Here is a 57,671-nt window from a genome sequence, read left to right on the forward strand (position 1 = left end):
ATGCTGACCTGGGCGGGCCATGCCGTGGCGATGGGAAACGCCCATCCCGCGGTCCGCGCCGTCGCGGATGACGTGACCGGCACGAACGAGGCCGACGGGGTCGCCGTCTACCTGCAGAAAGTCTTCAACCTGTAGCAGCCCGGCGCGCCGGTGGCGGACCGCGCCCGGCGCACGGTCGGCGGCCGGCTTCCGGTCCGTGCTCTTCCCCGGTACGAATCCGGGAGTCCCGCCCGCAGGCCTCGGTGACCGGGTGCGCCGCGGTGCGCGGGCCCCGGCGCGCGGCTGCGGCCGGGGCTGCGCGGACGTCGCGGGCGGGTGGCCACGGGGCGTGGCTGCGAAGCCTACGGACGAAACGGGTAAGGCGTACCCCGGAATGGGGTCAAAGGTATTGGCCGGTGGGCCGCTCGGGCTTGCCCGGGATGCCCATCGGGAGCGCCGGGCGGCCCTGGCCGCCGCCGCGCATCTGCTCCAACTGGAGGCGGGCGGCCATCTGCTGGGCGACGAGGGCCGCCTGGATGCCGTGGAAGAGGCCTTCCAGCCAGCCGACCAACTGCGCCTGGGCGATCCGCAGCTCGGCCTCGCTGGGCGGGGTCTCCGCCTCGAACGGCAGGGACAGCCGCTCCAGCTCCTCGCGCAGCTCGGGGGCGAGCCCGTCCTCCAGTTCCTTGATCGAACGCTGGTGGATCTCCCGCAGGCGGCCACGGCTCGCCTCGTCCAGCGGAGCGGCCCGCACCTCCTCCAACAGCTGCTTGATCATGCTCCCGATGCGCATGACCTTGGCCGGCTGCTCGATGAGGTTGCCCGGCTCCTCCGGGCTCATCGTGCCGTCCTGCTCGATGGTGCCCATCGGGCGGCCGTCCGGGCCCATGACGATGACGGAGCCGTCTTCCTTGTGCTCAGTGGTGCGGGGGTCGTCGGTCATGCGGTCCATCTTTGCGCACCGGGTCCAAAGGTGCCCGCGCGGTCAAGCGCGCAATTCCGCGACCGCACACTTCACGCTGCCGCCACCGCGCTTGAGCTCGGAAAGGTCCACGTGGACGGGCTGATATCCGGCGTCGCGGACCTTGCGGCCCATGCCGATCGCATCGGTGTTGAGGATCACGTGCCGGCCGTCACTGACCAGGTTCAGCCCGAACGCCTCGGCGTCGGCCCGGTCGGCGAGCACCGCGTCCGGGAACAGCTGGGCCAGCACCTGCTGCGAGGCCGGCGAGAACGCGCCGGGGTAGTAGGTGACGTGCCGGTCGTCGAGGGCGGCGAGCGCGGTGTCCAGGTGGTAGAAGGCCGGGTCGACCAGGCGCAGCGAGATCACCGGGCGGCCCAGCACCTCCTGCGCCTCGGCGTGCGCGGCCGGTTCGGTGCGGAAGCCGTAGCCGGCCAGGACGATGCCGCCGTACGCCGCGGGAAGGTACGCGAAGTCGCCCTCGCCCTCGTTGACGTGCTGCGCGGCGACGAACTTCCAGGTGCCGGTGGAGTCGTAGAACGCCCGGTGGGCGAGGGCCTCGTCGGCGCGCTGCGGGTAGCGGAAGCGGGCGCCGTAGACGGTGCCGTCCACCGAGAACGCGCCGTTCGCCGAGTACACCATGTCCGGCAGGCCGGGACGGGCGTCCAGCACGTGGACCACGTGACCGAGATCGACCAGCGTGCTCCGCAGCGACTCCCACTGCGTCAGGGCCCGCTCGGCGTCCACCGCGGCGTTCGGGTCCATCCACGGGTTGATCGCGTACTCCACCGTGAAATGCTCCGGGGGACACATCAGATATGTCCTCGTTCGCGGCAATCGCTCCAACTGGCTCATGAGGTTTTAGCGTAGGTAGGCTGCGGTGCAGCAAACAGCTCGAAACCTTGCTCCTCGGAGGCGAATCGTTGCAGATGGACGCCGTGGACCAGCGAATCATTGCGTTGCTCGTGGCCGATGCCCGAGCTTCGTACGCAGAGATCGGCGCCCGGGTCTCGCTGTCCGCCCCCGCCGTGAAACGCCGGGTGGACCGGCTGCGGGCGGCCGGAGTGATCAAGGGGTTCACCGCGGTCATCGAGCCGGCCGCGGTCGGCTGGACCACCGAGGCCTTCGTCGAGCTCTTCTGCACCGGGCGCACCACGCCGGCGCAGATCACCGTGGCGACACGCCGGCATCCCGAGGTGGTCGGGGCGTACACCGTCTCCGGACAGGCGGACGCGCTGGTGCACCTGCGGGCGGCCGATATCGGTCATTTGGAGCAGGCGCTGGAGCGGCTACGGGCCGAGCCGTTCGTGACCTCGACGCGCAGCATGGTGGTGCTGTCCCGGCTGGTGGAGACGCCGACCGCGGTGCCGGCGCTGCCGGATTAGCGGGCGGCGGACCGGCCGGTCGCGGGGCGCCCGCCCCGGTCACCGCGCCGGGACGGCGCCCGCTCCGGTCACGGTGCCGGGACGGCGGGCGCGCCGGTCACGGTGCCGGGACGGCGGGCGTTCCGGGCCCGGTGCCGGGACGGCGCCCGCGCCGGGCCCGGTGAGATGCCGGGATGGTGCTGGCGGCGGGTCAGAGGGATCTGCCCGGGCGGTGCTCGCGGTGGGTCAGAGGTACATGCCTGGGCGGTGCTCGTCGCCCTCCGCCTTCGCAGGGACGGGTTTGTCGCCCTCGCCGAAGAACCGCTTGCCGCCGAACTCGCCGTGCAGCCGATCGTCCAGCTCATCGGCGAGACCGGTCATCACCTGCACCGCCAGCATCAGGTGGATCGCCTGGAAGTTGCGGCCGAAGACCGGGATGGACGCCCAGACGGTGTCCTGCGCGCAGTACAACCGGCCGATCGGCATCCGGTTGGTCAGCTCGGACAGCTTCACGTAGAGCTGCTCGGTGGGCTCGACCTCGGTCAGGATCGGCGAGAAGACGTCGACCAGCGGCGGGTTGTCCCGCACCCGGACGAACACCATCGCGGAGCCGGCCCGGATGCCGATGTCGCCGTCCGCATCGACCTGGAGCTGGTCGACGGTGGTCTTGGACATCGTGGCGATCACCGTGCGCACCCGGTCGTCGAGCGGCACCAACTCGTCGGTCGTGCCGGCCACCGCCTCGGCGAAGGCCTCGTCGTCGTCGAGGTCCCCGAGATCGATCCCGTTCTCCGGGCCGGCCTCGGTGCGCGCGGAGGCGAGCGGGCCCGCCTCGATCGGCTCGTCCTGGTCGTCGTGCACCCGGTAGACCAGGAAAGCGGGGTGCGGGGCACCGTACACGTCGCGGAGCGTGCGGGTGACCGCGGTGGCCAGCTGGGATGCCTTCTCCTGCTCGGAGCGGACGCCGAAGAAGTCACCCGAGCCGGGGAGCACCCCCGGCGGGGACCAGCCGAGCGCCACCATGTCGGCGACAGCGGCCCGGTCCATCCGGAACTCGGCCGGCAGCGCCGCGTTGCCCACCGCCAGCGCCTCGATCGCCCCGGCCGGCAGGACACGGATGCTCACCGAGTAGACCGCGGTGCCGGTGCCGGACGCGGTCGGGTCCAGCGTGAGGTCGACCTGCGCGCCGGGTTCGAGCCGGGTCAGGAGGCCGGCCAGGTCGCCGGCGAACTCCCGCCATGCCTCGGTGACCTTCGCCCGTAGGTCGGCCGTGGTCGGTTCGTCGAGCAACACGCCCTCGGGGGAGTCGCCCGCCGCGCCTTCTGCCGTCATGATCGCACCTCCGTTCCCGTCACCCTATCGAGCGCCGTCGGACAGCGAACGCCCTCTCCGGGTGTGGCACCGATCCACCCAGGACGGCCAGGGCAATCGGGGAATTTTCCGGCTGCCGGCGGGGCGGGTCGACGGGCGCGGTGGGTGATGCCGGCTCGGTGAGCTGATCGGCACGCCGGCTCGGCGTCGACGGCCGGGCGCGGTTGCGCATCCGCGCGGGTCTTCCGGGGTTGCGGGTCCGCCGCGTCAGCCGCGGTCCAGGCCTGTGGTTCGGCCGCTGCAGTGCGTGTGCCGGACCACCGGGCCACCGGGCCACCGGGCACAGGGTTCCGTGTGCCGGGCTGCCGGGCTGCCGGGCTGCCGGGCTGCCGGGCTGCCGGGCACAGCGTTCCGGCCGCCGGGCGCAACATTCCTTGCGCCGGGGTCGCCGGCCCGGTTTCGCGCGGCGTTTCCGCGCGGCGCGTTTCCGCGCGGCGCGCCGTTTCCGCGCGGCGTAGTTGCCGGGCTCCGGAGCTTCCGCGCCGGCGCGCCTGGATCACTCGGCTTTTTCCGCCTCGGCGGGCTTCTCCCAGGCCAGGGCCAGGGCGCTGATCCGCTTGGCCGCTTCGGCGGGATCCGCGCCGCGGCCCACAGCGATGCCCATCAGGTACGTGGTCAACGGCGCACCGGGCCGCAGCACGTTGTGCGCGACGTCACGCGCCACGTCCAGCACCGCCTTGGCCGCCACGTCCTCCGGCGGCACGCCGAGCTCGGCGCCGGCCGCGGTCATCCACCTGTCCAGCTCGCTCATCTCGCCCATTCCTCCGCGGTGCGCAGATCGTCGTCCGTGTCGCAATCGAACCAGGGCGGCGGACCGGGCCGACGCCAGGACACCTCGGCGACACGGAGCTGCTCGATCAGCTCACGCACCGGCGCACCGTGCAGACCGCCCCGCTGGGCGGCCAGGCGGTCGATCGCCGCACGCAGCGCGGCCGTGCGCCACACGCCGCAGAGGATCTGCAGTCGCCCGTCGGAGTCCCGGTAGACCGCGCCCTCCATCGGCGCCGACTCCATGGTCAGGCGCAGCACGTCGATCGCCTCACCGGTCAGGAAGGGCAGGTCGGCGGCGAGCAGCGCGGTATACGCGATCGTCTCCGGCACGAGCGCGAGCCCGGCCGCGGCGGCCGCGACCGGACCGCCGCCGGGCGGCTCCTCACGGGTCACGTGCACCGGAACCGGCAGGTCAGCGGACACCCGGCCGACCACCACACGCGGATCGGCGTCGTGCACGGCGGCGAGAACCCGGGTCAGCATCGATTGGCCGGCCACCGCCAGAGTCGGCTTGTCCGCACCACCCATCCGCCGCGCCGCACCACCGGCCAGGACCACCGCCGCAAATCCCCCCACGTGAGTACCGTATCCCGACCGGGTGGCGGACGTGACCACGCGCTCGGAGAGCACGCCCTCGCCGGCCCCGGGCCACGCGTCACGAGCGCGCCGCGGAACGGGGCCGTAAGCTCCGGCCATGGCGAGGAGCACCACACGGCGGCCGGTGGTCCGGATCGATCTGGACGCGCCGTCGGGTGCCAGCCGCCGGCGGCCCGACGAGCTCGCCGCGGAGGAACCGCTGGAGATCCGGGTGCGCCGGGAGCCGCTCGCGGTCACCATGCGTACCCCCGGGCACGACATCGACCTGGCGATGGGCTTCCTGCTCAGCGAGGGTCTGATCGGCGCAGCGCAGGACGTGGTCACCGCTCAGCTCTGCGCCGGGGCGGAGGCTCCGAACACGTACAACGTGGTGGACGTCGTGCTGGCCGCGCACGTCCCGCCACCGGTGACCGACCTCAGCCGCAACTTCTACACGACCAGCTCGTGCGGGGTCTGCGGGAAGGCCAGCATCGACGCGGTCCGGACCCGGTCGCGCTTCGACGTGAGCGGCGATCCGTTGCGCATCCCGGCCGCCACGCTGGCCGAGCTGCCCGCCCGGCTGCGGGCGGCGCAGCGCGCCTTCGACCGGACCGGAGGGCTGCACGCGGCCGGGTTGTTCACCGCCTCGGGTGAGCTGCTGGTGCTGCGCGAGGACGTGGGCCGGCACAACGCGGTGGACAAGGTGATCGGCTGGGCGGTGCGCGAGGGGCGGCTGCCGCTGGGCGGGCACGTGCTGATGGTGTCCGGGCGGGCCAGTTTCGAGCTGACCCAGAAGGCGTGGATGGCCGGGCTGCCACTGCTGGCCGCGGTCTCCGCGCCCAGCACGCTGGCCGCCGAGCTGGCCGACGAGGCCGGCATGACGCTGGTCGGCTTCCTGCGCGGGACGACCATGAACGTCTACGCCGGGGTGGACCGCGTCACGGTCTGACCACGAGACGTTCCCTTCGCGGCCACTCGGGATATCCATCCACTTTCATCCATTTCGGCGAGGCTGCGGGACATGCCGATCTCTCGACGTACCCTGCTGCTGAGCTCCGCTGCCGGCGCCGCCGGCGCCAGCACGTTGTGGCCGCTGGCCGCGAGCGCCGCGCCGTACCGGGGGCCGCTGCGTTCCGACCCGTTCACCCTGGGCGTGGCGTCCGGCGACCCGGACCCGGACGGATTCGTGCTGTGGACCCGGCTGGCCACGAACCCGCTCGCCGAGGACGGCCTGGGCGGTATGCCGGACCGGGTGATCCGGGTGACCTGGGAGCTCGCCACCGACGAGCGTTTCCGCAGAATCGTCCGCCGTGGCGCGGTGGCCGCCCGGCCGGCGTCCGCACACGCCGTGCATGTGGAGCTGGACGGGCTGTCGCCCGGGCGGGAGTACTTCTACCGTTTCCACGCCGAGCGGTACACCTCGCCGGTCGGGCGGACCCGCACCACGCCACCGCGCTGGGCCACCGGCGGGAGCCTGGCCATGTCGTTCGTCTCCTGCTCGCAGTACGAGCACGGGTACTTCACCGCCTACCGCCGGCTGGCCGAGGACGAGCCCGAGCTGATCCTGCACCTGGGCGACTACCAGTACGAGTACCAGGCGGGCAGTTACGTGGCGCCGAGCGGCAACCCGCGTGACCACGAGGGGCCGGAGACCGTCACGCTGGCGAATTACCGGCAGCGGCACGCGCAGTACAAGGCCGATCCGGACCTGCAGGCGGCCCACGCGGTCGCGCCGTGGGCCGTGGTCTTCGACGACCACGAGATCGAGAACAACTGGGCCGACGAGGTGCCCGAGCAGCCGGACCCGAACTTCCTGGCCCGTCGGGCGGCGGCCTTCCAGGCGTACTACGAGAACATGCCGCTGCGCCGGACCTCGATCCCGCGCGGTGTCGACATGCAGTTGTACCGGCGGATCCGGTGGGGGCGGCTGGCCACCTTCCACATGCTCGACACCCGGCAGTTCCGCGACGACCAGGGCTGCGGGGACGGGTACAAGGACTGTGCGGCGGCGTACGACCCGGCCCGTTCGATCACCGGCGCCGAGCAGGAGGCGTGGCTGCTCGACGGCTTCCACCGGTCCACCGCGCGTTGGGACATCCTCGGGCAGCAGGTGTTCTTCGGGCAGCGGGACAACAACTCCGGGCCGCTCAAGGTGGTCAGCATGGACTCGTGGGACGGGTACCAGGCGTCCCGGCAGCGGATCACCCAGGGCTGGGTGGACGCGCGTGTGCGCAACGCGGTGGTGCTCACCGGGGACGTGCACGCGCACTGGGCCGACGAGCTGAAGCTCGATTACGACGACCCGACGTCGAGGACGGTGGGTACCGAGCTGGTCTGCTCCTCGATCACCTCGACCGGTGACGGCGCCGACGTGCCGAGCGGGAACCACCCGTGGGCGGCGTGGAACCCGCACCTGAAGTTCTACAACAACCAGCGCGGTTACGTCCGTACGAAGATCACCGCGCACGCGATGACCGCTGATTTCGTGGTGCTCCCGTACGTCAGCCGGCCGGGCGCGCAGGCGCACACCCGGGCCAGCTTCGTTATCGAGGACCGGGTGCCCGGGCTGACCCGGATCGCCGACGACCCGACCCCGACGGCCACCCTGCGAGCCCAGGCCGCCGGGGATCCGGGGGCGGAAACCGTACGTCAGGAGACCGAACGTCCCTGACGGGGACGCTGCGCTCCTCCGCATCGCCGCGCCACCTCCTCTCCGGTCCTCGGGCGCCGGCCGGGTCGGGCCCGGCCGGCGGCGTCATCCGGCACGCCGGAGCTTGCGGGACGGCCGCACCATGTGCGGGGCCAGCCCGTGCCCCAGCACGTTGTGCAGCAGCGCGGCCAGCTGGTGCTGCGGCTCCTCGGCGAGCGCCCGGTCCACCGCGACCCGGGCCAGCGCGCCCCGGCCCGCCTGCCACGCGGTGTAGCCGAGCAGGCAGGCCGGCGGCGCGACGTAGGCCGGCTCGACCCGCCGCAGCACGTCGGTCCACAACCGGATCCGCCACTCCTGCGTGTCGGCCCGGTCCAGGGCGTAGTCCTCCACCGACCGGTCCACCAGGAGCACGCCCAGCCAGGCGGTCTCGTCGGGGCTGAGGGTGCCGCCGGTGCGGTAGCGCTTCTCGGCGAGCCGCAGCGCGGCCTGTCCGGCCTGCTTCACCAGGCGGCCGTATCGCTCCGCGGTCAGGTCGTCGGCGAGCAGGTCGGTGAACCGGCGCCGGGCACGCTCGGTGGCCCGGCGCATCTCGGCGCGCTCCGCGCCGCCGACCGCGGCCACCTGGGCGGTCAGCTCCTGCCGGCTGGGCAGCGCGACCTGCCCGCGGAAGGTTGCCTCGGCGGCGATCACACTGTCCGCGGGCAGGCACGGCGTGCCCTCCGGCGGGCAGCACTGCCGGCCGGCACAGAGGAAGGACCACCACCGGCCGTCCGCGACCCGGAGCACGTCGAGCACGTCGATCTGTCGTGTCTGCACCGCCTGGGCGCAGCGCAACGCCGCCGGAGTGACCCGGTTCAACGAGCCGTAGCCGATGATCACCACGGCTCGCGACCGCTGGCGGGCCACCGCGTCGGCGACCGTGGCGGCCGCGCCCTTCGCTTCCGGATCGGTCCAGTCCGGCGGGGGCAGGTCGTGGCAGACGGTGAACTCGACCCGCTCGCCGACCAGGCCGACGACCGCGAGACTGTCGCGTGGGTGGTAGCCGAGCAGGAACGGCACGATGGCGATGAGCTCGGCGGGCGTGCGGATGACGAGGGTGCAGTCGGGTGTCATGCGGGGCAGCCTGGCCCTCGCGGCCCGGCCGGCGAGTGCCAGATTCCGCCGCTGTGGACAACTCGTCCACAGACCTGGGCCTCAGCTGCGGAACGGCAGCCCCTGCAGTTCGAGCCCCTCCTGCTGCCAGGCGTGGGCGTGCCGGTCCAGGTCCATGGTCAGCTCGATGGAGGAGACCACGTCGTAACCGGCCGCATGAAGGCTGCGGATCGCTTCCACGTTGCGGGAGGACGGCGAGATGGTCAGCGAGGTCATGTTCCGCTTCTTGGCCTCGGCGGCGACGTGGTGCAGCAGCTTGCGCCCCACGCCCTTGTGGCGGTGGGTGACCGTGACGACCACCGGCTCCACCTCGCCGGCCCGGGCCCGCATGATCAGCCCGACCATCCCGATCACCCCGTCGTCGGCGTGGTCGGCGACCCACAGGCCGCTGAGATCGAGCCTGGTCAGGTACTCCTCGAAGCCGGCGCCACCGTCGTCCTCCGACTCCCCGTACATCTCGTGTTGCTGCCGGGTGAGCTCGGTCCACAGCCGCCGGCCAGCGGCGTGGTCACTGGGGCGGTACGAACGCACTGCGACAGGGGCCATGCCGACATTTTGCCTCCGGATTGAGACTTGCGTCACCCGAAGCGCAAGATATCCGGGTGGACCTGGCGTACCTGCGCGCGCACCCCCAGCATCTCCCGACATTCCTCACCCATCAACGGATCCGGGAGACACCGGTGCATCGCGGGGTGAGCTCGGCATCCCGGTTGACTCTGGACGACGGGACGTCGCTGTTCGCCAAGTCGTGGCCGGGCGGGGAGCCACCGGACGGGCTGTTCGACGCGGAGGCGTCCGGGCTGCGGTGGCTTCGGGAGGCTCAGGCCGTACCCGTACCGGAGGTCTTCGTCGCCCTGCCCGAGATGATCGCGATGGAGTGGATCGAGCCGGGCGACGCCAGTCGCCGGGCCGCGGCGGATCTGGGGCGCGGCCTGGCCGCGCTGCACCGCAGCGGCGCGGAGAGTTTCGGCGCGCCCCGGCCCGGGTGGATCGGTCCGCTGCCGCTGGACAACACCCCGTCCGCCGGCCCCTGGGGGGCCTGGTTCGCGGATCGCCGCCTGCTGCCCTACCTGCGAATCTCCGTGGACCGCGGCGCGCTGTCCGGCGCCGACGCCGCGCTGATCGAGGAGATCGCCAACACCATTGACCGGTACGCCGTTGCGGAGCCACCCGCGCGGATCCACGGCGACCTGTGGCCGGGCAACCTGCTGTGGGGCGCGGACGGGCGTGCGTGGCTGGTGGACCCGGCCGCGCACGGCGGCCATCGGGAGACCGATCTGGCAACGTTGTCGCTGTTCGGCGGGGTAGCCCAGTGGGACGTGATCCTCGGCGCCTATCAGGACGAGTGGCCGCTGGCACCGGGCTGGCGGAGCCGGGTTCCTTTGCACCAACTGCATCTTCTGCTCGTCCACACGGCCGCCTTCGGAGCGGGTTACCGGGGCGCCGTACTCGCCGCCGCGGAGGCTGTCCTGCGTGGCTGACCTCGCCTTCCTACCCCGATCCCGGTTCCCGGGACGGCCGGGCGGGGCCGCAGGCCGGTGGACCGGTTGTCCACAGGCCGATATGCCTAGCGGCAACCGGGCGGACGAGCGGCTAGATTCGTTTTCGTGAGCGAGACCTGGAGATCAGCCGAGCGGGCCCGGTGGCGGCCGTGATCGCGCTCGCCGATCGCTTCGGCCGCGTGGCGACGGACCTGCGGGTCTCCCTCACCGATCGGTGCAATCTGCGCTGCACCTATTGCATGCCCGCCGAGGGCCTGGCCTGGATGCCGCAGCCCGAGCAACTCACCGACGACGAGGTGGCCCGGCTGGTCCGGATCGCGGTCGAGCGCCTCGGCATCACCGGGGTCCGGTTCACCGGTGGCGAGCCGCTGATCCGGCGTGGACTGGTCGGGATCATCGCCGAGGCGGCCCGGCTCGATCCCCGGCCGAAGCTGTCGGTGACCACCAACGGCATCGGGCTGGATCGACTCGCCGCGTCCCTGCGGGGCGCGGGGCTCGACCGGGTCAACGTCTCGCTCGACACCCTCGATCCCGACCGCTTCCATGCCCTGACTCGCCGCGACCGGCACGCCGACGTGCTGAGTGGCCTGCGCGCCGCCGCGGACGCCGGACTGACGCCGGTAAAGATCAACGCCGTCCTGATGCGCGGGGTGAACGACGACGAGGCGCCGGCCCTGCTGCGGTTCGCGCTCGAGCACGGGTACCAGTTGCGGTTCATCGAGCAGATGCCGCTGGACGCGCAGCACCAGTGGGACCGGCGGGCCATGGTGACCGCCGACGAGATCCTGACCGCGCTCACCCCGTTCGATCTTCAGCCCGACGTGGTTTCACGTGGAACGGCGCCGGCGGAGACCTGGCTGGTTCCGGGCCACGTCGACGCCGCCGGGGAACCGGCCCGCGTCGGCGTCATCGCCAGCGTGACCCGGCCGTTCTGCGGCGACTGCGACCGCACCCGGCTCACCGCCGACGGGCAGGTGCGCAACTGCCTCTTCGCCACCGAGGAGAGCGACCTGCGCAAGCTGCTGCGGGACGGCGCGCACGACATCGAGATCGCCGAGGCCTGGCGGGTGGCCATGTGGGGCAAGCGGGCCGGGCACGGCATCGACGATCCCGCCTTCCTGCAGCCGGCCCGACCCATGTCCGCGATCGGAGGTTGACCGTTGCTGACCGTCCGCTATTTCGCCGGCGCCCGCGCCGCAGCCGGCGGAGTCTCCACCGAGGAGATCGCCGCCGACTCCCTTGAGGAGCTGGCGCAGACCCTGACCGATCGACACGGTGAGCGTCTGGGGCTGGTGCTGAAGGCCGCCAGTTTCCTCGTCGATGGGCTGACCTGTCACGACCGGCAGGCGGCGCTGCCCGCGGGCGCCACCGTCGACATCCTGCCGCCGTTCGCGGGCGGCTGATCCCGGTCTCCGGCGCGGCGTCCGCGGCGCCGTCACCTCAGCCACCGCATCAGGCGGCCCGCTTTCAGCGCGGCGTCCGCGGCGCACCCACGCCGGCAGCACAGCGCGCGACCGGCTTCCAGCGCGACGTCCGCGGCGCGCCCACGCCGCGGCGCGGCCGGCTTCCCAGTCGTCCGCAGCGCACTCATGCCGCCAGGACAGCGCGCGGCGATCTTCGGCGCAACGTCCGCAGCGCACCTACGCCGCCACCACAGCGCACAGCGGTATTCAGCGCGACGTCTGCAGCGCATTCACACCGCCAACACAGCGCGCGGCGGTCTTCGGCGCAACGTCCGCAGCGCACCCATGCCACCAGCACAACGCGCGACGCTTCAGCTCGGCATCCGCGACACACCCACGCCGCCACCACAGCGCGCGACCGGCTTCCAGTGCGGCTCCGGTGGCCCGTCCGCTCCAGGTGGACCGTGTCCGGCGAGCGATCGGCGACTGGCCATCCCGGCCTCGGTCTCAGGGTCACGGCCCTGCCAGGTGGTTATGCAGTTTTCGGGGCCCTCGGCGCCGGCCAGGATCCAGAAGGCCGGGGCGACACCCTTCCAACTGGCGGGGCGCGGCACCACGCCCGCTCCACGCTGCCCGGTTTCCTCGGCGCGCCGGGATGGCCGACTCCCCCTCGGCGCGCTGAGGGAGGCCGGTGGCCGGGATGACCGACCGCGGCCCGGGCAGCAAACGCGACCCGAGCAGCAGACGCGACCCGGGCTGCAGGTGCGGCCCGGGCTGCAGGTGCGGCCGGGTGGCCGGGGTGGCCGGGTGGCCGGGGTGGCCCGGCGGTCGGGGTGGCCCGGCGGCCGGGGTGGCCCGGCGGCCGGCGTGGCCCGGCGGCCGGCGTGGCCAGGAATGCGAGGGATGGCGGTGGGTGGCTGGGGGTGACGCCGGGTGGCCGAGCAACCGATGTGGGCGGGGTGGCCGGCGTGGCGTCGGCGGCTGATCGGGGACACTTGGCGTGCGGCCGGGGACGCCGCGCTGGGGGAGGAGTCCGGGTGGCGGCGTTCTTCGTGGTGATTCTGCTGGTCATCGGCCTGGTACACGCATATCTGTGGAAGCGGCTGGTCCGGGACACGCTGGCGCCGGGGTGGGGTCGGCGGGCGGGCACGGTGGCTGCCGTCGTGCTGGGCCTGCTCGTGCCGGTGACCCTGATCGGGGTACGCGCCGGGTACGTCAAGTGGCTGGCCTGGCCGGGGTACCTGTGGATCGCCTTGATGTTCTACCTGCTGATCAGCCTGCTCGTGCTGGAGGTCCCGCGGCTGGTGCTGCGAGTGCTGTGGGTGGGCCGAGGGCGTACCGGAAAGGGCACCAAGGCGGCACGGACCAGCAGCGACGCGACCAACGACCGGCAATCCGCCGGATCTGCCCCGGCCCCGGCCGGCGCGCAGCCCGGCCACACCGGCGAAGACCTGCAACCCGCCGGATCTGCCCCCGCCCGGACCGGCGCGCAGCCCGGCCACACCGGCGAAGACCTGCAACCCGCCGGATCTGCCCCCGCCCGGACCGGCGCGCAGCCCGGCCACACCGGCGAGGACCTGCAACCCGCCGGATCCGTCCCGGCCCCGGCCGGGACGGCCAGCGGTGACGACCGCGGCCACGCCGACGACGACCTGCAACCCGCCGCGTCCGTCCCGGCTGTCGTCGGCGCGCCGCTCGGGGCCGACCGGGGCCTGGGGTTGGACGCGCCCGGTCCGGCGGATGCGATTCTGCCGACCGCCGCGGCCGGCAGCACGAGCGGCAGCACCGAGCAGGGCGGGAGCGGGGACCGCGCCGGGATGGACCGCCGGCTGCTGCTGGCCCGCGGCGCGGCGATCTTCGCCGGGCTCACGGCCGCGAGCGTCACCGGGTACGGCATCAAGACCGCCACCGGCGCGCCGCGGATCGACCAGGTACGGATCCCGATCGCCAAACTGCCCCGTGCGATGGACGGGACCCGGCTCGCCGTGGTCTCCGACATTCACCTCGGCCCACTGACCGGAATCGGTCACACCCAGCGCATCACCCGGGTGATCAACTCGGTCGGCGCGGACCTGGTGTGTGTCGTTGGTGACCTTGTCGACGGCAGTGTCGCGGAACTGGGGCGGCTCGCCGAGCCGCTGCGCGAGATCGAGTCCCGGAGGGGCGCCTACTTCGTGACCGGCAACCACGAGTACTACTCCGGCTACCAGGAGTGGGTGGACGAGGTAGCTGAGCTGGGCATACGTCCGCTCCGCAACGAGCGCGTCGAGATCGACGGGCTGGACCTGGCCGGGGTCAACGACCTCGGTGGCGGGGAGCACGGTGACCCGGCCGACTTCGGCAAGGCGCTCGGCGGCCGGGACCCGAACCGGCCGGTGGTGCTGATGGCGCACCAGCCGCTGGCCGCCCGGGACGCCGCGCCCTACGGGGTCGATCTGCAACTGTCCGGCCACACGCACGGGGGTCAGATGGCGCCGTTCAACGCCTTCGTGAAGTTGCAGCAACCGGTAGTCTCCGGCTTCGGACGGGTGGACGGCGTGCCGGTTTACGTGACCAACGGCGCGGGCTTCTGGGGCCCACCGGTTCGCGTGGGAGCGCCGCCGCAGGTCACGGTGGTCGAACTCCGCGTGGCGTAACTCATCAAGATCGGTAAGTGTGTTTGAGCGTGGCGATTCTTGCCGGAACCGACGGCCGTGACAGGATGCGAGACGTGGAGGTCAGCCCGGACACGTACGTCGCGGACCTGCACATCCATTCGCGGTACTCGCGTGCCTGCAGCCGCGACCTGACCCTGCCCAACCTGGCCTGGTGGGCGCGGCGCAAGGGCATCGCGCTGCTGGGCACCGGCGACTTCACCCATCCGGCGTGGTTCGAGCACCTCCGGGAGAACCTGACCACGGCCGGCCCGGGCCTGTACCGGCTCAACGACGAGCAACCGGTCACCGAGCGGCTGCCCGGCTCGTTGCGCGGCACGGAGCCGGCCCGGTTCATACTGAGCGTCGAGATCTCCACGATCTACAAGCGCGACGACCGCACCCGCAAGGTGCACCACCTGCTGTACGCGCCGGATTTCGAGACCGCCGGGAAGATCAACACCGCGCTGGGCCGGATCGGCAACCTGACCGCCGACGGCCGGCCGATCCTCGGGCTGGACTCGCGGGACCTGCTGGAGATCACCCTGGAGGCCGGTGGGTACCTGATCCCGGCACACATCTGGACCCCGTGGTTCTCCGCGCTCGGCTCGAAGTCGGGCTTCGACGCGATCGCCGACTGCTACGCCGACCTGGCCGACCACATCACCGCGGTGGAGACCGGCCTGTCCTCGGACCCGGCGATGAACTGGCGCGTCTCCAGCCTGGACCGCTACCGCCTGGTCTCGAACTCGGACGCGCACTCCCCCGGCGCGCTGGCCCGGGAGGCGACCCTGTTCACCGGCGTCCCGGACTACTTCGCGGTCCGCGACGGCATCGGTCTGGCCGGCACCCTGGAGTTCTTCCCGGAGGAGGGCAAGTACCACGCCGACGGCCACCGCGCCTGCGGGGTCAACTGGGAGCCGCAGCGCACCCGCGAGGCCGGCGGCCGGTGCCCGGAGTGCGGCCGCCCGCTGACCGTGGGCGTGCTGAGCCGGGTGGAGGACCTGGCCGACCGGCCGGCCGGTTTCACCCGCGACACGCACGTCGAGCACCTCATCCAGTTGCACGAGATCCTCGGTGAGATCCACGGCGTCGGCCCCAAGTCGAAGACCGTCGAGACGCAGCTGAAGCACCTGGTGGCGACGCTCGGCGCGGAGCTGGACATCCTGCGGAAGGTGCCGGTCGAGGAGATCGGCAAGGCGGGCGGCGACGAGCTGCGCGAGGCGATCACCCGGCTGCGGCGCGGCGACGTGCGGCGCGTTCCCGGGTACGACGGTGAATACGGCGTGATCACCCTGTTCGAGCCGGGAGAGCTGCGCAACCGCGCCAGCGCCCCGCAGGTGGAGACGCTGTTCGACATGTTCCCGGAGCCCGCCCCGGCCCGGCCCGCGAAGCCGGCGGCCAAGGCGGAACCGGCGAAGCCCAAGGCCAAGCCGGCGAAGGCTAAACCGGCCCCGCCGCCGCTGGCCCCGCCGCCCAGCCCGCACGAGCCGTTCGAGCCGATGCTCGCCGGGATGGAGGAGGTTGGCACCGGCCTGCTGGACCGCCTGGACGCGATGCAGCGGGTGGCCGCGTCGGCGCCGGGCGGCCCGCTGCTGATCGTGGCCGGCCCGGGAACCGGCAAGACCCGGACGCTGACCCATCGGATCGCATACCTCTGCGCCGAGCTGGGAGTCTTCCCGGAGCGCTGCCTGGCCATCACGTTCACCCGCCGGGCCGCCGCCGAGCTGCGCGAACGCCTGGAGAGTCTGCTCGGTGACGTGGCCGAGGACATCACCGTGGGCACGTTCCACTCGGTGGGCCTGACCATCCTGAAGGAGAACGCCAAGGCGGCCGGGCTCGGCGCCGGCTGGCGGATCGCCGAGGAGCCGGAGCAGCGCCAGGCCCGGGAGCAGGCCGGGGAGGACGACACGGCGTACCGGAAACTGCTGCGCCAGCAGGATCTGGTGGACCTGGACGACCTGATCAGCGTGCCGGTGGCCCTGCTGCGCGAGGACCCGGCGCTGGTGGAGAAGTACCGCAGGCGCTGGCAGTGGATCTTCGTGGACGAGTACCAGGACGTCGACGAGCTGCAGTACGAACTGCTGCGCCTGCTGAGCCCGGCGGACGGCAACCTGTGCGCGATCGGTGACCCGGACCAGGCGATCTACTCGTTCCGCGGCGCCGACGTGCGGTACTTCCTGCGCTTCAACCAGGACTTCGTCGATGCCCGGCTGGTCCGGCTGACCCGCAACTACCGGTCGTCGGCGCCGATCCTGGCCGCCGCGGTGCAGGCCATCGCGCCGTCGTCGCTGGTCCGCGGCCGCCGCCTGGACCCGGCCCGGCTGGACCCGGAGGCCCCGCTGGTCGGCCGCTACCCGGCGCGCAGCGTCGCCGACGAGGCCGACTTCGTGGTACGCACCATCGACGAGCTGGTCGGCGGCCTCTCGCACCGGTCGCTCGACTCGGGGCGGGTGGACTCGCGCGCCGTGACCGCGGGCGCCCTGTCGTTCTCGGACATCGCGGTGCTGTACCGCACCGATACGCAGTCCGGCCCGATCCTCGACGCGCTGTCCCGGGCCGGCGTGCCGGTGCAGAAGCGGTCGCACAACCGGCTGCGGGACCGGCCCGGCGTCCAGGCGATCGCCCACGAGCTGCGGCACGCCGGCGGGACGGACGGCTCCCTGCCGGCCCGGATCAGGCTGGCGGCCCAGGTGCTGGCGCAGCGGTACGCGGCGCCGACGCTGGACGGCGGCCAGCTCACCCCGGAGGACATCTGGTCGGCGGCCGATCTGCTCACCCCGCTGGGCGTGCGGACCGGCGACGACCTGCCGCAGTTCCTGCAGCAGCTGGAGACCGGCGCCGAGGTGGACGCGCTGGACCCGCGCGCCGAGGCGGTCAACCTGCTCACCCTGCACGCCGCCAAGGGCCTGGAGTTCCCGGTGGTGTTCCTGGTCGGCTGCGAGGACGGTCTGCTGCCGCTGCGCTGGTCCGGTTCGACCCCGACCGAGGAGGAGATCGCCGAGGAGCGGCGGCTGTTCTTCGTCGGCCTGACCCGGGCACAGGACCGGCTCTACGTGAGCCACTCGGCGCGGCGGTCGCGGCACGGCAGTGATCGGGAGCAGCAGCCGACACCGTTCCTGGATGTGATCGATTCCGGGCTGTTCGAGCGGCTGGGCGAGGCCGCCCCGGCTCGCCCGAAGGACCGCCAGCTGCGGCTGCTCTGAGACCCCACGGCAGCACCGCAGCTCAGCCGCTGCACGCCGCGCACACCCCGACACGGCGGCTCGCCCGCCGCGCACACCGCGACACGGCGGCCCGCCCGCCGCGCACGCCGCGGCACGGCGGCGCGACCGGTAAGCACGCACGGCGAGCCGGCCGGTGATCACGCCGCGGTGATCCCGGTCAGGGCGCCGAGCAGCAGCGCGGGCCCGAACGGGAACACCCGTCCCCGCCGGGTGGCCAGCCGGAACACCGCGGTCAGCCCGCCGATCAGGTGGGCCGCCGCGAGTCCGGTGAGCACCGCCGGCCACCCGCCGAGGAGCCCGAGGAGCAGCGTCAGCGCCGCGCCGAGCTTCACGTCACCGAGCCCGAGGCCGCGCCCGGGCAGCAGCGCCAGTCCCAGGTAGGCGCCGCCGACCAGTACGGTCGCGACCAGCGCCGCGCCGATCCGGGCCGGCGCGAGCAGGGCCAGCGGCAGCCCGCCGCCGAGGGCCAGGGTGGCGACCAGCCGGTCGGGCAACCGCAGCGTACGCAGGTCGGCCAGGGCCAGCAGCACCCCGACCTCGCCGGCGAGCAGCAGCACCGGCAGCTGGGGGACCGGCCCGAGCCGGGCGGCCAGCACGGCACCGACCACCGCGGCGGACACCGGCGCCGGCCACGGGGGCCGGCCGAGCAGGACCAGGAATGATCCGGCGAACAGGCTGGAGAGGATCACGAGCGCGGACGACACGTCCGGGAAGGTAACGGCTCGGCCGGGCGAAGGCGGGTCGGGTTGTGGACAACCGACCGGGGTGTGTCCACGCGCGATTCCGGCCGGGTCGCGGACCCCCGCGCACGCTACCGTGGCAGGCAGCGCCGCATGCCGGATCCGGCGCGACCCGTCCGCGCGTACGCCGCAAGCACCCCGTCCTGAAGGAGCCCCGATGTCGTACGACGGCCCGCACTCCGGCCCGCCCCGGCCCGGCGGCCGGCCCGAGGAGCCGTACGCGGAGCCCTCCGACCCGTGGGGCGACAACAGCCGGGTGGTGAACGACCCGGCCTGGCCCACCCCGCAGGTCCCGCCGCAGCGGTATCCTCCGCAGCCGGCCTGGCCGCAGCCGCAGCCGCCGTCGCCGCCGGCCGCGCAGCAGCGCCGCGGATTCGCCCTGGGCGCCCTGATCGCGGTGCTGAGCGTGCTGGTCGGCGGCGGCCTGGCGACCACGGTGTGGTTCCTGCTGGGGCGCGAGGACCGGATGAAGACCCCGGTCGCCGCGGCGACCACCACCGTGGGGACCATGCCGCGCCCGCAGACCAGCTCCGACGCCCGGTTCGCCGGTAAGGGCCAGTGTGTGCGCAACGAGGGCACCAACACCGAGCCGGAGCTGCGCGTCGTGGGGTGCGCGGCGAACACCTACGAGGTGTTGAAGCGGATCGACGGCCGCGCCACCGGGGAGAAGGACGCGGTCGCCAAGTGCAGCAAGGTGCCCGGTTACACCAAGTGGTACTACTACGACACCGAATACGACGACGTCGATTTCGTCCTCTGCCTCCGCGAGTATGGACCGGCCTAGCCGCCGCTCGCCGCGGACCCGGCGATCCCGGGGCCTCGCCGGGTCGCCGGGCACCCCGGCGAGCCGGTCGCCGGCGCGGTACGCACTGATCAGAAAAGGACTTACCCACTCCGTCGAGCGCGCACCGTGCCACCCTGCGGCCGGTACCTCCCGAACGCAGCCGGTGTGATCACCCGGCAGCGGGTATAAGGGATTCCATGAAGCCCGTCCGCACCGCCGCCCGAGCCATGCTCGCTTCGATCTTCGTGATCAGCGGGGTCCGCGTGCTGATCAAGCCCGGCGAGGCCCGCGTCCAGGCCGCTCGCCGGGTCACCGACCGGTTCACCCCGCTGCTGGAGAAGGCCGATCCGCGCCTGCCCACCGACCCGGCGACGCTGGTCCGGCTCAAGGCCGGAAGCGACGTGCTGGCCGGGCTGGCGCTGGCGACCGGTCGCTGCACCCGGCCCGCCGCCGCCGTGCTGGCCGCCGGCCTGGTGCCGACCACGATCGCCGGCCACCCGTTCTGGGCCGTGCCCAAGGACCGGCGCGCCGACCAGCAGATCCACTTCCTGAAGAACCTCGGGCTGCTCGGTGGCCTGCTGCTGGCCGCGGCCGACACCGAGGGCCAGCCCGGCCTCCGCTACCGCACCAGCCACGCGGTGGACCGCAGCCAGCGGACGCTGACGCACGCGGTGGACCGGTCGCAGCGGTCGGTGCGGCGCGCGATGCGCACCGCGAAGCGGGAGGCGAAGATCGCCGCGCTCTCCGCCGCCGCGGGCCGCAAGATCCCGGGCTGAGGCCCGCCAGCCCCGGCCACCGCCAGGCAAGCTCGGCAACCACGTCGCCGGGCGGCCGGTCGCGGGGGATGGCCACGCCGGGCAGACGCGCCGCAGGACCGTCGGAAGCGGCCGGACCACCGGCGCGTCGGGTCGCTGAGAGCGCCGGAAGCGGCCGGACCACCGGGCGCGTCGCCTCGCTCAGAGCGCCGGAAGCGGCCGGGACGCCCGGCGCGCCGCCCCGCCGAGAGCGCCGGACCACCGACGCACCCCCTGTGCGTGCCCGCAATGCCCTAATTGCCCAACTAACAACCTATAAGCAGCCTTTGCGTTAAAGCCGACGAGGGGCCGCGCGGACCGTCTGCGCCACCTAAGCTCGCTTCCGCCCGGCTACGCCCCTGCCGCCACGGTCACCGTGCGAGCGGCAGGCCGTGCCGTGCCCGGAGGACGAGACGGGGGGGTCGCGCGCCATGCCGGTCATCGAGAAACGCTCGCTGCGCGCTGCGCAGAACAGGTCCGTTCGGCTCGCGGTGGGCGCGCTGGGCACGCTCGCGCTGGTCTCCCTCGCCCTTTCCCGGTACGACCTGACCGCCCTCGCCGTGACCCACGCGGCCGTCCGCGACTGGTTGAGCGGGGCGGAGCTGTATGCGTACCGGGAACCGGTCAGCCAGGCCGGCGCCGCCCTGCCGCCCGCACTGGCCATCGTCCTGGCTCCCCTGGCCCTCCTGCCGCTGAAGGCGGCCGGATGGCTGCTCGCCCTGAGCGGTGTCGCCGCCCTGCTGCTGTCCGCGGTCGTGCTGGCCGGGCCGATCGCCCGTCGCCACGGCCGGCGCCGCACCCCCCTGGCCCTCACCGTCGCCGCGCTCGCCCTGCTCACCGAACCGGTCCGCGCCGCCCTCGGCGAGGGCCGTCCCGAGCTGCTGGTGTTCGGTCTGGTGCTGGCCGATCTGGTGGCGCTGCGGCGGGCCGAGCGGGCCGGCTGGTGGACGGTCCACCGGCCGGCGCCGCTGGCCGACCGGCTCCGCCAGAGCTGGGCGGACGGGTCGTGGGCCGGGGTCGGCACCGGCCTGGCCGTCGCCTTCGCCGTCACCCCGGGGTTCTTCCTGCTCGGGCTCTTCGTGCTGCGGCAGCGGCGGGCGGCGCTGACCGCCCTGACCACCGCGGTCACCGCGACGCTCGCCGGGTTGCTGTTCGCCCCGCGCGAGACGCTGAGCTGGTTCGGCGACACGCTCTGGGAGCTCGACCGGGCCGAGCCGCTGAACGCGGCCGGAAACCAGGCGCTCGCCGGGGTGCTGGCCCGGCTCTACGGTTTCCCCGCGCCGCCGGTGCTGGTCTGGCTGGCGTTCGGAGCGTTGCTGCTGGCGGTCGGGTTGATCCGGGCCCGGTCGGCGTTCGCCGAGGGTGATCGGGTCGCCGCTTTCACGGTGATCGGCCTGGCCGCCGCCGGGTTCGGCCCGATGACCACGCCGGCCGAGCTGATCTGGCTGGTCCCGGCGGTGCTGGTGCTGGCCGACGGCGCGTTGCGCCGCCGGACCGGGGTGCGGCGGACCCGGTCGCACCGGTACGGCGCGGCGATCCTCGCGGCCGCCGCCCTTTCCGGGTACGCCCTGCTGGTCATCGCCCCGCCGGCCCTGCTCACCTGGAACGGGTACGCGTTCGCGCTGATCGCGCTGGTCAGCGCCCTGCCGTGGCGCCACCGACCGCCGGTGGGAGCGCCGGCCCGGCCGAGCCGGCGGGTAGCCGCGATCCCGGGTCCGCGCGGGGGCTGAGGTGGCCCGCGGTCACGGGCAGTTCACCCACTCCTCCGCGCCGTCGGTGAAAACCTGCCGCTTCCAGATCGGCAGCCGCGCCTTGACCTCGTCCACCAGCCGGGCGCACGCCGCGAAGGCGGCCGCCCGGTGTGCCGTGCTGACCGAGGCGACCAGGGCCACGTCACCGATCCGCAGCGGGCCGATCCGATGCGAGACGGCGACCGCGTACACCGCCGGGTCGGCGGCGATCTCCGCGGCCACCTCGCGCAGCACCGCGGTCGCGGTGGGGTGGCCTTCGTACTCCAGCTCGGTGACGCCCCGCCCATGGTCGTGATCGCGGACCACGCCCTGGAACGAGACGACCGCGCCGGCCCGCCGGTCGGCCACCGCGGCCTCGTGCGCGGCCAGGTCCAGCGGCGTGTCCCGCACCTCGGCGATGGCCACCCGGCCCACCGGGGCCGCGACGACAGGGTTCTCGGTGTTCACGAACGCTCCCCGGGCAGCAGCGGAAGGGACAGGAAGGGCACCGTGTCGCCGGCCGCGACCTTGACGCCGGGCCGGACCACGACGAAGCCGTGCGCGTGGGCCAGGCCGCGCAGCATGGCGGAGCCGACGTGGCCGACCGGGGTCGCGACCCGGCCGGTCGGGTCGAGCGCGGCCAGCGCGAGGTGCGTGTCCCGGCCCCGGCTGGGCACCGGGCGAGCCGCCTCGACCTGCGGCAGCTCCGCCGGGAACGGCCGGCCGGCCAGCCCGGCCAGCAGCGGCGCGACCAGGCTGACCAGGGCGATCACCGCGGACTGCGGGTTGCCCGGGAGGCCGGCCAGGAAACGCGGGCGGCCGTCCGGGCCGGGCACCCTGGCGAGCAGCATCGGGAAGCCGGGACGGACCCCGACGGTGTTCACGATGTACTCCGCGCCCAGCTCGGCCAGCGACGGGTGCAGGTGGTCCACCGGGCCGTGCATGGTGCCCCCGGTGGTGCACACCAGATCGGCGACCTGCAGCGCGGCGCGGATCGCCGCCAGATGCGCGTCCAGGGTGTCCTGGACCGGGCCGGCGACCGAGGTCACCGTGGCGCCGTAGCGGCGCAACCAGGCCGGGACCTGCGGGCCGAGCGAGTCCCGGACCCGGCCGGCGCCGGGCGGGCCGGAGGTGAGCAGTTCGTCGCCGAAGACCAGCAGGGCGGCGCGCGGCTCCGGGCGGACCGTCAGGGTCTCGTAGCCACAGGTCGCGGCGACGCCGATGACGGCCGGGTCGACGGCCGTGCCGGCCGGCAGCAGCTCCTCGCCGAGCTCGGCCTCCTCGCCCGGCAGGCGCCATTCCGGCGCGGGCCGCGGAACGCCGGTGACCAGGCCGTCCGGGCCGATGGCCGACTCCTCCACGCGGATCAGGGCGGCGGCGCCACCGGGCACCATCGCGCCGGTGGCGATCTCCACGCAGGTGCCGTCCTCGGTCAGCGGCGGTGGCGTGCCGCCGGCCAGCACCCGGCCGACCCGCCGCCACGGGCCCGTCCCGCGCACCGCCCAGCCGTCGATGCTGGAGGTCGGGAACGCCGGCAGGGCGGTGAGGGCACGCAGCGGCTCGGCGAGGGTGCGGCCGTCGCCGTCGGCCAGGGGGATCCGCTCGGCGCCCGCCGAGGCGGCGAGACCGGCCTGATAGGCCAGCCGGCGGGCTTCGTCCCAGCCGACCGGGGTGTTCTCGTCAGCGCTCACCGGTCGAGCCTAATCCGCTAGTGGTCGCCGCCCCTGATCTGGTCGACCGTGTGGGCCAGCAGCGGCCCGAGGACCGCGAGGCCGTCCTTGGCCCCGCCGGTGGAACCGGGCAGGTTCACGATCAGGGTCCGGCCGGCCACCCCGGCGAGCCCCCGGGACAGCGCGGCGGCCGGGACCCGGTCACGGCTGTACGCACGGATCGCCTCGGCGATGCCCGGGATCTCGAAGTCGAGCAGTCCGCGGGTCGCCTCCGGGGTCCGGTCGGTCGGGGTGACGCCGGTCCCGCCGCTGGTCAGGATCACGTCCACGCCGTCGGCGAGCGCCGCCCGCAGCGCCTCGGTCACCGGAGCGCCGTCCGGGACCACCACCGGCTCGTCCACCTCGCAACCCAGGTCACGCAGGCCGGCGACCAGGCGGGGGCCGCTGGTGTCGGCGTAGACCCCGGCGGCGGCGCGGTTCGAGGCGACGACGACTCGCGCGCGGATCGTCACGGCCGGTCCTCCGGGCGTACCCAATCGCCGGTCTTGCCGCCCTGCTTGCGCAGCACCCGCACCGCTTCGATGCTGGCCGCCGGGTCCACCGCCTTGATCATGTCGATCATCGCGAGACCGGCGGTGGCCACCGCGGTGAGCGCCTCCATCTCGACCCCGGTGCGGTCGGCGGTCTTGGTGGTGGCGGTGATCTCGACCGTGTCGTCGCCGAGCACCAGCTCCACCTTGACCCCGTGCAGCCCGATCGGGTGACAGAGCGGGATCAGGTCGGGGGTGCGCTTGGCGCCCATGATCCCGGCCAGCCGGGCGACCGCGAGGGCGTCGCCTTTCGGGAGGTCGTCGGCCCGCAGGAGCTCGATCACCTCGGGGGTGGTGCGGACCGTACCGGCCGCGACGGCGCGGCGATCGCTCACCGACTTGGCGGACACGTCGACCATCCGGGCGGCGCCGGTCTCGTCGACGTGCGTCAGGTGCGTTTCCTGGGGCATACCGGGAGCTTATAGAGCGCCGGAGCCGGACACGTTCGCATCGTCGCCGGATCGGCTTCACACTTTGTCCACACCGCCTCCGTAGGGTTCCGGCACTGGCCAGAGCCGCTGCGATGACAATGAAAATTGTAATCGGCAACCCATTCTTCATCGCATTCGGTTGCCATTCGGAAACCGTCCGTAACGGCTCTCCGGGCTCTTTCCGCATTATGCGCATAACGACACGATCCGCTGGAAAACGGCATGATCGCCGCCTAACGTTCTGCCCTGTCGCGACACACCGCAGCAAACGTCGTTAGTGGACGAGAACGGTTCGGCGGGCGGACCAACCGCTCCCGGCCACGAAGCGCCAAGGGGTGAGGAGAGAGCCATGCGCGGTAGCAACGACTGGGGCTGAAAAAGACGAGGATGCGCGGAACGGCGCATATGAATAGCCTTGAACCCTGAGCTACGGCTCAGTTGCGTTCGGCGACAGGGACAGCATGTCTGACACCGGTACCAACGACGACGCGACCGATCAGCGGCTTCGGCTGCTCGTCGGTCTCGTCGTCGTGTTGGGGCTCGGCGCCGGCGCCGGCTGGGCGATCTACGCACACCGGCACCCGGGGCCCCCACCCCCGCCGATGGCGCTGGGTCTGCTCTGCGTCGCGGTGATCGCCGCCAACCGGCTGCGGGTCTACGTCCGGATGAAGTCCACCCTGAACGGCACCGCCTGGGGTGAGGTTCCGGTGCTCGTCGGCCTGACCCTGCTGCCCCCGCCGTGGGTGCTGCTCTGCGCGGTCGCCGGCCAGGCGGTCCTGAAGCTCTGGACCCGGGTCGGCACCCGCAAGACGGCGTACGCGATGGCCAAGGAGGCCCTGACCGTCAGCGCCGCGGCGGGCGCCTTCCTCGCCCTGGACATCGAGCCCGACCTGACCGCGCCGCACGCGCCGACGCTGGCCATCCTCGCCGGGCTGATCGCCTTCGCGGTGACCGACCAGGTGGTCTTCGTACCGATCATGGCGGCCGACGCGCGCACCACCATCCGGCAGGCCGCCCGGCAGAACTGGACCGGCAAGCTGATCGGCCACCTCGGCCAGTTCCTCGCCACCGTGGTCGTGCTGTGGGTGCTGTCCACCGACGCGAACGTGCTGCTCCTGCTGGTCGTTCCGCTCGTTGTGGCGTGCATGCACCTCTGGCAGTCACGCAGCGCCCGGACCCGGCAGGAACGCGAGTCCTGGCAGCGTCTCGCCAAGGCCACCGACGAGCTCAACGCCGTGGACCTGACCCAGGTCCTGCACTCGGCGACCATCCGGGCGGCGCAGATCTTCTCGGCCGCCGAGGCCGCGATCGACCTCACCGCGGAGAACGCCGACCGGTCCGTTCGCGCCACCGAGTCGCAGGTGCTCGCCGACGGCCCGCTGTCCGGCCGGCCCAGCCGGCCCGACGAGACCACGGTGGACCTCGTCGCGCACGACGGCGGGGTCCGGGTCGGGGTGCTGCGGCTGCGCTTCGGCGGGACGGTCCGGCTGACCGAGGTGGAGCAGTACAAACTGCGCACCTTCGCGTCGGCGGTCTGCACCGCGATCCGCAACGCGCAGGCGTACGCCGAACTGGCCCGGATCGCCGCGGAGAACGCGCACGCCGCCACCCACGACTCGCTCACCGGCCTGCCCAACCGCCGCCAGCTGTACGAACGGGCCGGTCGCCTGTTCTCCGACGGCGGCCACCGCAGCCTGGTGGCACTGCTGCTCATCGACCTCAACCACTTCAAGGAGGTCAACGACACGCTCGGGCACGCGGCCGGCGACGACGTGCTGTGCGAGGTGGCCCGCCGGCTGAACGAGGCGGCCGAGCCCGGTGACCTGGTCGCCCGGCTGGGCGGCGACGAGTTCGCGGTGCTGCTCACCGGGCTGCCCACGCCGGCCCTGGCCAACCACCGGGCGGCCACCATGCTCGGCGCGCTGGAGCCGAGCATCGAGGTGGAGGGAATGCGGATCACCGTGGAGGCGGCCGGCGGCATCGCGCTGGCCGCCGGCGCGGGCAGCGTCGAGGAGCTGATGCGGCGCGCCGACATCGCGATGTACCAGGCGAAACGTGCCGGCGAGCCGACCATGATCTACGCGCACGCCCGGGACACCGCGGACGTCGAGCGGCTGATGCTCACCGGTGAGCTGCGCCGGGCGGTCAGCGAGCACGAGTTCACCGTGGACTTCCAGCCGATCGTCGACCTGGGCAGCGGCGAGGTGGTCTCGGCCGAGGCGCTGGCCCGGTGGAACCATCCCGACCACGGCGACCTCAGCCCGGTGCAGTTCCTGGAGACGGTGGAACGCTCCGGGCAGCTGCCGGCGTTCGCCGACGCCGTGCTGGAGGAGTCGCTGCTGGCCATGCAGGGCTGGCGGGCGGCCGGCTTCGACCTGCCGGTGGCGGTCAACGTGTCGCCACGCAGCCTGCTCGACCCGCACTTCCCGGCCACCGTGCTGGCCCGGCTGGAACGCCACGACGTGTCCCCCGGGCAGCTGGTCCTGGAGCTCACCGAGACCCTCACGATCAGTCAGCTGGACGTGGTCGAGCGGGTGCTCGCCGAGCTGCGCAACGCCGGGATCCGGCTGGCCGTCGACGACTTCGGCACCGGGGTGTCCTCACTCTCGGTGCTCTCCCGCATCCCGGTGCACCAACTCAAGATCGATCGTGGGTTCGTGGCCGCGGTGGAGACCTCGGCAGAGGCGGCCGCGGTCGTCCGGACCACCGTCGACCTGGCCCGCAACCTGCACCTGACGGTGGTCGCCGAGGGGGTGGAGAGCGAGCCGCAGCGGCGCGCGCTGTGGGAGCTGGGCTGCCAGGCCGGGCAGGGTCACCTGTTCGCCCGGCCGCTCTCGGCGGCGCGCCTGCTCGGCACGCTGCAGCGTGGTTCCGGCGGCCGTCCCGGAGTGCTGGCGACGGCCCTGCACGACGCCGGCGCCGTGGTGCGGATGCCGGCTCGCCGGTCGGCCGGGTCGGGGAGATCCTCTCTGCCACACTTGCCGGCGTGACGAAACCCGCCGGCGGACCGCTCGGGCGCATCGACCGGGCCGCCGGTGGACTCGCGGCCGACCTCGGGCTGTACCTGATCTCCGCGGTGTTCGCCCTGGTCACCGGTGTGACGTCGACCCTGGAGCCGCACCGCGCCTGGGGCCTGATCGCCGTCTGGGGCTATGCGCTCGCCACCCTCGTGGTGGCCGTCCAGCTGTTGCTGCGCCGTTCCGGCGACCGGGTCCGGGCCGGGCTGGCCTGGCTGACCTGGGCGGCCGTCGCCCTGCTGCCGCTGGTCGTCGAGGCGGTGCAGCGGGCCGGCGGGCGTACCGGCCGGGCACAGGAGGAGGTGCTGGTCGTCGAGGCGATGGGCCGGTCTCTGCTGGAGCACGGCACGCCGTACCTGAGCCGTTCCGAGATCGCCGCGCTCGCGGTCGACGAGCGCCTGCTGGGCTACCGCCCCTACCAGCCCGGGATGGCCGTCTTCGGCCTTCCGCGCGCGCTCGCCGGCGAGCACTGGTGGACCGACGCGCGGATCTGGTTCGCGATCACCGCGGTGGTCGCGGTGGGCGGGGCCGTCGCCGTCCTGCGCCGCTCCCACCCCTTTCCGGTACGAGCGATCCAGGCCGCGACCGTCCTCCCGGTGACCGCGCTGACGCTGGCCACCGGCGGCGACGACATCCCGGTGCTGGCGCTGTGCCTGCTGGCGCTGGCCCTCGCCGCCACCGGCCGGTACGGCTGGTCCGGCGTCGCGGTCGGGGCCGCCGCGGCGGCGAAGCTGTTCGCCCTCCCGGTCGTCGCCGTGCTGGCCGTCCTGTCCCTGGCCGGTCGGTGGGCTGCCCCGGCGGTCGGCCGGGGTGCCGTGACCACCGGCACGGGTGCCGTGACCACCGGCACGGGTGCCCTGACCACCGGCACGGGCGCCCTGACCACCGGACCAGGTGCCGTGACCACCGGGGCAGGCGGCGTGACCACCGGGCCGGGTGCCGTGACCACCGGGGCCGGCGGGGCCACCGGGGCCGGCGGGGCGGCCGGGGCGGGCGGCGTGACCACCGGGCCGGGCGCCGTGGCCGCCGGCCGGGGGCGTCGGATGCTGCCGCCCGCGCTGGGCCTGCCGGTGCTCGCCCTGCTGCCGCCGCTGCTGGTGAACGCCGACTCGCTGCTGGAGAACGTGGTCCGCTTCCCCCTCGGGCACGGCCTGGTGAGCAGCCCGGCGCAGTCGCCGTTCCCCGGCTATCTGATCGCGCAACACCTGCCCGGCGGTCGCCTCCTGGCCGCCGCCCTGCTCGCCGCGGCCGCCCTGGTGATCGCTTGGCGGCTGCTGCGCCGGCCACCCCGCGACGCCGGCACAGCCGCACTGTACTGCGGCTGGGGCCTGCTCGCGGCGATCCTGCTGATGCCCACCACCCGGTTCGGATATCTGCTCTACCCGGCGGCGCTGCTGCTCTGGGCCCCGGTGCTGCGCGCCCCGGCCGGCAGCGCGGAACGGCCCCTCCCGGCACCCTGACCTGGCCCCGGACCCGAACGTGTACAGGAAGCACACAGCTTCTTCGGCCCCACGGCATGACACCGCCTTGTACCGTCAATGGAATGCAGATGCAGATGACCTGTCCCAAGTGCCACGGTGAGATGCGGGTCTACGAGCGCAGCGGCGTCACGATCGACCAGTGCACCGAGTGCCGCGGCATCTACCTCGACCGCGGTGAGCTGGAGAAACTTTTCGCGGCCGAGGCCAGCTACAACCGATCCGCGCCGGCGCCGGGCCCCGCCGCCCACACCCCGCCGCCCCCGCCTCCGCCCCCGCACGGCGGGCACGGCTACATTCCGCCGCCCCCGCCGCCGCCCGCCTACGGCGCCCCGGTCCACCACGCGCCGGCCGCGCACTACCCGCCGCCGGTGCCGCAGTACGGACATCACGGCCACTACCGCGCCTACGGGCACCACGGCCACTACCGCCGTCGCAGCTTCCTGCACGACCTGTTCGACTGACGGTTCGTTCGGGCTCGGCCCGTGGCGTTCCACTGACCGCCTCGGGCACTTCGCCCGGCCCGACCACTCAGGCGGGCGTGCCGCGCTCGGGCCGGACAGCCCGACCGCTCAGGCGGGCGCGCCGCGGCTCGGGCCGGACAGCTCGAGCCGACGGGCGCGGCGGCGGACGGCCGGGTCGCGGAGCCGGCGTTCCTGCGACCGGTTCGACGACTCAGGCCTTCGCGCGCACCGTGAGGCCTTCGCGCGCACCGTGAGGCCTTCGCGCGCACCGTGAGGCCTTCGCGCGCACCGTGAGGCCTTCGCCGGCACCGTGAGGCCTTCGCCGGCACCGTGGGGCCTCCGCTCCGGTCTCGTGGCCGGAACGGAGGCCCCACGCGCTCTCCCGCTGGACCGGGGAGCCGTCCGGGCCGCATGCGCGGGCCTGCAAGGCTGGTGGCATGGCGCTGCCGGGCGCCCACGGCCTGGTCCGAGCACTCGACGCGGCGCCTACTCCGGGGTGAACGGGTTCGTCGCCGGGCTCAGCGACCACGACCTCCTCCCCCCTCCGGCCGTCCCGGATGGAGCCGCGCCGACCTGCTCTTCCACCTCACCGGAGATGCCCCGCGTGCGCTGGCCACCCCGAGCCGGGCGCCGGTGGACACGGATGTCGTCGGCTACTGGCGTACGCGATCCGGTTCTTCCGGCAGCGAAGCCGCCGGCGCTCATGCCCGCTGGATCCGTCGCTGCGCCGCGGCTTTCGACCGCCCCGGCGGCATCGTCACGCTCTGATCGACCCCCGCCCCGGCCGCGGTCCGGGCGACCGCCGCCCAGGCCGGCGGTGACGTTCCCACCATCGCAAGCGCAGCCGAGGTCGCCGGCACGGTCGTGGCCGCCGGCGCACCGGCGGCCACCAACGGGTCCGCGACCCTCGGCCACCCGGAACCGCCAGCACACCCGGAACCGCCAGCGGAACCGCAGCCTCGGCTGCCGGCACAGCCGCGCCGGTCGGCTCACCCGAGGACGGGCGACGGGTGATGACCCAGGGATTGGTACTCGCCCTTTCGGACTTTTTCGCCACCCTGATAACCGAGGCGTTCCTGCACCATGTGGATCTGCTCGGTAACCGGTCAGTGCACCCTCGACCATCCGATTCGGCGATGGACGTGGCGGTCACCACGATCACCGGCCTGCTGGGTGACACCGAACTGCCCGCGAATGGGGACGGCCGAGAGCTGTCACTGAAGTGCGCCGGCCGGATGGCGTTGACCGAGAGCGACCGTCGGCTGCTCGGTCCCGCCACGGCGGCCCTTCCCATGCTTGGCACGTCGACCAGCGGCAACTGAGCCGGGCCAGCCCGTCACCGTCCCTCGACGCCACCTACCACAGTGGCCTTTGTCACGCTACGTGACCACAAATTGGAGTCGTTCGGTCACTTACGAGTGAACCATTTCGATAGGTCTCTTTTTTCGTTCGCGTTACGAAGTCACTGGAATACGCAACGTCGCGGATCTTGGGTATTCTCACGTCGCCCCCCTGTCACGGCGAACGGAGGAACAACCGTGACTGAAATCGCTGAGCGCGCGGCGAACCAGGCGCTACGGACCGACTTGGAAGACGTCTACGGCCGCTACGAGGAGCTCCGCTCCGGAGTGGACGAACTGCAGCGCAGCCTGGCCACCATGCAGGTGAGCGCGGAGTCCCCGGACGGCGTCGTGCACGCCACCGTGAATGCCGACGGCGAGCTCGTCGACCTGCGGCTCGACCAGCAAGCCTGCCGCGAGTGGAACGTCGACACCCTGGCCCGGATCATCGTCGAGACGGTGCAGCACGCTGCCGCCGGCAAGCACCGGCAGGTCGAACGGCTGGTCACCACGCACCGCCCGCCGGACGAGGCGGCCTGACCCCAGCCGCCGCAGCCGCGCCCGTCGCGGCTGCGGCCGGACGCCCGCCGTACGCCGGACGGGGGCCGCGGTTCTGCCGCGACCCGGCGTGCCACGGGCGTCCACCCGCGGTGGAATGCGGGTTAGATGGCCATGTCGACGAAACGGGACAGGTGCAGCTGCGCCGCCACCGTGATCGTGTCGGTCGGCCCGTTACGGTGCTTGGCCACGATGAAGTCGGCCTCGCCGGCCCGCGGGGACTCCTTGTCGTAGTAGTCGTCGCGGTGCAGCAGGATCACGACGTCGGCGTCCTGCTCGATCGAGCCGGACTCACGCAGGTCGGAAAGCTGGGGCCGCTTGTCGGTCCGCTGCTCCGGGCCACGGTTCAGCTGGCTGACGCCGATCACCGGGCACTCGATCTCCTTGGCCAGCAGCTTGAGACCACGCGACAGCTCGGAGACCTCCTGCTGACGGCTCTCGGTCTTCTTCGGCGAGGACATCAGCTGGAGATAGTCGATGACCAGCAGCTTGAGGTTGTGCCGCTGCTTGAGCCGGCGCGCCTTGGCCCGGATCTCCATCAGATTCATGTTGGGCGTGTCGTCGACGAAGATGGGCGCCTCGCTGATCTCGCCCATCCGCCGAGCCAGCTTGGTCCAGTCGTCGTCGGAGAGCTGACCGGACCGGAGGGTGTGCAGCGGCACCCGCGCCTCCGCGGAGAGCAACCGCATCACCATCTCGATCTTGCTCATTTCCAGCGAGAAGATGGCGCTGGCGCAGCCGTGCCGGATCGCGGCGTTGCGGGCGAAGTCCATGCTCGCGGTCGACTTGCCCAGACCCGGACGGCCGGCGACGATGATCAGCTGACCCGGGTGCAGGCCGTTGAGCAGCCGGTCCAGGTCGTTGAAGCCGGTCGGGACGCCGGTCATCACGCCACCCGCGGCGCCGACCGCCTCGATCTCGTCCAGGGTCGGCTGCAGCATGTCGCCGAGCGCGGCGAAGTCCTCGCTGACCCGTTTCTCGGTCACGTCGTAGATCGCCTGCTGGGCCAGGTCGACGATGTCGTCCACGTCGCGGCCGCCGTTGCCGCCCGTGCCGTAGCCGAGCTGGACGATCCGGGTGCCCGCCTCGACCAGCCGGCGCAGGATCGCCCGCTCCGAGACGATCCGGGCGTAGTAGGAGGCGTTGGCCGCGGTCGGCACGCTCTCGATCAGCGTGTGCAGATAGGGCACGCCGCCGACCCGCTGCAGGTCACCGCTGTCGGCCAGGGCCGCCGCCACGGTCAGCGCGTCGGCCGGCTCACCCCGCCCGTACAGGTCCAGGATGACGTCGTAGATGGTGGCGTGCACCGGCCGGTAGAAGTCGTTGGTCTTGAGGATCTCGACCACGTCGGCGATCGCGTCCTTGGACAGCAGCATGCCGCCCAGCACGCCCTGCTCGGCCGCGACGTCCTGCGGCGGCGCCTTGTCGAACTGCCCACCGTTCGTCGGCCCGGAACGGCCGAACCCGCCGCTCTGGGGTCCCCCGGTCGGCTGAGCCGGGGGACGCGGATCCGGACGTGCGTCGTCGGTGATCGACACCGGGACATCCCCCTTAATTGACCATGCCGCCATCACGATCGAACAACCCTCGGACGACTCCTTCGGCCGAGTCCGTGGCTACTTCAGCAGATCCGGTCGATCAGAGGGCTGGACCACTGTACGAACCCCGTCACGACCAGCCCAACTGCCACGGTGGACGAGTCTTGGGACAACCTGTGGACAGGTGGCCCTCAGCTGTGGGCAGCCCTGTGCACAGCATGTGGACAACTCCTGGGGAAAGACCTCCAGCAGCACTTTTCTGGCTCCTTCCTGTGGAGGGCAGAAAAGCTGATGGATCTGCGGATTTACCGGGTCGGGTGAGCAAGCTGTCGCTGTGAGGCGTTGCGGTTCCGTCTCCGGCACGTCACCCTTTTCAGGTGGACCAACGGGAGTGGGACTACGGCGCCCGCATGTCGCGCGACAGGCGCGCTGCGGAGGCTTGGCCCACCCGGGAATCGGAGATCGACGAAACCGAGCCGCGCTGGTCCGCGCTCACCGACACCGGCAGCATGACGCCCAGCCCCGAGGCCCTCACCTGGCAGCGCCGGGCGGACGCCTGGGCGCAGCAGAGCGAGATCGAGCCGTACTCGGATGGTGGCGGCCAGGCCGTCGAGCCGGCGAATCGCTGGTCCGAGGTGGCCTCCACCGGCCGGCCCACCTTCCCGGCCGACGGCGTCGGCTGGCGCACCCAGACCTCGGAGTGGCGGGCCACCGGCGCGCGCTGGCGGCAGACCACCGAGTGGCGCTCCTCCACCGGATCACACGTCTGGCGTTCCACCACCGAGGCGTGGCAGTCCGGGCAGGACGCGGAGAGCACGCCCGATCGCGCGACCATCTCCGGCACCGCGTGGCCGACGCCGGAGCAGGAGGTCGGCGCCGGCCGGGACCTCCCGTCCAGCCGGTCGGACACCCCGTCCTGGCGGCGCGACGCGGACGCCGGGCGGGCCGCGACCACCCCGGTCGAGCAGACCTGGAGCAGCTCCGGCACGCCGTCCTGGCAACAGCCGTCGGCATCGACGCCGTCCTGGCAGCAACCGTCGGCATCGACCCCGTCCTGGCAGCAATCCTCCGCGCAGACGCCCTCGTGGCGGCAGTCCGCCTCCACCCCGGCCCCGTCGTGGCAGCAGCCCTCCGCGTCGACGCCCTCGTGGCAGCAGTCCGGCCGCACCCCGTCCTGGCAGCAGCCCTCGTCGCCGTCGTGGCAGCGGTCCGCCGAGAGCGCCACCCCGTCCGGGTCGTGGAGCGACGCGCGCCACACCCCCGGGGAGAACACCACCGACGTCGGCGGCTGGGAGCGGTCCGACGGTCCCGGCTGGCAGGCCGGTCCCCGTGACGACGGCCGGCACTTCGTCCGGGAGGACGACCGTGCCGCCTGGCGGCGCGGCGCCGACACCGAGTGGTCCACCCGGCGGGGCCGCCGACGCGCGCCCGAGCCGGATACCCAGCCCGCCGGGGGCACCGGCTGGACCAGCACCGCCGACACCGACGACTGGGCCGGGCACACCGACACCGGCAGCATCCCGCTCGCGCCCGGCTCGCCGGCTCCCGACCCGGTCCCGCCGGCCCCGTCCCGGGGCAGCCGCTCCAGCCGCCGCGGCTACGACGCCGACCGGGCGGAACCGCTGGCCTCCCCGCGCCGCCGGCGCTCCGCTGAACACGACCGCGGCCAAGCCGCGGAACAGGACGGATACCCGGCTCAGGGCTCCGGCGCCGCCTACGGCGAGCGCGGCGGTCAGACCCCGATCCGGTACGGCGTACGCCCCGAGTCCTCCACCCGCCTGTCCCGCCGCGCCGCGCCGGACGACGCCCCGTCGCCGGACGTCAGCGGCCGGATCCGTGCCGAGGGCGCCGCCGCCTCCGGTGGCCTGCCCGAGCGCGAGCGCGGCACCGGCCGGCGCGCCCGGCGGACGCAGCGCTACAACGCGAACGCGACGGACTGGCGTGAGGACACCGCCTCCTGGGACGCCGAGCCGGACACCAGCAACTGGACGCGCGACCCGGACACCGGGCAGTGGAGCCGGGCCGAGGACGACCCCCGCGTCCTGGCCTGGCGGGCCGAGGCGGCTCGCCGCGAGGAGATGAAGCGGCGGGGCGGCACCGCGCCGCCACCCGAGCCGGCCGGCGCGGACGGCTGGGGTGGCGGCGGACGACGCAGCCGGCGCGACGACGAGCCGTCCGGCCCGATCGGTGGGGTGCCCGGCGGGCCGCTGCCGAGCAGCGCGATCCCGGACGACCCGCGCCAGCGCAGCGCCATGCCGGGCCCGGCCACCCCGCGCAGCGCCATGCCCGGCCCGGCTGCCCCGCGCAGCGCCATGCCCGGCAGCGGCGCTGCCTGGTCCGGCGGCGCGATGCCCGGCCCGGCGACGCCCCGCAGCGCGATGCCGGACGGTGGCGGCGCCTCGTGGACCGGAGCCGGCCAGTCCGATCCGTACACGTCCGGCCGCTTCCGCGGGGCCGGCGACCCGGACGACTACCGGGCCGGACCGGGCGCTCCCACGGCGTACGGCAACGGGCTCGGAAATGACGGCGGCGGAGGCCGCCGCCGCGCACCTGAACCGCCGCCGGACGCCTGGTCCGAGCCTCCCGGGCGCCGGTCGGTCGGCCCGGACGACGATTACGCCACCGGCGGTTGGCGGCCGGGGCCGTTGCCGCCCCGGCAGGAAGCGCCGCGTGAGCTGCCCGCCGGCCGGTCCGGTGACTGGGACGAGCCCGGTTACGGCACTCCGCAGCCGCGTGCGCTGCCGGCCGGCCGCACCTCGTGGTCGGACTCCCCGCGCGTGCCGCGGCAGACCGGTTACGACGCCGAGCCGGACGGCGCCGCCTGGCCGGAGCCGGACCGGGCCCCGCGCCGCACCGGTTACGGCGCCCCGGAGACCGACGGCTCGACCTGGTCCGACCAGCGCCGGATGAGCGGCGGCCGCGAGTTACCCGGCCCGTCCCACGGCGCCCGGGAACTCCCCGCCGGCCCACCGCGGCGGGACGACGAGGGCTCGTGGCGGAACGGCTACGGCGGCGACCCGTCGTGGCGTGACACCGGCCGCCGTGACACGCGCAAGCCCGCCTACGGCGCCCAGCGCGAGCTTCCCGGCGGCCCGCCGTCCTGGTCACCGGAGGCTTCCGACGACGGTGTGGACCGCTACGAATCCCCGCGCCGCCGCGACGACCGCGACGACCCGCCCTTCGGTGGCCGGGGCCGCGACGACTGGCGTGGCCCCGGCGGCCCCGCCACCGGAACATCCTGGAACGGTGACAACGGACCGGCTCCGGGCTGGAGCGGCTCGGGACCGGGCGACGGCGGTCACCGCCGCGGCACGGCCCCGGATCCCGGTCACCGCAACGGCGGCGCGCCGGACGGGGGCGGCTGGCGCGCCGGAGCCGACAACGTCGCCCCGACCTCCGGTCCCGCCCCGGGCGGCGCCTGGCGCGCCGGCCTCGACGGCGGCGCCGACGCGGCTCCGGTCTCCGGCTCTGCGGGGTACCGGGCCACCGCCGGTGGCGACTGGCGTACCGGGACGAGCGGCGGCGCCGCCGCTCCGGTGTCCGGTTATCGCGCCACCGCGAGCGCCGACTGGCGGGCCGGCATCGACGGCGGATCAGCTCCCGACGGGACCGCGGCACCCGATGCGGCCGGCGGCGCCGGCGTTCCCGGCAGCGCCCGGCGCCCCGGCGCCGAGGGCTTCCCCGGGCCCGGCAGCGCCCGGCGCCCCGGCACGAACGGCGTCCCGGCGCCGGGCGGCGTCCCGGCACCCGGCGGCGACTGGCGCGCCGCACTCAACGAGGCCGCCACCGCACCCGGCGGAGCCCCGGCTGCGAGCACGGACCGGAGGAGCGGGCTCAACGGCGGCACCGCAGCCGGCGGCACCGCACCCCCGGGTGCGGACTGGCGCGCGGCACTCAACGGCGCCACCAGCGTCGCGCCCACCTCGGGCGCGGCCGGCTACCGCGCCACCGCCACCGGTACCGACTGGCGGGCCGACGTGAGCACGGCGCCCGTCTCCGGCGCCGCCGCGGTCCCCGGCAGCACCGGCTACCGCCCGAACGCCGCTCCGGCCGCCGACGACTGGCGTCGTGACCTCAGCGCGGACCTGGTCGACGGCGAGCCGCAGCGTTTCAGCACCTCGGACTTCCCGCCCTTTCGGCCGAGCGGCTCCGCGGCGGTCTCCGGCGGCGCGAACCTGGCCCTGAGCGCCACCTCGGTGATCGCCGCGTCGCCGGACGCCGCACCGGAGGCCGACACCTCCTGGCCACCGCGCCGCGCCACGAGCAGCGCCTTCTTCGAGAACACCGGCGCCTACGAGCGGCGCCCGGTCAGCAGCGCCCTGCTCTCCGGCCAGCCGAACGACCTGCTCAACCCGGACGACGAGGAGGACGAGGAGACCTCGACCAGCCCGCTCGCCGCGGTCGGATACACGGTCGTCTGGTACGGCGTGCCGGTGGTCCTCTTCGTCGCCGGCATGCTGCTGCTGAACAGCGGCCAGCGCGCGCACGCTCTGCAGACGCTCGCCAACGCCGCGCCGGAGTTCGGCATCTCGCTGGCGCTGAGCATCGTCGTCGCCTTCGGCCTGCGTTTCGCCACCACGGCGTGGAAGTCCGCGAGCGTCGGCCTGGCCGCGGCCGTCGTCGGCGGTGGCCTGGCCACGGTGCTGAGCTCGGCGATCACCGGCAACAGCCTCAGCTGACCCGCTTCCCCGTCGTGCCCGGGCCCGTGTCCGCTCGGCGCCCGTGTCCGCTCGGCCCTGACCCGCATCTCTGCGCGGTCTTCGTGCCCGGCCATCCCGCCGCTCACCGAGCCGGACAGCGCAAACACGAACGGCGCGCCGGGGCTGAGCCCGGCGCGCCGTACGCGGTGGTGCGAGAACTACTTGGCGGCGACCACGTTCACCGGGAACGTGGCGGTCACCTCGGGGTGCAGCTTGACCTGGACGTTGTACGAGCCCGTGGTCTTGATGTGACCCGGCAGCTCGAGACGACGACGGTCCAGCGACGGACCACCGGCGGCCTTGACCGCGTCCACGATCTCGGCCGGGGTGATCGAGCCGAACAGGCGGCCGCCGTTGCCGGAGCGCGCGCTCAGCGTGACCTTGAGGCCGGACAGCTGGTCCTTGACCTCGTTCGCCTGGCCCAGGTCCCGGATCTCGCGCGCCTCGCGGGCCCGCTTGATGACCGCGACCTGCTTCTCGGCGCCCTTGGTCCACTGGATCGCGAAGCCCTGCGGCAGCAGGTAGTTACGGCCGTAGCCGTTCTTCACCTCGACGATGTCGCCGGGGGTGCCGAGACCCGACACCTCCTGAGTGAGGATGATCTTCATCTGGGTGACCCTCCTCAGCGCGCCGTCGCCGTGTACGGCAGGAGCGCCATCTCGCGCGCGTTCTTGACCGCGCGGGCGATCTGCCGCTGCTGCTGCGAGGTCACACCGGTGACGCGGCGGGCACGAATCTTGCCGCGGTCCGAGATGAACTTCCGCAGAAGCGCGGTGTCCTTGTAGTCGATGTAGGTGATCCCGTCCTTGTCGAGCGGGTTCACCTTCTTCTTCGGCTTGCGAAGCGCCGCAGCCTTAGCCATTGCTCTTACTCCTGAACTCAAGAAAGCCCGAGGGCTTAGAAGGGAGGCTCGTCGTCGAACGAGGAGTTGCCGCCGGAGCGGCCGCTGGAGGCCGGGGCCGCCGACGCCCAGGGGTCGTCGAAGTCGTTGTTGCTCCGGCCGCCGCCACCGCTGTTGCCGCCGCCGAACTGCTGGCGGTTACCGCCGCCGGAGGCGCCGAAGCCACCCCCGCCGCCGGAACGGCTCATCTTCTGCACCTTGGCCGTGGCGTACCGCAGAGACGGGCCGATCTCGTCGACCTCGAGCTCCATGACGGTGCGCTTCTCTCCCTCTTTGGTGTCGTAGCTGCGCTGGCGCAGCCGCCCCTGCACGATCACCCGAGCGCCGCGCTGCAGCGACTCGGACACGTGCTCGGCGGCGTCACGCCAGATGCTGCACGAGAGGAACAGTGGCTCGCCGTCTTTCCATTCGCCCGACTGCCGGTCCAGAGTCCGCGGGGTGGAAGCGATGCGGAACGAACAGACCGCCGCACCCGAATTGGTGAAGCGCAGCTCAGGGTCGTTGACCAGGTTGCCAACCACCGTGATTACGGTTTCTCCAGCCATGAAACTTCTCCTCGCCGCTCAAGTCGTTGACGCAAAGGGTCTCAGGACCCTCTGACAAAAACGCCTCAGCGGGTCTCGGGACGGATGACCTTGGTCCGCAGGATGGACTCGTTGAGCCGGAGCTGACGGTCCAGCTCGGCCACGGCCTCGGGCGTCGCCTGCAGGTCGACGACCGCGTAGATACCCTCAGCCTTCTTGTTGATCTCGAACGAGAGCCGGCGACGGCCCCACACGTCGAGCTTCTCCACCGAGCCACCCGCGGTCCTGATCACGTTCAGGTACTGGTCGAGCGACGGGGCCACGGTGCGCTCCTCGAGCGAAGGGTCGAGGATCACCATGAGTTCGTAATGACGCAAGACATTCACCTCCTGTGGGCTATGCGGCCACGGTCTCTCCGTGGCAGGAGGTCTTGTGTCGAACGCAGAAGAAAGCCGTGGGAGAGACGACGCCCACGGCGGAAAGTCTGCGAACCGAGCCAGCATACCCAGGCTGGGCGCTCCAACCCAAAACGAAGACCCCGTCCGTGGACGGGGTCCTCGTGCCGCAGAGCCGCGGGGCGCCCGGTCCGGTTCGTTGGGTGGGACCTGGGGAGGAACGACCACACCGATGAGGTGGACGCGGTCGCCCCGCGGAGCCTTACGAACAGAAGCTTACGCCACATTTGCCCTTGATGCACGTTGCGACACGATTGCCCGAATAGCGGCGATCAGCACGCCCAGCGTGCACACCGTCGCGATCACCCCGAGCAGCCCGATCGGCCGGCCGGTCCGGATCGGCTGGATCGCGGCGACCGGCTCCGCCGCCGGGGTGGTCACACGGTCCGGGTCCGCCGCGGGAGCCTCCCCGGGGGTCGCCCGGACCGGGTCAGCGGCGGGCGGGCCGGCCGCCGGGACCCGGTCGGCGGCGGGCAGCGGGTCGCGGGCCGCGGGCGGCGTCACCACGCTCCTCGGGACCCCGGCCTGCGACGTACGCGGGATCCGCTCCCTGCTCTTCGCCGCGGCGGCCGGCGCCCCGGCGATGGCCGCACCGGCGGGTGTCCGCGCCCGCACCGTCCGGCGCTCGCCGGCCGCCCGCCGCTGGCCCGAAGCGCCCGCGCCCGCCGCGTGCCGCATCGGCCGGGAGCGCGGCGCCCCGGTCGCCGGCGCGGCCGGACCGGCGACCGGCGCGGCCGCCGCCGGATCGGACATGACCGACGGGCGCGAGGCGGAGTCGGAGTCGTCGGACGCCGCGTCCGGGGCGGCCGCCGGGTCCGAGGGCACCGCGGTGACCATCATCGGCACCGGCTCGTCGGACTCCGGGCAGTCCGGGGCGAGCACCACCGGCGTGGTCCCGCGCCGGAACACCACCTCGGCGGCGCCGTCGTCCGGGATGACGCCCCGTGGCGTGCCGCCCAGCTCCAGGCGGGCGTCGTGGCCGGTCCGGTTGATCACGTGCAGCGTGCTCTCGGCGGGTACCGTCACGCTCTCCACGCTGGGCTGCGACCCGCAGGCGACGCCGAGCGCGCCGCCGCCGAAGGTCACCCGGCGGTCGGCCGGCCCGAGCGGTTCGGCGCTGGCCGTCCCGTCGCCGAGCAGCGGCACACCGAAGAGCACACCGCTGGCCAGCACAGCCGCCATCCGGTATCGGAACTGCCGCGACATGCACCAACTCCCCAGTTCACCGCCGGTCCGACGGACATCCGGTCAAACATGATCGGTCGGGTCAACGAGGCGTGGCGGAGGCCGGTGACGCTCGGCAGAAACTGTCGGACCCGCGTCGTAGGCTCGTGCCATGCGCATCGGAGCCCACGTCGATCCCGCCGACCCGCTGGCCGAGGCCGCCGCACGCGGCGCCGAGGCGGTGCAGTTCTTCCTCACCGACCCGCAGAAGTACAACAGCCCCCCACCGCGCGAGGACGCGGAGCGGCTGCGGGCCTCGAGCGTGGATGTCTACATCCACGCGCCGTACATCGTGAATGTCGCCTCGCCCAACAACCGGATCCGTATCCCCAGCCGCAAGCTGCTCATGGCGCACGCCAGGGCCGCGGCCGAGCTCGGCGCCAAGGGCCTGATCGTGCACGGCGGGCACGTCGGCGCGGGCGCCGACCTCGCCGCCGGATTCGCCAACTGGCGCAAGGCGTTCGAGTACGCCGAGAGCGAGGGCGGCATGCCGCTCCCGATCCTGATCGAGAACACCGCCGGCGGGGACAACGCGTGCGCCCGGCGCTTCGACGACCTGGCCCGCCTGTGGGACGCGGTCGGCTCCTTCGGCGCGGGTTTCTGCCTGGACACCTGTCACGCGTTCGCCGGCGGGGAGGATCTGACCGGCGTCGTCGACCGGGTCAAGGCGATCACCGGACGGATCGACCTGATCCACGCGAACGACTCCAAGGGCGGATTCGACTCGGGCCAGGACCGGCACGACAACCTGGGTAATGGGAAGATCGATCCCGAGTTGGTGGTCGCCGCCATCCGCGCCTCCGGAGCCCCGGCCATTGTGGAGACTCCCGGCGGGGTGAAAGGTCAGAGTGCCGACATCGCCCTGCTGCGGGAGCGGTCGGGCGCCTGACGCACGGGTCCGGGGAGGGTCAGTGACCGAGCAGCCGCAACCGCTCTCGACCGAGTCCGCTGCCGGTGGCATGGAGGGGCCGGGGCGCCGGGAGCCCCGGCGCGGGCGGCTGTTCGGGCTGTTGCGGTCCAGGGCCCGCAAGTCACCGGACAATCGGGACGGTGCCGGGGATTCCGCCGGGGCGCGGCACGACACCGTTGTCGCGCCCGCGGTCGCCGCCGACCCGGTGGATGCCGGAAAGCCCGCGGTCACCCGGGATCTGAGGGCCGAGGAAGACCTCGCGGTGGCCGGGAAGCCCACAACCGATCAGGAGCCCACTGTCGCCGCACGGCCGGCGGCCGCTGGGGAACCCGGGGCCGACGCGAAACCGACGACCGCTGAACCTCGGCCCGGCACGAAGCCCGGGGCCGCTGGAAAACCCGGGGCCGACGCGAAACCGACGACCGCTGAACCTCGGCGCGGCACGAAGCCCGGGGCCTCTGCAGAACCCACGGCCGCAGGGAGACTCACGGCTGTTGAAGCGACCGCGGTCGCCGGCACTGCCGGGAAGGCGGAGAAGCGGCAGCGCAGAGGGCTGCCGGACACCCGGCCACCGGGCGCGCCGCCGGACCCCTGGACCGCCTTCGCGACGACACCGGAGAAGCCGGCCGGCCGGATCCGCCGCGGGCTGCGGGCGTCCGGCCGCGGACTCATCCACGAGTACGCCGTGACGATCTACGTCGCCACGCTGCTCGCGGTCGCGCTGACCTGGCCCACGCTGCGTTACCCGATGCACACCCTGCCGCAGGACCTCGGTGACCCGTCCCGCCAGGCGTGGCAGGTGTCCTGGCTCGGCCACGTCCTGCGTACCAACCCGGTCAAACTGTGGCAGTCGAACGCCTACTTCCCGGCCAGGGACAGCTTCGCGTTCGGTGACAGCCTGCTCGGCTACGCGCCGTTCGGCCTGGTCGGCGACGGGCCGGGCGCCGCGATCCTGCGCTACAACATCCTGTTCGTCCTGGCCCATGCCCTGCTGCTGGTCGGCGCCTACGCCCTGGTCCGCCAGCTCGGCGCCCGGCCCATCGGCGCCGCGGTGGCGGCGGCCGCTTTCGCGTACGCGCCCTGGCGCCTCGCCCAGGAGGGACACCTCGACATCGTCTCGGCCGGGGCGATCCCGCTCGCACTGGCGATGCTGGCCCGAGGCCACGGCTGGTCGATGCGGCACGGCTTCCGCCCGGCCCGACGGCACGCCGGCTGGGCCACGCTCGGCTGGCTGGTCGCGACGTGGCAGCTCAGTCTCGGCTTCTCGCTCGGTCTTCCGTTCGCCTACGTGCTCGGCGGCATCGTGCTGTTCCTGCTGGTGGCGGTACCGGTCAAACGTCTCCGGGAGCGACGCCGGGCGAAGCGGAACCGGGCAGCGCAGCCCGCGGTGCCCTCCGGGACGGAGGCGCTCAGCAAAGAGGCGGTGGACCCGGAATCACCGAGCGGGCTCGACCCGGCGAGAGCGGAGTCCGCGCCCGGCGCGGGAAGGACAGCCAAGGGCACGGGAGAAGCCGCCCAGGGCACGACGGAAGCCGCCAAAGGCACCGGACAAGCAGCCCAGGACACGACGGAAGCCGCCAAAGGCACCGGACAAGCAGACCGGCCGGAGCCGCCCAAGACGGAGGCGGCCCGGGCCCGGGAGCGGGCGGCCAGGCTGGAAGAGCCTAGCCGGACCGAAGCGGTGCACGGCAGCTCGGGCCGCATCGAGCCGGTCACGCCCCAGCCGGGTACGGCCGTGACGCCCGGCGAACACGGCAGCCGTACCGAGGCGGCCGAGGCCGGCATGGCCGGGCGGCCGGACAACACCGACCCGGCCGGCACCAAAGCAGCCGGGGACGCGCCGGGCAGGCGGCAGCCGGCGTGGCGGGCGCCGTGGCGCAGGAGGCCGCAGCGTAGCGGACCGCGTGAGTCGGCGAACGCCGTGCTCGGCTGGCGGCTGCTGCTCGCCGACATCCTCGGTGTGCTGTTCCTCGCCGGTGTCGGCGCACTCATCGCCGTGCCGTACCTGCGGGTGCCGGACTCCGCCACCCGCACCACCGAGATCGAATTCTTCTCACCGCCGTTGCGCAGCCTGCTGATCGGTCCCGCGGAATCGCGGATCTGGGGCGCCGCGCACGCCACCCCGCGCGCCTCCCTGGGCTGGGCTGCCGAGATGTCGCTGCTGCCCGGGTTCATGCTCTACGCCCTGGCCCTGGCCGGCCTGCTGTTCTCGATCTGGCGGTGGCGTCAGCGGCTGTTCCTGACGCTGGCGCTGGCGGTCTCGGTGATCCTCACTCTGGGCACCACCTTCTTCGACGGCCGCTGGACGTACCTGCCGCTCTTCGGGCACCTGCCGGCCTCGTTCGATCTGCGTATCCCCGGCCGGTTGGTGCTCTGGACGACACTGTTGCTGGCGATCCTGGCGGCCGGGGCGGTGGACGAGTTCGTCCGCCGTGCCGAGCAGCTCGCCGCCCAGCGCACCCCGCCGTGGCCGGGTCCGTGGATGCGGATCGCCATGCTCGTACCGCTGCTGTTGGTGATCCTGGAAGGCTGGAACGCGACCGCGCATCCGGTGGTGCCGGCTCAGCCCGCCGCGATGCGGACCGTGGGCGGTCCGATGCTGGTGCTGCCCACCGGCAATCTCGAGGACCAGGGCGTGCAGCTGTGGACCACGTCGCGCTATCAGCAGGTGGCCAACGGCGGCGGGAACGTCGGTGCGGTCCGGCAGGGCGAGATGCGCGCCCGGGTCGCGTCGTTCCCGGATCCGGCGAGCATCCAGTATCTGCGCGAGCTCGGGGTGAACACGGTTCTGCTGATCCGTTCCGAGGTGACGGGCACCGTCTGGGAGCAGGCCGGTGACCTGCCGGTGGAGTGGCTCGGCATCCGCCGCGAGGACCTGCCCGACGCGGTGGTGTTCCGCCTCAACTGAGCTCGCCCCCGGTTCCGGCGCGCCGCCGCGCGCCGGGCCCGCCGGAACCGGGCGGTCCGGCACCGAGCGGGTCCGACACGAGCCGGTCCGACACCGGGCGGTCCAGCACCGAGCCGGTCCGACACGAGCCGGTCCGACACCGGCCGGTCCACCACCGAGCCGACCCGACACCGGGCGGTCCACCACCGGGCCGGCCGGCACCGAGCCGGCCCGACACCGGGCGGTCCAACACCGAGCCGGTCCGGCAGTGGCGCCCGCGGGCGGGTCCGCGCACCGGTGGCCCGGTGCGCGGGGTGGGTCAGGAGGTGCGCGCCGGAGGTGCCTCCGCCGGGGCTTCGGCCGGCTCCGGCCTGATGAAGCCGAGGTGCCGCCGCAGGTTCTCCACCCACTGCACGTCCCGGCCCGCCAGCGGCCCGGCGTCCGGGTCGGTGCCGTAGGTCTGCCGGACCACGTCCAGCTCCGGCTTCCAGATCTCCCGGATCACCAGGCCGCACAGCACCGCGACGGTGATCAGCCGCAGGCTGGAGGCCAGCACGAAGGTGCCCTCCGGAATGACCGGCTTGCCGCCCGCGCCGATCAGCTCGGCGTAGAAGGCGGCGAAGTAGCCGATCTCGGCGACCGTCCAGGCCAGGACCGCGCCCCACTTCGGCCGGGCCAGCACGATCAGCGGGAGCAGCCAGAGCACGTACTGCTGCGACCAGACCTTGCTGAAGATCAGGAAGAACGCGACGACCAGGAACGCCAGCTGGGCCAGGCGGGGCGGCTGCGGCGCCAGCAGGCCGAGGATCATCAGTACGGCGCAGGCCAGCCCGAACAGCGCGTAGCTCACCCAGTTCAGCGTGGGGATGTGGTCGCCGAGCCACTGGAACGGGCCCTGGTCACCGGCCGAGCCGCCGGCCCACTTGCCGTCCAGGTACCGGCCGATGTACCAGAACGTCCCCCAGTCGATCGGCCGCTCCGAGTTGAGCCGGAAGAAGCGCAGCCACGAATCGTGGTACCAGAACCACACCGGGAAGTTGACCACGCCCCACGTGATCACGGCGCCGAGCGTGGCGTGCACCCATGGCGCGAGCTTCCCGCGGCGCAGCGCGAGCACCAGCAGCGGGCCGAGGATGAACACCGGCCAGAGTTTGGCGGCGGCCCCCAGACCGAGGAACACCCCGGCCCAGGCGGGCCGGTCCCGGACCCACAGGAGGAGACCGATCGCGGCCAGTCCGATTGCCAGGAAGTCCCAGTTGACCGTCGCGGTGACCAGCAGGATCGGGGAGAGCGCGAAGATCGCCGCGTCCCAGGGCCGTCGTCGGCGCAGCGCCAGCAGCACCGCCGCGGTGGCGACCGCGAACAGCGACAGCACCAGCGCGTTGACGTTGTAGAACCAGCTGCCCTGGTTGATGTCCGGGTTCCGGGTGGTGCCGTACCAGTGCACCGGCAAGCCGAGCGCCCCCATGAAATAGCCGGTGACGACCGGGTACTCCACCTGGTGATCGACGTAGGGCACCGCGCCGTCGCTGAGGCCCTCGGCGTAGTAGAGGGCGAGGACGTCGGTGTAGCAGAACCGGGTGTACTGGATGTTCTTCTGCCAGTCGCCGCTCATGCAGGGCGACTTCTGCACCCAGGAGAGCGCCAGGATCAGACAGGTGAGGGCCAGCACGAATCGCGGGGCGGTCCAGAACCGGTTCGGCCGGGCGTCCGGGCGCGTCGCGTGCGAGCCGAGCGGCCCGCCGATGAATTGCGACAGACCCCGCACGAAGCCGTCCGAGGTCGCGCTCGAGACGTCAGGCCGGTCGGTGGACGGTTGCGCGCTCATGCCTTGGCATCATGCCCTAAGGAACGGTTCCGGTTGAAGCAACCCGCTTCTCGATCCGGTCGCGTCAGCGCGGACCCGGGCCGGCGGGATTGCCCGGTTGCCGAGGGCGTCCGCACATTCGCCGGCATCGCTGGGTCCCGCCGTGGCACGCGAGGTCATCCAGCGCCGTTTGCCATCCGGTTCAGCTTGGCGCGGAACTCGCCCGAGCCGCTCGTGCACAACGCCCATCCCCGGTGGTCGTGCGCGACGCCCCGGGTGCAGTCGCCCGGAGCGTCCGTGGCGGGCGCGGAGGCGATCCCGACCATTCCCACCGTCATCATGACCGCGGCCATTGCGCCGTGGATACGCTTCCTGTTCAGGAATACCCCTCCCCGTTTCGCGGTCACGTCACCCGGAAAGGTTCGAGTGGAGACGTCAGCGGCTCACCGGGAACGCCGGACAGCCGCAGGCACATCCCCGAACTGATCACGCTGCCGCCAACTCGCGCAATGGAATAGGAAGCAGTACGGCCCCAGCACGAGCCGAGATGCGTCACCGCTCCCGCGGCTGATTTCCCTGTCCGCACCCTGCCGCACAGTGCCGGTCACACATCGGCGCCGTCCGGCGCTCTCCGGGGAGCACCTCGAATCGGGCCACGATCCGGTGCAGGGCTGCGACGGTCACCGAGGTGGCACCCGGTAGGGGAACTGCGGCAGACCGGTCGCCGGGACACCCGGGAAACAATCCTGGCGTCCCGCCCCAGCGACCCGGTGGACACGGATCCGACAACCGCGCGCGATCTCCAGGCTCGACCGGAATCGCCATAGAAAAACGGCGCCCACCTCGTCGAGGTGGGCGCCGCGGAAGCCGGAACGGCCTCAATCGTCGTCGTCGTTGTTTCTTCCGCCGCCGCCGGTGTTGTTGTTACCGGTGTTGTTGTCGCCGAACGGATTGTTGTTGTTGCCCGGATTGTTGTTGTTACCGGGATTGTTGTCGTTGCCGCCGTTGTTGTTGCCGCCGTTGTCCTGGTTCTGGCAGATGAAGTCCAGCACGGAGTCACAGACCTGGCTGTTGTCCTGGACCGGTTGTTCCTGCACCACCGGTGCCACGCCGTTACCGAGCGAGGGATCGCCGCCCTCGGTCCGCGGCGGGAATTTCTCCTGGTCCCAGTTCTTCTTCTCGGTCACCGTGTCGATGAACCGCTTCCAGATCTCGGCCGGGGTGTTGGAGCCGAACATCTTCTTGCCACTCGCCTCGGTCAGCGGAACCCGCTTGTCCTTGCCACCGACCCAGACGGTCGCGGCCAGCTGCGGGATACCGCCGACGAACCAGGCGTCACCGTTGCTGGAGCTGCCGTCGCCGAGCTCCCAGGAACCACTCTTGGCCACCGCGTCCCGGCCGTTGCGCAGCGTGTGCTTGGCGTGCTCGGGAATCTTCTGCAGGACCCCGCTCAGGTCGGACATCTGAGCCGCGTCGAAGACCCGGGTGCCCTCCTTGGTGATGGTCTTCAGGGTGCTCAGCTTGCCGGTGGTCGGGTCGACCATCTTGAGCGACTTGATGAAGTGCGTCTGGTGCCGGACGCCCTGGGCGACGATGGTCGCGACGCCGGTGGCGTGGTCCAACGGCACGATGCGGTACTGACCCATGCCGACCTCGGGGTCGAACTTGCTCTTCCAGGTCGACTCGCTGCTGTTGTTCAGGTCGATGCGCTCGCCGTTCGGGTGACCGTCCGTACGGTCGGTCCACATGTAGTTGATGCCGGCCGCCTTGGCCGCGGCGATGACCTTGTCCTCGCCGAGCTGGGAGGCGATCCAGTAGAACGGGAAGTTGTACGACTTGACCGTGGACTGCTCCAGGTCACAGTGCGAGATGGCGCCACCGCACGTGTCCTCGGGGTCCTGGCCGGCGTTGCTGATCTTCTTGCCGCCGGGTCGCTTCAGTTCGCCGTTCCAGATGGTCTTGAACGAGTAGTTGGCCTTCAGCGCCGCGGCCAGCGTGTAGATCTTGAACGACGAGGCCGGCGACTGGCCACCACCGACCACCTGCACGCCCTTGCCGTCGCCGTCCATGTAACCGGCGTAGTCGACACCGACCGGGTCGTCGCCGCCGTAGTAGCCGAGGACCTCACCGTTGCTCGGGTCGAGCCCGATCACCGCGGCCTGGTACGTCTTCGGCCGCCCGTGCAGCGGCGAATCCTCGCTCTTGCGGGAGCCGGCCGCCTCGGCAGCCTTCTGCACGATCGGGTCGATCGTGGTGGTGATCGTCAGACCACCCTTCTTCTCCTGCTCCTCGCTGATGCCGAGCTGGCGCAGTTCGTACTTGATGTGCCGCAGGATCATGGCGACCGGCTTGCCGTCCGCACACGTCTTGCACGTGGAGCTGGAGCTGACCGGCAGCGGCTTGGGGTACACCCGCTTGTCCCAGACCTCCTGCGAGATCGAGCCCATCTCCAGCATGTTCTTCAGGGTGTATTCCCACCGCTGGATGGTCGTCACCGGCGGGTTCGCGGCCGGGGCGTAACCCGGATGCGAGGCGGTCGCGTACGGCTGCTTGATGATCGAGGCGATCGCCGCCGCCTGGTACGCGTTGATCTCCTTGAACTTGCCGGAGCCACCCTTTTTCACGCTGACGCCGAAGTAACCCTGAGCCGCCGCCTCCACGCCGTAGCGGCCCTGACCGAGGCTGATGTAGTTCAGGTAGAGACCCATGATCTGGTCTTTGCTGTACTTCGACTCCAGCTTGCGGGCGATCACCGCCTCGCGCAGCTTACGGCTGTAGCTGATCTCGTTCAGATCGGCGACGTACCGCGCGTACTGCTGGGTGATCGTCGACGCGCCCTGCTGGTTGCCACCGGTCATGTTGTTCCAGGCGGCGCGGGCGATGCCCTTCATGTCGATGCCGTTGTGGTGGTAGAAGTTCTTGTCCTCGGCCGCGGCCACCGCATCCGCCATGACCTTGGTGACTTCCTGGTAGGGGACGAGGATCCGCCGCTCACCGGTCTTCGCGAGCGTCTGCCCCTTGGCGTTGAGGATCAGGTTCATCTGCGCCTCGGCCTTGGGCGTGGGCAGCTCGACGTCGTCGAAGAAGTAGGTGCCGCCGACGATGCCGGCGCCGACCAGGATGACCAGCACGGCGGCCGCGGCGGTGAGGATGTTCGCGCGGCGGTACTTCTTGTCGGCCTTGGTGCGCGGGCGCTTGCCGGAGCCACCGTCGCCCAGGCCGCCGGAGCCGCCACCGGAGCCCGGCGGGGGCACCGAGGCGCGGCCACCGATCGAGGCGGCGCCCACCGCGGCGGCGCCCACCGAGGCGCGGCCGGGCGTCGCGGAGCCGACCGCGGCGGAACCGACCGAGGCGCGGCCGCCGACCGGCGCCGCGCCGCCCACCGAGGCCCGGCCGCCGACCGGCGCCGCGCCACTGACCGAGGCCCGGCCCGGCGTCGCGGGACCCACCGAGGCCCGGCCGCCGACCGGCGCCGCGCCGCTCACCGAGGCCCGGCCCGGCGTCGCGGAGCCGACCGCGGCGGAGCCGGACGGACGCCGGTAGGCATCCGGAGCGGGCCGGTCCTCGTCGTCGGGTCCGGAAGCAGCGGACGGCCCGGGCACTCGGGCCCGGGCTCGTGCGTTCTGCGGATCGCCGTACGCGTTCATTCCTTCACACCTACCGTTCGCGGTGGCGCGGCCGGACTTCCCGGGAGGGGGTCCCGGAGACCGTGCCACGAGCGGGCGTTTTGGGCTGCGTCGCCGGCAGCCGCCTGTTCGGACGTCTGATTTGACCGATTACGGCGCTGGCTGCCCGAGTCGGTCCTGAACGTGTCCACGTTAACGACATCGATCCGGTTCACCGTCGACCCTCCCCGACGTGTGAAACCGAACCCGTTTTCCACTGGATCGTGGAGTCGTCGTCACCCAGGGCGTCGCGGCCGAGCACGTAGCGCTCGATGAGGTGGTTCCACGAACAGGAGCGGCACACCTCGACGACGAAAACCTGGCACTCACGCAGCGTCATCGCGAGCACCGACAGCTCGGCGAGCTTGTGGGCCTGCCCGGCGGACTGCTTGAGCTCGTCGCCGTAGACGTAATGGACCAGGGTCAGGTTTTCCCGGCGGCAGATGGGGCATCGCTCGTCGGTCGGCTCGCCGTGGAACGTCGCCGCGTTTTTCAGGTACGGCGACGCGTCGCACACCTCGAGCGCACTGACCCGACCGCTCCGCACGTCACGCAGGACCGCCCGCCTCTGAAGCGAGTAGTCCACCACCTGTCGCTGCGTGCGCATGGCGAAGAGAGTACGCGGTCCCCGCTCACACGGCGACCGTCATCACGGAGCGTGGCGTGGCGACCGCGCACCAGGGTCGAGTTGCGCGGTACAACTTCTCGATCTACGGTGACGATGTATCGGGCCGATACATCGGGACATACTCTTGGGGAGGGTCGGGGTGCTGGAACTGGCGATCCTCGGGCTTCTGCAGGAGGCCCCGATGCACGGGTACGAACTCCGCAAGGAGCTGGCCACCAAGCTGGGCACGCTCCGGGCCGCGATCAGTTACGGGACGTTGTACCCCACCCTGAAGCGGTTGAAGCTGGCCGGCTGGATCAGCGAGGCCGAGGCGAACGACAACGAGATTGTTCCCCCGATGACCAGCAAACGGGGCCGCGTTGTCTACAAGATCACGGCCGAGGGCAAGGAGCGCTTCGCCGAGCTGCTCGCCGCCACCGGGCCGGAGACGTACGACGACGCCGGCTTCGGGGTGCACTTCGCCTTCTTCTCCCGCACCGACCAGGCCACCCGGCTGCGCATCCTGGAGGGCCGGCGCCGCCGCATCGAGGAGCGCCGGGAGGGGCTGCGCGAGATCCTCTCCCGCGCCGCCGACCGGCTCGACGCGTACACCCTCGAGCTGCAACGGCACGGCCTGGACGCGTGCGAGCGCGAGGTCCGCTGGCTGGAGGAGCTGATCAGCAACGAGCGGTCCGGTCGTACCCCGGTATTCCGCCACCGCGCCGGCCTGGCCGGCGCGTATCAAAGCCCCGCCGCCGCTTCGCCGGCGCCGGAAATGGACTCCGCGGCCGGACCGGCTGCGGAAACACCCCCGGAACCACCGCGTCCGCACCTGGACCGGCCGTGATGAACAACAAGGAGGCAAACGCGATGGGCTCCGTCCGCGTCGCCATCGTCGGTGTGGGTAACTGCGCCTCGTCCCTCGTGCAGGGCGTGGAGTACTACAAGAACGCCGACCCCAACGACCGCGTCCCGGGTCTCATGCACGTGACCTTCGGCGACTACCACGTCTCGGACGTGAAGTTCGTCGCGGCGTTCGATGTGGACGCCAAGAAGGTCGGCATGGATCTGGCCGAGGCGATCGTCGCCAGCGAGAACAACACCATCAAGCTGACCGATGTGCCGCCGACCGGCGTCACCGTGCAGCGCGGCCCGACCTTCGACGGTCTGGGCACGTACTACCGGGAGATCATCGAGGAGTCCTCGGCCGAGGTCGTCGACGTGGCGCAGGCGCTGCGTGACGCCCAGGTCGACGTGGTCGTCTCCTACCTCCCGGTGGGTTCCGAGGAGGCCGACAAGTTCTACGCGCAGGCCGCGATCGACGCCGGTTGCGCGTTCGTGAACGCCCTGCCGGTCTTCATCGCCTCGGACCCGGTCTGGGCGCAGAAGTTCACCGACGCCGGCCTGCCGATCGTCGGCGACGACATCAAGAGCCAGGTGGGCGCCACGATCGTGCACCGCGCGCTGGCGAAGCTGTTCGAGGACCGCGGTGTCGAGCTGCTGCGTACGTACCAGCTCAACTTCGGCGGCAACATGGACTTCATGAACATGCTGGAGCGCAACCGTCTGGTCTCCAAGAAGATCTCGAAGACCCAGTCGGTGACCTCCCAGATCCCGCACGAGATGGTCAAGAGCGACGTGCACATCGGCCCGTCCGACCACGTGCCGTGGCTCGACGACCGCAAGTGGGCGTACATCCGTCTGGAGGGCCGCTCGTTCGGTGACACCCCGCTGAACGCCGAGCTCAAGCTGGAGGTGTGGGACTCCCCGAACTCGGCCGGTGTGATCATCGACGCGCTGCGCGCCGCGAAGATCGCCAAGGACCGCGGCATCGGTGGCCCGATCCTGTCGGCGTCGTCCTACTTCATGAAGTCCCCGCCGGTGCAGTACAGCGACCACGACGCCCACCAGGCCGTCGAGGCGTTCATCCGTGGCGAGGTCGAGCGCTGACCAGCGTGACCTGAGGGGAGAGGCCGGTCCGTTCGGACCGGCCTCTCCGCGTTCCGGCGCGCCGGCGCCGATCAGTCCGGAAGCGGAACGTCCGCGCCACGGCGATCCCGCTGCCGGGGCACCACGAGCTCCGGCGTCGCGCCCGAGACCCGCCGCGGCGGTACGGCCCCGGCGGCATCCCGCTGCGAGGCCGTGCGCAGCTCCGCGAAGGCACGCCGCAACGTGCCGCGCATCCGGGCCGCCAAGGGCTTCTCCAGCAGCCGGTGCACCAGCCAGGCCAGCCCGAGGATCAGCACGATCGCGCTGAGCACGAGCACCCAGGCGGGCAGCCCGGTCGCCTGGTGCGCGCGCCGCACGAACGCGTACCCGATCCGCTGGTGCAGCAGATAGAACGGATAGGTCAGCGCCCCCGCGGTGGTCAGCCACCGCCACCGGATCCGGTCGGTCCAGCCCAGCGCTACCGCCAGCACCGCCGCGTAGGCCAGCGTGACGATCAGGACGCCCGGCCAGATCGGTACCCGGAAACCGGGGTTGACGTCGGCCACCCGCTCGCTCACCCGCTGGACGCTCACCAGCCAGGCGAACCCGACGATCGCCAGCAGCAGCGGCGACCTGCCGAACCGGTGGATCAGGAACGCCGCCACCCCGGCGATGAAGTACGGCGCGTACTGCGGGATCGCGACCACCTCGACCACCCGGTTGCCGAGCGTCGGGCCGATCACCGCCACCGTCATCCACACCGCGCAGAACACCACCACCCGGCGGTACGTCAGCCCCAGCGCGACGAGCGCCGCGAACAGCAGGTAGAACCGCAGTTCCACGAACAACGTCCAGTACACGGTGTCGACCGAGGCGACCCCGAGCGGCTCCTGCAGCATGGTCAGGTTCACCGCGATCTCCCGCAGGTCCGGCGTGCCGGACACCGGCAGCCCACCCGCGATCGGCACCAGCGTCACCACCGCCGCGGTGATCAGGATGCACACCCAGTACGCCGGGTACAGCCGGCTGACCCGGGACGTGAAGAAGTCCCCGAGGCTGCGGTTCCAGCTGCTCATGCCGATGACGAATCCGCTGATCAGAAAGAACAGCTCGACGCCGAGGAAGCCGTAGATGCTCACGTGCGACAGGTGCGGCAGGAAGTACGCCGGCGGGTTGTGCCCGTCGATCCGCCACGAGACGGTGAGGTGGTAGGACGCCACCGCGAGCGCGGCGATCAACCGCAGCGCGTCGAGCGCGGCGAGCCGGACCGGCCGGCGCGGCCCCCCGGGCGGCGACATCCGCGCCGCCGGGCCCGTCGGCCGGGTGCCGTCCGTAGGGACGGACGTCTCTCGCGTCTCGTTCGCCGCAGCTGGGATCATCGGGCGGAGGATAGTCGCTGCCCACGACCCGCCGGCGCCCGCACGAGCCGATGGCACGATGCCGGGACCCGCGGCGGCTGCCGGGAACCGCTGCTCAGGCGCCCCAGGCCCGGGTCAGCGACACCCGTGCCTCCAGTTCCAGGAGCTGACGTTTGCGCTCCAGCCCGCCCCCGAAGCCGACCATCCGGCCGCCCGCCCCGACCACCCGGTGACAGGGCACGATCACCGGCACCGGGTTGCGGTTGCAGGCCGTGCCGACGGCACGCGCGGCGCCCGGGTCGCCCAGGGCGGTCGCGATCGCGCCGTAGGTGACCATCTCGCCGTACGGGATCCGGGCGATCTCGGCCCACACCGACCGCTCGAAATCCGACCCGCCGGGCATCCGCACCGGCACGGTGAACTCGGTCAGCTCCCCGGCGAAGTAGGCCGCCAGCTGCGCCGCGGCCGGATGGGTGGCGCGGCGGCCGGCGGCCGCGCCGAAGCGCACCCCGACCACGGCGTCGCCCTCGACGGTGACGCCGAGCGGCCCGATCGGTGACTCGACGACGAACATCCGCCCATTGTCCCGCGCGGGTCCGACACTCTCGCCGCGGCCGCGCCGCCGCCTCCTGACGCCGGGCCCGCCGCTTCCCGAACCCGAGCCGCCGCCCGGGCCCGCGGCCGGGTCGCGCCACGTGGGCGGGCCGGTCAGGCGATGTGGCCCTGGTCGCGGGCCCACTTGAAGAGCTCCGCCTCGGCCTCGTCCCGATCCAGCGGCCCCCGGTCGAGGCGCAGTTCCTTCAGATAGCGCCAGGCCTGGCCGACGATCGGGCCCGGCGGCACGCCGAGCAGCTCCATGATCGCGTTGCCGTCCAGGTCGGGGCGGACCTTGGCGAGGTCCTCCTCGGCCGCGATCCGGGAGATCCGCTCCTCCAGCGCGTCGTAGTCGGCGGCGAGCTGGGCGGCCTTGCGCCGGTTGCGGGTGGTGACGTCCGAGCGGGTCAGTTTGTGCAGCCGGGACAGCAGCGGGCCGGCGTCGGTGACGTAACGGCGCACCGCCGAGTCGGTCCACTCGCCCCGGCCGTACCCGTAGAAACGCAGGTGCAGGGCGACCAGGCCGACCACGTCGCTGATCACGTCCTTGGGGTATTTCAGCGCCTTCATCCGCTGCTTGGTCAGCCGGGCGCCGACCACCTCGTGGTGGTGGAAGCTGACCCGGCCGTCGCGGCCCACGGCCTTGGTGGCCGGCTTGCCGACGTCGTGCATCAGCGCGGCCATCCGCAGCACGAAGTCCGGCGCCTCGTCACCCTCCAGCCGCATCGCGTTGGCCACCACGATCAGCGTGTGCTCGTAGACGTCCTTGTGCTGGGCGTGCTCGTCGATCTCCAGCTTCAGCCCGGACAGCTCCGGCAGGAAGCGGTCGGCCAGCCCGGTGTCGACCAGCAGCCGCAGGCCGGCCAGCGGATCGGCGCCGCAGATCAGCTTGGTGAACTCGTCGCGGATCCGTTCCGCGGTGATCCGGTCCAGGTCGGCGGCCATCTCGCGCATCGCGGCCACCACCGGGGCGTCCACAGTGAACCGCAGCTTCGCGGCGAACCGGGCGGCGCGCAGCATCCGGAGTGGATCGTCGCCGAACGAGAGCTGCGGCGTCGACGGCGTCCGGATCACCCGGTCGGCCAGGTCACGCAGCCCTCCGAACGGGTCGGTGAACTCGTGCCCGGGCAGCGACACCGCCATCGCGTTGATCGTGAAGTCGCGCCGGGACAGGTCCTCCAGCAGCGACGTGCCGTAGGACACCACCGGGTTGCGGGTCACCCCGTCGTACGCCTCGGCCCGGAACGTGGTGATCTCGATCCGCAGCCCGTTCTTCTGGATGCCGATGGTGCCGAACTCGCGGCCGGTCTCCCAGATCGCGTCGGCCCAGCCACTCACCACGGCGAGCGTCTGCTCCGGCCGGGCATCGGTACAGAAGTCCAGGTCATCGCCGAGTTGGCCGAGCAACGCGTCCCGTACCGAGCCGCCGACCAGGTGCAACTCGTGGCCGGCGGCGCCGAAGCGGCGCCCCAGCTCGTCGGCGACGGGTGACACGCGGAGCAACTCGGCGACCGCGTTCTGCTGGGCGTTGTTCAACACAGACATGGGATGACCAGGGTATCGGGCTGTCGCTCCGCGGGCGGTGGGCGGGGCGGGGCGGACCGCGCCGTGGCAGCCGGCCACGGCGCCGGGCAGGATGGTGACGTGCCCGTTCCCGAGGCGCTGCGCCGACTGAGCCTGGATCCCGGGTTCTGGACCGGCGGGATCAGCGACGCCGATTGCCTCCCCGAGCTGCTCCGGGTGTCCTTCCCGGTGCTCGACGGATATGCCCTGGTGCTGGAGATCGAGCTGCCCTCCGGGGAGCGCACGCTGGGCCTGCGCCGGCCGGCCAGCAGCGAACCGGTCCAGCTCGGCCGGGCGCCGGCGCTCGGGCCGTTCCCGGCCGCGCTGCGCTGGTGGGAGCTGGAGACGTGCGCCCGGGTGATCGCCCTGGCCGACCCGACGCTGCCGCACCCGGGGCTGGTCGTCGCGCTGCTGTCGCCGTTCGCCCCGGCGACCGCCGACGACGACGTCCCGGCGGTGGCCGGGGTGCGCGAGGCGGCGTACCGGTCGTTGCGCCGCGAGGTCCCGCCGCCCCCGCCGTCCGGCCCGGAGCAGGCGCCGCTGCCGCTGTTCGCCGACGACCGCTGGTGGCCGGCGCCTCCGGCCCCGTCGCCGCAGGTGCTGGACGAGGCCGCGATCGCCACCCTGAGCGATCCGGCGCAGGCGGTGGACCAGGTCCGCGCGGGCAAGCGGTTCCCGCACGAGGAGCTCGCCGATCTGGTACGCCGGGCCACCGCGCACCTGGAGGCCGTGCCGCATCGGGAGTGGTACGCCGGGACCCGCCCGCTGGCCCGCCGGATCGCCGACTCGGGTGACCTGGGCCCGGTGCCGGACCTGCTCGGCGCGCTGACCGAGGCCGGCTGCGACCATCCGACCGTTCTCGACGCGCTGAGCGAGCCGCTGGTGCCGCTGGAGGCGTGCTGGATGGTCGAGACGCTGGCCGGGGCGGAACCGGGCACCCTCCTGCGTCACCACGTGTGACGTTCTCTTCTATGGTGGCTCCAACATCGGTACGGCTCGGGAGGCTTGGGTGAACGGCGGCCTGTACCGCAGCACGCACGCGGCGGACGGCAACCCGCGCCCGGAAGAGGGCGTCACGGTGGTCTCCGTCGACCAGCAGTCCGCCACCGCCACCGGCGATCAGGCGCTGCCACCGGAGAACCTCCCGCCGTCCGGGCGTGACGGCGGCGGCAGCACCGCCGGCCAGAGCGCGATCATGGCGATCGGCAGCATGGTCAGCCGGGTGATCGGCTTCGTGCGCACCGCGCTGATCGGCATGGCGGTCGGCACCACCGTGGGCGACGCGTACACCAGCGCGCAGTTCCTGCCGAACCAGATCTACGAGCTGCTGCTCGGCGGCATCCTCTCCAGCGTGCTGGTCCCGCTGCTGGTCCGCCGCCGCAAGAGCGACCCGGACGGCGGCCAGGCGTTCACCCAGAAGCTGCTGACCTTCGCGGTGGTGTCGCTCGGCGTCGCGACGGTGCTGGTGGTCTCGCTGGCCTCGGCGATCACCGCGATCCAGACCGGCGGCGACAGCACCCCGGCGTACCGGGAACTGGTCACCCATTTCGCGTACCTGATCCTGCCGATCATCTTCTTCACCGGCCTGTCCGGGCTGGCCGGCGCCGTGCTCAACGTCCGCGGGCACTTCGCCGCGCCGATGTGGGCGCCGATCCTCAACAACATCGTGGTGATCGCCACCTGCGGGGTCTTCATCCTGTGCTACGGCGGGCAGAAGGAGCTGACCCCGGAGAACATCACCGGTGCGCAGGTCGCGCTGATCGGCGGCGGCACCCTGCTCGGCATCGTGGTCCAGGCGCTGGGCCTGCTCCCGGCGCTGCGCAA

General features: G+C 72.7%; 48 protein-coding genes (2 of these 48 running past the window's edge). 24 read left to right on the plus strand and 24 right to left on the minus strand.

Going from position 1 to position 57,671, the window contains the following annotated elements; genetic code table 11:
• Positions 1–135: the 3' portion of an HAD family hydrolase gene (locus ACTEI_RS36275; protein WP_122981771.1), read on the plus strand. The gene continues 684 nt to the left of window position 1, outside the view; 135 of the gene's 819 nt are visible here — the last part of the coding sequence; its start codon lies off the left edge, out of view; it ends in the stop codon at positions 133–135.
• 244 nt (positions 136–379) lie between these two features.
• Here ACTEI_RS36275 and ACTEI_RS36280 read toward each other — a convergent pair whose 3' ends face one another.
• Positions 380–922, minus strand: coding sequence for a bacterial proteasome activator family protein (locus ACTEI_RS36280; protein WP_122982632.1), 543 nt, complete (start codon positions 920–922; stop codon positions 380–382).
• 42 nt (positions 923–964) lie between these two features.
• Complete coding sequence (ddaH, locus tag ACTEI_RS36285; protein ID WP_122981772.1) at positions 965–1,795, minus strand: dimethylargininase; 831 nt, start codon at positions 1,793–1,795, stop codon at positions 965–967.
• 68 nt (positions 1,796–1,863) lie between these two features.
• Between ddaH and ACTEI_RS36290 the strand changes: the two genes are divergently transcribed.
• On the plus strand, positions 1,864–2,325 hold the full coding sequence (locus tag ACTEI_RS36290; RefSeq protein ID WP_122981773.1) for an Lrp/AsnC family transcriptional regulator: 462 nt from the start codon (positions 1,864–1,866) through the stop codon (positions 2,323–2,325).
• 225 nt (positions 2,326–2,550) lie between these two features.
• Here the strand turns inward: ACTEI_RS36290 and ACTEI_RS36295 are convergent, their stop codons facing one another.
• The 3 genes from ACTEI_RS36295 to mobA all read right to left on the minus strand — a co-directional run bounded on the left by ACTEI_RS36295 (position 2,551) and on the right by mobA (position 5,004).
• Positions 2,551–3,636, minus strand: a complete 1,086-nt coding sequence (locus ACTEI_RS36295; RefSeq protein WP_122981774.1) for a T3SS (YopN, CesT) and YbjN peptide-binding chaperone 1 — start codon at positions 3,634–3,636, stop codon at positions 2,551–2,553.
• Positions 3,637–4,171: 535 nt separating this feature from the next.
• Complete coding sequence (locus ACTEI_RS36300) at positions 4,172–4,426, minus strand: DUF6457 domain-containing protein (protein ID WP_122982633.1); 255 nt, start codon at positions 4,424–4,426, stop codon at positions 4,172–4,174.
• Positions 4,423–5,004: a molybdenum cofactor guanylyltransferase gene (gene mobA, locus ACTEI_RS36305; protein WP_122981775.1), complete on the minus strand. Its 582-nt coding sequence runs from the start codon at positions 5,002–5,004 to the stop codon at positions 4,423–4,425. The genes ACTEI_RS36300 and mobA overlap by 4 nt, the downstream gene beginning before the upstream one ends.
• Before the next feature lie 136 nt (positions 5,005–5,140).
• On the opposite strand from mobA, the gene fdhD reads away from it, so the two are divergent.
• Both fdhD and ACTEI_RS36315 read left to right on the plus strand, forming a co-directional pair.
• A complete protein-coding gene (gene fdhD / locus ACTEI_RS36310; RefSeq protein ID WP_122981776.1) occupies positions 5,141–5,971 on the plus strand; it encodes a formate dehydrogenase accessory sulfurtransferase FdhD in 831 nt (276 codons plus the stop codon).
• A gap of 72 nt (positions 5,972–6,043) precedes the next feature.
• Positions 6,044–7,693 carry an alkaline phosphatase D family protein gene (locus ACTEI_RS36315; RefSeq protein ID WP_122981777.1) on the plus strand — a complete coding sequence of 550 codons (1,650 nt, stop codon included), beginning with the start codon at positions 6,044–6,046 and terminating at the stop codon, positions 7,691–7,693.
• A gap of 84 nt (positions 7,694–7,777) precedes the next feature.
• Here ACTEI_RS36315 and ACTEI_RS36320 read toward each other — a convergent pair whose 3' ends face one another.
• Both ACTEI_RS36320 and ACTEI_RS36325 read right to left on the minus strand, forming a co-directional pair.
• A complete protein-coding gene (locus ACTEI_RS36320) occupies positions 7,778–8,785 on the minus strand; it encodes a DUF4192 domain-containing protein (protein ID WP_122981778.1) in 1,008 nt (335 codons plus the stop codon).
• A gap of 81 nt (positions 8,786–8,866) precedes the next feature.
• Positions 8,867–9,370, minus strand: a complete 504-nt coding sequence (locus ACTEI_RS36325) for a GNAT family N-acetyltransferase (protein WP_122981779.1) — start codon at positions 9,368–9,370, stop codon at positions 8,867–8,869.
• A gap of 56 nt (positions 9,371–9,426) precedes the next feature.
• Here ACTEI_RS36325 and ACTEI_RS36330 point away from each other — a divergent pair, with 56 nt between their 5' ends.
• The 5 genes from ACTEI_RS36330 (at position 9,427) to ACTEI_RS36355 (ending at position 17,568) form a co-directional block, all read left to right on the plus strand.
• Positions 9,427–10,305, plus strand: a complete 879-nt coding sequence (locus ACTEI_RS36330) for a fructosamine kinase family protein (protein ID WP_122981780.1) — start codon at positions 9,427–9,429, stop codon at positions 10,303–10,305.
• Positions 10,306–10,448: 143 nt separating this feature from the next.
• Positions 10,449–11,483, plus strand: coding sequence for a GTP 3',8-cyclase MoaA (gene moaA, locus ACTEI_RS36335; RefSeq protein WP_122981781.1), 1,035 nt, complete (start codon positions 10,449–10,451; stop codon positions 11,481–11,483).
• A gap of 3 nt (positions 11,484–11,486) precedes the next feature.
• Positions 11,487–11,729, plus strand: a complete 243-nt coding sequence (locus tag ACTEI_RS36340; RefSeq protein WP_122981782.1) for a MoaD/ThiS family protein — start codon at positions 11,487–11,489, stop codon at positions 11,727–11,729.
• 1,037 nt (positions 11,730–12,766) lie between these two features.
• Positions 12,767–14,365, plus strand: coding sequence for a metallophosphoesterase (locus ACTEI_RS38840; RefSeq protein WP_244940660.1), 1,599 nt, complete (start codon positions 12,767–12,769; stop codon positions 14,363–14,365).
• A gap of 65 nt (positions 14,366–14,430) precedes the next feature.
• Complete coding sequence (locus ACTEI_RS36355; protein WP_122981783.1) at positions 14,431–17,568, plus strand: UvrD-helicase domain-containing protein; 3,138 nt, start codon at positions 14,431–14,433, stop codon at positions 17,566–17,568.
• A 158-nt stretch (positions 17,569–17,726) separates the two neighbouring features.
• Here the strand turns inward: ACTEI_RS36355 and ACTEI_RS36360 are convergent, their stop codons facing one another.
• Positions 17,727–18,293: a prepilin peptidase gene (locus tag ACTEI_RS36360; protein WP_239082205.1), complete on the minus strand. Its 567-nt coding sequence runs from the start codon at positions 18,291–18,293 to the stop codon at positions 17,727–17,729.
• A gap of 193 nt (positions 18,294–18,486) precedes the next feature.
• Between ACTEI_RS36360 and ACTEI_RS36365 the strand changes: the two genes are divergently transcribed.
• The 3 genes from ACTEI_RS36365 (at position 18,487) to ACTEI_RS36375 (ending at position 21,637) form a co-directional block, all read left to right on the plus strand.
• Complete coding sequence (locus tag ACTEI_RS36365; RefSeq protein ID WP_122981784.1) at positions 18,487–19,113, plus strand: LppU/SCO3897 family protein; 627 nt, start codon at positions 18,487–18,489, stop codon at positions 19,111–19,113.
• A 197-nt stretch (positions 19,114–19,310) separates the two neighbouring features.
• Positions 19,311–19,889, plus strand: coding sequence for a DoxX family protein (locus ACTEI_RS36370; RefSeq protein WP_122981785.1), 579 nt, complete (start codon positions 19,311–19,313; stop codon positions 19,887–19,889).
• Between the two features lie 449 nt (positions 19,890–20,338).
• Entirely contained in the window at positions 20,339–21,637 is a 1,299-nt protein-coding gene (locus ACTEI_RS36375; RefSeq protein ID WP_122981786.1) for a glycosyltransferase 87 family protein, read from the plus strand.
• A gap of 12 nt (positions 21,638–21,649) precedes the next feature.
• Here ACTEI_RS36375 and ACTEI_RS36380 read toward each other — a convergent pair whose 3' ends face one another.
• From ACTEI_RS36380 to moaC, 4 genes are read right to left on the minus strand one after another with little or no spacing between them, the layout of a single operon-like run.
• Positions 21,650–22,072: a molybdenum cofactor biosynthesis protein MoaE gene (locus ACTEI_RS36380; RefSeq protein ID WP_122982635.1), complete on the minus strand. Its 423-nt coding sequence runs from the start codon at positions 22,070–22,072 to the stop codon at positions 21,650–21,652.
• A gap of 29 nt (positions 22,073–22,101) precedes the next feature.
• Positions 22,102–23,328, minus strand: coding sequence for a molybdopterin molybdotransferase MoeA (locus ACTEI_RS36385; RefSeq protein WP_122981787.1), 1,227 nt, complete (start codon positions 23,326–23,328; stop codon positions 22,102–22,104).
• A gap of 17 nt (positions 23,329–23,345) precedes the next feature.
• Entirely contained in the window at positions 23,346–23,843 is a 498-nt protein-coding gene (locus tag ACTEI_RS36390; RefSeq protein WP_122981788.1) for a MogA/MoaB family molybdenum cofactor biosynthesis protein, read from the minus strand.
• A complete protein-coding gene (gene moaC, locus ACTEI_RS36395; RefSeq protein WP_239082212.1) occupies positions 23,816–24,256 on the minus strand; it encodes a cyclic pyranopterin monophosphate synthase MoaC in 441 nt (146 codons plus the stop codon). The genes ACTEI_RS36390 and moaC overlap by 28 nt, the downstream gene beginning before the upstream one ends.
• Positions 24,257–24,789: 533 nt before the next feature.
• On the opposite strand from moaC, the gene ACTEI_RS36400 reads away from it, so the two are divergent.
• The 5 genes from ACTEI_RS36400 to ACTEI_RS36420 all read left to right on the plus strand — a co-directional run bounded on the left by ACTEI_RS36400 (position 24,790) and on the right by ACTEI_RS36420 (position 31,167).
• Positions 24,790–27,318 (plus strand): putative bifunctional diguanylate cyclase/phosphodiesterase, encoded by a 2,529-nt coding sequence (locus ACTEI_RS36400; RefSeq protein WP_122981790.1) that lies wholly within the window; start codon positions 24,790–24,792, stop codon positions 27,316–27,318.
• Positions 27,315–28,805 (plus strand): glycosyltransferase 87 family protein, encoded by a 1,491-nt coding sequence (locus tag ACTEI_RS36405; RefSeq protein WP_239082206.1) that lies wholly within the window; start codon positions 27,315–27,317, stop codon positions 28,803–28,805. The genes ACTEI_RS36400 and ACTEI_RS36405 overlap by 4 nt, the downstream gene beginning before the upstream one ends.
• Before the next feature lie 89 nt (positions 28,806–28,894).
• Positions 28,895–29,287, plus strand: a complete 393-nt coding sequence (locus tag ACTEI_RS36410) for a TFIIB-type zinc ribbon-containing protein (RefSeq protein ID WP_244940694.1) — start codon at positions 28,895–28,897, stop codon at positions 29,285–29,287.
• A 1,013-nt stretch (positions 29,288–30,300) separates the two neighbouring features.
• A complete protein-coding gene (locus tag ACTEI_RS37615; RefSeq protein ID WP_149100660.1) occupies positions 30,301–30,609 on the plus strand; it encodes a hypothetical protein in 309 nt (102 codons plus the stop codon).
• A gap of 216 nt (positions 30,610–30,825) precedes the next feature.
• Positions 30,826–31,167, plus strand: a complete 342-nt coding sequence (locus ACTEI_RS36420; protein WP_122981792.1) for a YbaB/EbfC family nucleoid-associated protein — start codon at positions 30,826–30,828, stop codon at positions 31,165–31,167.
• Between the two features lie 122 nt (positions 31,168–31,289).
• Here ACTEI_RS36420 and dnaB read toward each other — a convergent pair whose 3' ends face one another.
• On the minus strand, positions 31,290–32,756 hold the full coding sequence (gene dnaB / locus ACTEI_RS36425; protein ID WP_372443211.1) for a replicative DNA helicase: 1,467 nt from the start codon (positions 32,754–32,756) through the stop codon (positions 31,290–31,292).
• A 344-nt stretch (positions 32,757–33,100) separates the two neighbouring features.
• Here dnaB and ACTEI_RS36430 point away from each other — a divergent pair, with 344 nt between their 5' ends.
• Positions 33,101–37,402, plus strand: coding sequence for a hypothetical protein (locus tag ACTEI_RS36430; RefSeq protein ID WP_122981794.1), 4,302 nt, complete (start codon positions 33,101–33,103; stop codon positions 37,400–37,402).
• Positions 37,403–37,581: 179 nt separating this feature from the next.
• On the opposite strand, the gene rplI is transcribed toward ACTEI_RS36430, so the two are convergent.
• From rplI to ACTEI_RS36455, 5 genes are all read right to left on the minus strand, one after another.
• A complete protein-coding gene (rplI, locus tag ACTEI_RS36435; protein ID WP_122981795.1) occupies positions 37,582–38,031 on the minus strand; it encodes a 50S ribosomal protein L9 in 450 nt (149 codons plus the stop codon).
• A 14-nt stretch (positions 38,032–38,045) separates the two neighbouring features.
• Positions 38,046–38,285, minus strand: a complete 240-nt coding sequence (rpsR, locus tag ACTEI_RS36440; RefSeq protein ID WP_007073789.1) for a 30S ribosomal protein S18 — start codon at positions 38,283–38,285, stop codon at positions 38,046–38,048.
• Positions 38,286–38,320: 35 nt separating this feature from the next.
• Positions 38,321–38,869 (minus strand): single-stranded DNA-binding protein, encoded by a 549-nt coding sequence (locus ACTEI_RS36445; RefSeq protein WP_122981796.1) that lies wholly within the window; start codon positions 38,867–38,869, stop codon positions 38,321–38,323.
• A gap of 65 nt (positions 38,870–38,934) precedes the next feature.
• Positions 38,935–39,225, minus strand: coding sequence for a 30S ribosomal protein S6 (rpsF, locus tag ACTEI_RS36450; protein ID WP_014448192.1), 291 nt, complete (start codon positions 39,223–39,225; stop codon positions 38,935–38,937).
• Between the two features lie 294 nt (positions 39,226–39,519).
• On the minus strand, positions 39,520–40,509 hold the full coding sequence (locus ACTEI_RS36455) for a hypothetical protein (protein ID WP_122981797.1): 990 nt from the start codon (positions 40,507–40,509) through the stop codon (positions 39,520–39,522).
• Between the two features lie 130 nt (positions 40,510–40,639).
• Here ACTEI_RS36455 and ACTEI_RS36460 point away from each other — a divergent pair, with 130 nt between their 5' ends.
• Positions 40,640–41,416 carry a deoxyribonuclease IV gene (locus tag ACTEI_RS36460; protein ID WP_122981798.1) on the plus strand — a complete coding sequence of 259 codons (777 nt, stop codon included), beginning with the start codon at positions 40,640–40,642 and terminating at the stop codon, positions 41,414–41,416.
• A gap of 706 nt (positions 41,417–42,122) precedes the next feature.
• Complete coding sequence (locus tag ACTEI_RS39510) at positions 42,123–44,345, plus strand: hypothetical protein (RefSeq protein WP_372443212.1); 2,223 nt, start codon at positions 42,123–42,125, stop codon at positions 44,343–44,345.
• A gap of 298 nt (positions 44,346–44,643) precedes the next feature.
• Here ACTEI_RS39510 and ACTEI_RS36475 read toward each other — a convergent pair whose 3' ends face one another.
• The 3 genes from ACTEI_RS36475 to ACTEI_RS36485 form a co-directional block, all read right to left on the minus strand.
• On the minus strand, positions 44,644–46,152 hold the full coding sequence (locus ACTEI_RS36475) for a glycosyltransferase family 87 protein (RefSeq protein WP_122981799.1): 1,509 nt from the start codon (positions 46,150–46,152) through the stop codon (positions 44,644–44,646).
• An 857-nt stretch (positions 46,153–47,009) separates the two neighbouring features.
• Positions 47,010–49,778, minus strand: coding sequence for a transglycosylase domain-containing protein (locus ACTEI_RS36480; protein WP_122981800.1), 2,769 nt, complete (start codon positions 49,776–49,778; stop codon positions 47,010–47,012).
• A gap of 190 nt (positions 49,779–49,968) precedes the next feature.
• Positions 49,969–50,403, minus strand: coding sequence for a DUF5318 domain-containing protein (locus ACTEI_RS36485; RefSeq protein ID WP_122981801.1), 435 nt, complete (start codon positions 50,401–50,403; stop codon positions 49,969–49,971).
• Positions 50,404–50,563: 160 nt separating this feature from the next.
• Between ACTEI_RS36485 and ACTEI_RS36490 the strand changes: the two genes are divergently transcribed.
• Entirely contained in the window at positions 50,564–51,250 is a 687-nt protein-coding gene (locus tag ACTEI_RS36490) for a PadR family transcriptional regulator (RefSeq protein ID WP_122981802.1), read from the plus strand.
• Positions 51,251–51,273: 23 nt separating this feature from the next.
• The gene (locus ACTEI_RS36495; RefSeq protein ID WP_122982638.1) at positions 51,274–52,353 is read left to right on the plus strand and encodes an inositol-3-phosphate synthase; all 1,080 of its coding nucleotides are present in this window, start codon (positions 51,274–51,276) and stop codon (positions 52,351–52,353) included.
• Positions 52,354–52,424: 71 nt separating this feature from the next.
• Here ACTEI_RS36495 and ACTEI_RS36500 read toward each other — a convergent pair whose 3' ends face one another.
• The 3 genes from ACTEI_RS36500 to ACTEI_RS36510 form a co-directional block, all read right to left on the minus strand.
• Positions 52,425–53,711: an acyltransferase family protein gene (locus ACTEI_RS36500; RefSeq protein ID WP_187645871.1), complete on the minus strand. Its 1,287-nt coding sequence runs from the start codon at positions 53,709–53,711 to the stop codon at positions 52,425–52,427.
• Between the two features lie 94 nt (positions 53,712–53,805).
• On the minus strand, positions 53,806–54,264 hold the full coding sequence (locus ACTEI_RS36505) for a methylated-DNA--[protein]-cysteine S-methyltransferase (protein ID WP_122981804.1): 459 nt from the start codon (positions 54,262–54,264) through the stop codon (positions 53,806–53,808).
• 134 nt (positions 54,265–54,398) lie between these two features.
• Complete coding sequence (locus tag ACTEI_RS36510) at positions 54,399–55,829, minus strand: CCA tRNA nucleotidyltransferase (protein WP_122981805.1); 1,431 nt, start codon at positions 55,827–55,829, stop codon at positions 54,399–54,401.
• 99 nt (positions 55,830–55,928) lie between these two features.
• Between ACTEI_RS36510 and ACTEI_RS36515 the strand changes: the two genes are divergently transcribed.
• Both ACTEI_RS36515 and murJ read left to right on the plus strand, forming a co-directional pair.
• Positions 55,929–56,807 carry a hypothetical protein gene (locus ACTEI_RS36515; RefSeq protein ID WP_239082207.1) on the plus strand — a complete coding sequence of 293 codons (879 nt, stop codon included), beginning with the start codon at positions 55,929–55,931 and terminating at the stop codon, positions 56,805–56,807.
• Positions 56,808–56,856: 49 nt separating this feature from the next.
• Positions 56,857–57,671, plus strand: the 5' end (the start) of a protein-coding gene (gene murJ, locus ACTEI_RS36520; RefSeq protein WP_122981807.1) for a murein biosynthesis integral membrane protein MurJ. Its footprint extends 952 nt past the window's final position; 815 of the gene's 1,767 nt are visible here — the first part of the coding sequence; it begins with the start codon at positions 56,857–56,859; its stop codon lies off the right edge, out of view.

Origin of the sequence: Actinoplanes teichomyceticus ATCC 31121, assembly GCF_003711105.1 — a bacterium.
In the GTDB taxonomy this organism is placed as follows: Bacteria; Actinomycetota; Actinomycetes; order Mycobacteriales; family Micromonosporaceae; genus Actinoplanes; species Actinoplanes teichomyceticus.

Excerpts from the sequence above, each read along its gene's own strand:
- ACTEI_RS36280 (WP_122982632.1), bottom strand. The coding sequence starts at position 922 with ATGACCGACGACCCCCGCACCACTGAGCACAAGGAAGACGGCTCCGTC.
- ddaH (WP_122981772.1), bottom strand. The coding sequence starts at position 1,795 with ATGAGCCAGTTGGAGCGATTGCCGCGAACGAGGACATATCTGATGTGT.
- ACTEI_RS36295 (WP_122981774.1), bottom strand. The coding sequence starts at position 3,636 with ATGACGGCAGAAGGCGCGGCGGGCGACTCCCCCGAGGGCGTGTTGCTC.
- ACTEI_RS36300 (WP_122982633.1), bottom strand. The coding sequence starts at position 4,426 with ATGAGCGAGCTGGACAGGTGGATGACCGCGGCCGGCGCCGAGCTCGGC.
- fdhD (WP_122981776.1), top strand. The coding sequence starts at position 5,141 with ATGGCGAGGAGCACCACACGGCGGCCGGTGGTCCGGATCGATCTGGAC.
- ACTEI_RS36315 (WP_122981777.1), top strand. The coding sequence starts at position 6,044 with ATGCCGATCTCTCGACGTACCCTGCTGCTGAGCTCCGCTGCCGGCGCC.
- ACTEI_RS36320 (WP_122981778.1), bottom strand. The coding sequence starts at position 8,785 with ATGACACCCGACTGCACCCTCGTCATCCGCACGCCCGCCGAGCTCATC.
- ACTEI_RS36325 (WP_122981779.1), bottom strand. The coding sequence starts at position 9,370 with ATGGCCCCTGTCGCAGTGCGTTCGTACCGCCCCAGTGACCACGCCGCT.
- ACTEI_RS36355 (WP_122981783.1), top strand. The coding sequence starts at position 14,431 with ATGCGAGACGTGGAGGTCAGCCCGGACACGTACGTCGCGGACCTGCAC.
- ACTEI_RS36365 (WP_122981784.1), top strand. The coding sequence starts at position 18,487 with ATGTCGTACGACGGCCCGCACTCCGGCCCGCCCCGGCCCGGCGGCCGG.
- ACTEI_RS36370 (WP_122981785.1), top strand. The coding sequence starts at position 19,311 with ATGAAGCCCGTCCGCACCGCCGCCCGAGCCATGCTCGCTTCGATCTTC.
- ACTEI_RS36375 (WP_122981786.1), top strand. The coding sequence starts at position 20,339 with ATGCCGGTCATCGAGAAACGCTCGCTGCGCGCTGCGCAGAACAGGTCC.
- moaC (WP_239082212.1), bottom strand. The coding sequence starts at position 24,256 with ATGGTCGACGTGTCCGCCAAGTCGGTGAGCGATCGCCGCGCCGTCGCG.
- ACTEI_RS36400 (WP_122981790.1), top strand. The coding sequence starts at position 24,790 with ATGTCTGACACCGGTACCAACGACGACGCGACCGATCAGCGGCTTCGG.
- ACTEI_RS36410 (WP_244940694.1), top strand. The coding sequence starts at position 28,895 with ATGCAGATGACCTGTCCCAAGTGCCACGGTGAGATGCGGGTCTACGAG.
- ACTEI_RS37615 (WP_149100660.1), top strand. The coding sequence starts at position 30,301 with ATGACCCAGGGATTGGTACTCGCCCTTTCGGACTTTTTCGCCACCCTG.
- dnaB (WP_372443211.1), bottom strand. The coding sequence starts at position 32,756 with ATGGCGGCATGGTCAATTAAGGGGGATGTCCCGGTGTCGATCACCGAC.
- rplI (WP_122981795.1), bottom strand. The coding sequence starts at position 38,031 with ATGAAGATCATCCTCACTCAGGAGGTGTCGGGTCTCGGCACCCCCGGC.
- rpsR (WP_007073789.1), bottom strand. The coding sequence starts at position 38,285 with ATGGCTAAGGCTGCGGCGCTTCGCAAGCCGAAGAAGAAGGTGAACCCG.
- ACTEI_RS36445 (WP_122981796.1), bottom strand. The coding sequence starts at position 38,869 with ATGGCTGGAGAAACCGTAATCACGGTGGTTGGCAACCTGGTCAACGAC.
- ACTEI_RS36455 (WP_122981797.1), bottom strand. The coding sequence starts at position 40,509 with ATGTCGCGGCAGTTCCGATACCGGATGGCGGCTGTGCTGGCCAGCGGT.
- ACTEI_RS36460 (WP_122981798.1), top strand. The coding sequence starts at position 40,640 with ATGCGCATCGGAGCCCACGTCGATCCCGCCGACCCGCTGGCCGAGGCC.
- ACTEI_RS36475 (WP_122981799.1), bottom strand. The coding sequence starts at position 46,152 with ATGAGCGCGCAACCGTCCACCGACCGGCCTGACGTCTCGAGCGCGACC.
- ACTEI_RS36480 (WP_122981800.1), bottom strand. The coding sequence starts at position 49,778 with ATGAACGCGTACGGCGATCCGCAGAACGCACGAGCCCGGGCCCGAGTG.
- ACTEI_RS36485 (WP_122981801.1), bottom strand. The coding sequence starts at position 50,403 with ATGCGCACGCAGCGACAGGTGGTGGACTACTCGCTTCAGAGGCGGGCG.
- ACTEI_RS36495 (WP_122982638.1), top strand. The coding sequence starts at position 51,274 with ATGGGCTCCGTCCGCGTCGCCATCGTCGGTGTGGGTAACTGCGCCTCG.
- ACTEI_RS36500 (WP_187645871.1), bottom strand. The coding sequence starts at position 53,711 with ATGATCCCAGCTGCGGCGAACGAGACGCGAGAGACGTCCGTCCCTACG.
- ACTEI_RS36505 (WP_122981804.1), bottom strand. The coding sequence starts at position 54,264 with ATGTTCGTCGTCGAGTCACCGATCGGGCCGCTCGGCGTCACCGTCGAG.
- ACTEI_RS36510 (WP_122981805.1), bottom strand. The coding sequence starts at position 55,829 with ATGTCTGTGTTGAACAACGCCCAGCAGAACGCGGTCGCCGAGTTGCTC.